The sequence below is a fragment of the Streptomyces sp. NPDC001027 genome (assembly GCF_040299045.1).
Classification (GTDB): domain Bacteria; phylum Actinomycetota; class Actinomycetes; order Streptomycetales; family Streptomycetaceae; genus Streptomyces.
In genome coordinates, this window is sequence record NZ_JBEPBI010000047.1 from 1 (window position 1) to 49,420 (window position 49,420).

Here is a 49,420-nt window from a genome sequence, read left to right on the forward strand (position 1 = left end):
GCCCCCCACCTCCAACAACACACCTCGCCCAACACTCTCCCCCCCCCCCCCCCTCTCCCTTTGGGGCGCAGGCACCGGTGCCTGCGCCGGTCCGCGGCGGTCACGGCAGGCGCCGCCGACGGGGCGCCTGCCGGAGGGCGACGGCGGAATCCGTCACACGGAGGCGGCGGCGGAGACGCCTTCCCCCAGGACGAAGCCGGGGTCGACCTGTGCTGCCAGGTCTGCCCCGGTGCGTTCGTTCCCCCAGGACTCGGCGTTCTTGAGGTGGAAGTGGACCATCTGGCGGGTGTAGCGCTCCCAGTCCCGGTTGTCGTACGTCGCGTCGGCTGTCGTGCGCAGAAGGTCCAGCGCGCGACGGTTGGCGTCCTCCAGGAGCGCGAACCGGGGCGGTCGGCCCTTCTCCATCGCACGTACCCAGTCCGAGTGCGCGACCGTCACGAGCAGGTCGTCGCCGACTTCGGCGCGGAGGAAGTCGACGTCGTCCTGGCCTTGCACCTTGTTGCCGACGACCTTCAGCTCGACGCCGAAGTCGCGGGCGTACTCCCTGTACTGGCGATAGACGGAGACTCCCTTGCGGGTCGGTTCGGCGACGAGGAACGTGATGTCGAATCGGGTGAACATGCCGGAGGCGAAGGAGTCCGAGCCTGCGGTCATGTCCACCACGACGTACTCGTCACGACCGTCCACCAGGTGGTTCAGGCACAGCTCCACCGCTCCGGTCTTGGAGTGGTAGCACGAGACCCCCAGGTCGGCTTCCGTGAAAGGCCCCGTGACCATCAAACGGACGGCGCCGCCGTCGAGTTCCACCGGCCGGGCGCACGCGTCGTACACCGGATTGTCCTCGCGCACCCGCAGCAGGCGTGAGCCCTCGCCGGGCGGCGTCGTCTTGATCATCGTCTCGGCGGAGGCGAGGCGCGGGTTGGAGCCGCGCAGATAGTTCTTGATCAACGGCAGCCGGTCGCCCATCGCGGGCAGTTCGGCGGCCTCCGACTCGTCGAGGCCGAGCGCGGGTCCGAGGTGCTGATTGATGTCCGCGTCGACCGCGATGACGGGTGCGCCGACGGCGGCGAGGTGACGGATGAACAGCGAGGACAGCGTCGTCTTGCCGCTGCCGCCCTTCCCGACGAAAGCAATTTTCATGTTCACCAAGCGTAGTGACCATATAGCTGTATGTGACAGGAGTGCGTGAAGAAGACCACTCCTTCGTGGGGTGCGGGCACCGGTTGCGTAGTGTCGTACTCATGAGTACGACAGGCGCGTCCGCCGATCCGCTCGCGGCCCTGGGCTCGTTGCCCGGCGTGGCCGAGTCCGTGGAGTCCGTCCGCAAGGCCGTGGACCGGGTCTACGGGCACCGTGTCATGCGCCGGCGCAGCGGCGCGGTCACTTCCGAGGCCGCCCTGCGCGGAGCCCGCGGCTCGGCGGCGCTGTCCGGGGCGGACTGGGCCCTGGAGGAGGTGCGCCGACGCAGCGACTTCGGCGTCGACGGCGAAGCGCGCGTCATGGGCGCCGCGCTGCGGCTCACCGCGGAGGCCGGCCAGTTGCCGTCCATCTGGCGGCAGTCGCCTCTGCGGGTGCTGGCGCGCCTGCACCTCGTCGCCGCGGCGAGCGACGGTGACGAGGTCGGGCGTCCGCGCCATGCCGGGGAGGCGGTCGACGAACCGTTGATCGAGCTGCCCCTGCCGGGCGCGGACGAGCTGGCCGGCCGTCTGGAGGGGCTGTCCGAGCTGATCATCGCGGGAGGGTCCGCGCCCGCCCTGGTGACGGCCGCGGTCGTGCACGGGGAACTTCTGGCGCTCCGCCCCTTCACCTCACACAACGGTCTTGTGGCGCGGGCCGCCGCGCGCGTCGTCCTGATCGGCAGCGGCCTCGACCCCAAGTCGGTCTGCCCCGCCGAGGTGGGCCACGCCGAGCTCGGCCGCGCCGCCTATCTCGCGGCCCTGGACGGCTACGCGTCGGGCACGCCGGACGGCATGGCGGCGTGGATCGCCCACTGTGGGAAGGCCGTGGAGCTGGGCGCCCGCGAGTCGACGGCGGTGTGCGAGGCGCTCCAGCGGGGAGCGGCGTGACGAGGCCGCACGCGCGCGGAGCGGTGTGACGGGATGCCGCGCGCGTGGAGCTGCGCGTGAAAAGGGCCCCCATGCGGGGGCCCTGCAAAGGGTTGCGGCGGTACGAGTCCTCGTACCGCCGCTGGCATGATCACCTGGTTACCAAGCGTCCTCGATATGTGCCCATCAGGTCGGGACTTTGCCCGTGACCTGGTGCGGCTGGCCCGTAATCGACGGGTCGACGTCGCGTGGGTGCCTGGTTCTCATGCGCGGTCCGTGGGGCCAAATGCGTTGTTAAGGTGATCCTCTCGGATGTCCTTGGTCTCGCGGGCCGTTGAGTCCTTTGTACTCCAGGACCCGGACAAGCGGAAGCCCTGGCATCAGTTCTTTACTTTTACTCTCAAATAACGGTGAATTGGAAGTAAACGGTCATTGCGGCGCGATTCCGGTAGGGGTCGGCGCGGACGGACGGACGGCCGTGCGGGTGGACGGGCGGACGGTGTGCGGGTGGGGTGGTGCGCGGCGCCCGCCTCAGACGGTCGCCGCGCGGCGCCTGCTGGCGTACCAGACCAGGCCCGCGGTGGCCGCCGCCGCTCCTATGGCCGCCATGGCGACGAGCGCCGGGCGCGGCGGCACGGAGAAGGCGGGAATCCGCTGCTTGAGGCGCACCGGACGGTGGAAGTCGAGAATCGGCCATCCGCGCGCCACCGCCTCGCGCCGCAGCGCCCGATCCGGGTTCACCGCGTGCGGATGCCCGACCGACTGCAGCATCGGCAGGTCCGTCGCCGAATCGCTGTAGGCGTAGCAGCGGGAGAGGTCGTAGCCCTCGGACGCGGCCAACTCCTTGACCGCCTCCGCCTTCGTCGGGCCGTATGCGTAGTACTCCACCTCACCGGTGAAGCAGCCGTCCTCGCCCACGACCATGCGGGTGGCCACCACGCGGTCCGCCCCGAGCAGCTCGCCGATCGGCTCGACCACCTCCGCACCCGAGGTGGAGACGATGACCACGTCGCGGCCGGCGACGTGATGCTCCTCGATCAGCGAGGCCGCCTCGTCGTAGATCAGCGGATCGATCAGGTCGTGAAGGGTCTCGGCCACGATCTCCTTCACCTGCTGGACGTTCCAGCCGCGCACGAGGGCGGACAGGTACTCGCGGGTCCGTTCCATCTGGTCGTGGTCCATACCGCCGACTAGGAAGACGAACTGGGCGTACGCGGTGCGCAAGGCCGCCCGACGGTTGATCAGCCCGCCTTGGTAGAAGGACTTGCTGAAGGTGAGCGTGCTCGACTTCGCAATGACCGTCTTGTCCAGGTCAAAGAAGGCCGCTGTGCGGGGCAAGGAGTGGTTTTCCACAACCAAGAGCATAGGGGCAGCCCATTCGGCGTAAGGTGGGCGCGTGGGTTTGCCTGAGAGGGCTCTCGGGTACACCATGGAAGTCACGGATCGTTCGCGACCGTGCTAACCCGGTCCGGCTCCTCCCCCCCCGAGTCGGCCGTGGAGACGACCCCCGCTCTCCCCCCCGGCGGGGGTCGTCGCATGTCCGGGTGGGTTTTCTCCTTCTGAACACGGCGGGTGCGCCGTCCCGAAGCGGCCGCGCCCGCCTCTTTCGCATGCCCCCCAACCGTCACGATGCGTAGTCGTCGGACTGCTCTGCGGGAGTCGCACAGGAGATGGCGCCGTGCTCACCGGTTCGGGTGACGGCGATATTCACAACTGTCCACTCGTCCACAGTTTTCCACCAAGATCCACACGATTTCCGGGTTCGTCGCACCGTGATTCCCACGCCTCCGCTCGGGCCGACTTCGCAAGGTCGGTTCCGTTTTCCGGATGCCCGCCGCCGGTTTCCGGTGGTCGCTCATACGGAGACCGCACACCGGTTCTCCGCGCATTGGTGAATCACGGGGTCGCAGACACCGCTCGACCCCGCAGTGAAGGGGATGGAAATCATGACCGGAGCCGTCACACACGAGCCGCCGCACACCGCCGGAAGGCGGCCCGGCAGGCCTCTGATCGTCACAGAGGACCCGGACCTCCTCGACGATCTGCTGCGCCTGTGCGCCGCAGCCGGCGCCACACCGGAGGTGCACCACTCGCCGCCGGAGCGCCGGGGCAGTTGGGAGTCCGCACCGCTCGTCCTGGTCGGCGACGACGCGGCACGCCGAGTCCGCGGGGCCGCCCGCAGGCGTGGAGTGGTCCTCGTCGGCCGCGACCAGGACGACTCGGGGGTGTGGCAGCGCGCCGTGGAGATCGGCGCCGACCACGTCCTGATGCTTCCCGACGGCGAGCAGTGGCTGGTCGACCGCATCGCCGACGTCGCCGAAGGCATCGGCCGGCCCGCCCTCACCGTCGGCGTGATCGGCGGCCGCGGCGGCGCCGGGGCGTCCACGCTCGCCTGCGCCCTCGCCGTCACCTCGGCACGCGAAGGGCTGCGCACGCTGCTGGTGGACGCCGACCCGCTGGGCGGTGGACTCGACGTGCTCCTCGGCGGCGAGAGCGCCGAGGGCCTGCGCTGGCCCGCCTTCGCCGCCTCCCGGGGGCGAGTCGGCGGCGGCGCACTTGAGGAGTCGCTGCCCCGGCTGCACGCACTGCGCGTCCTGAGCTGGGACCGCGGCGACTGCGTGGCCATCGCGCCCCAGGCCGTACGCGCCGTGCTCGCCGCCGCCCGGCGTGGGGGCGGCACGGTCGTCGTCGACCTGCCACGCCGTATCGACGACTCGGGCGCCGAGGCGCTGGCCCAACTCGACCTGGGCCTCCTCGTGGTCCCCGCCGAACTGCGAGCCGTCGCCGCGGCCGGTCGCGTGGCCTCCGCCGTCGGCATGGTGCTGCGCGACCTGCGAGTGGCGGTGCGCGGCCCCTACGGATCCGGGCTCGACGACGCTGAGGTGTCCCGCCTGCTCAGGTTGCCGCTGGCGGGCGAGGTGCCCGTCGAGACGGGCCTGCTGCGTCCGGACGGCGGGAAGGCGCCCCCGGGTGCGACCGCGAGCGGGCCCCTCGCCCGGTTCTGCAAGGAGTTCTGGGAGCGGGCGCTGACCGAGACGGGCAGGTCATGAACACGCCGCTCGGCCTCGGACAGACGGGAGAGGCCAGGGCGCTGCTGGACGGCGTACGCCAGTGGCTCGCCGAGAGCGGGGCCGATCCCACTCCCGCGCGCGTGGCGCAGGCCCTTCGCGAACAGGGCCGGGTCCTCGGCGACGCGGAGGTCCTCGGGGCGGCCGAGCAGCTGCGCTCCGAACTGATCGGCAGCGGCCCTCTGGAACCGCTGCTGGCCGATCCGCTGGTGACGGACGTGCTGGTCTCCGCCCCGGACCGGGTGTGGGTCGACCGCGGCGGCGGCCTCGAGCCGACCGGCGTCTCCTTCCCGGATGCAGCGGCCGTGCGACGCCTGGCCCAGCGACTGGCGGCGGTGGCCGGACGACGGCTCGACGACGCCCGCCCATGGGTCGACGCCCGGCTGCCGGACGGGACGCGACTGCACGCGGTACTGCCCCCGGTGGCCGTCGGCTGCACCTGCCTGTCGCTGCGCGTCGCGCGCCCCCGCGCTTTCACGCTCGAGGAACTGGTGGCCGCGGGCACGGTCCCGCCAGGCGGCGACGGGGTGCTGCGGGCCCTGCTGGGAGCACGGTTGTCCTTCCTGGTCAGCGGTGGGACGGGGAGCGGCAAGACGACCTTGCTGAGTGCCCTCCTCGGCCTGGTGGGTCCCGGGGAGCGGATCGTCCTGGCGGAGGACTCCGCGGAGCTGCGACCGGATCATCCGCACGTGGTCCGCATGGAGAGCAGACCCGCCAACCAGGAGGGCGCGGGGCTCGTCACGCTCGAAGACCTGGTGCGCCAGGCCCTGCGGATGCGGCCGGACCGCCTCGTCGTGGGCGAGGTGCGAGGGCGGGAGGTCGTCGATCTGTTGGCGGCGCTCAACACGGGCCACCAGGGCGGCTGCGGCACGGTCCACGCCAACGCCGCCGGCGACGTCCCCGCCCGGCTGGAGGCGCTCGGCACGGCGGCCGGGCTCGACCGGGTCGCCCTGCACAGCCAGTTGGCGGCAGCGCTGTCGGTGGTCCTGCACCTGGCACGCGACCCGGCCGGCCGACGGCGGATCGCGGAGGTGCACGTGCTGCAACGGGACCCCTCCGGGTTGGTGCGGACCGTGCCGGCACTGCGCTGGACGCCCGAGGCCTTCGCCCGCGAGCGGGGATGGGAGCAGTTGCGCGAGCTGCTGCGGAGCGAGGAGGCCGACGCATGGGCGCGATGAGGCTGTGCGGGAGAGGAGCGGTTGGACGGGTGAGGAAGACGAGCGGGCTGTGACGGGTGAGGGAGAAGAGAGGGCTGTGACCAGTGACGAAGGGGTGGGCGGGTGTGATGAGTGAGATGCCCATGGCTGCAGCCGTGGCTTGTGCCGGGGCAGCGGCCTGGCTGACGGGCGGACCGTACGCAGGGGCCAGGAGGGCGCAGTTGCTGCTCGCCGGAGGTGGAGCGGTGGGCGGTGCGCCGCCCCCGGCCTGGCACCGACTGGTCGGCGAACTGCGCAGGCTCAGGGGGCGGTGGCGGCCCGAATGGTGGGCGCCGGTCGCCGGTCTGCTCGTCGCGGTGCTGGGCGGCTCGGCACTGCCGGTCGTCGCGGGGGCGGCCGCCGTGCCCCTGCTGCGCCGGGCGCGGCGGGCAGCCGATACGCGGCGGGCGGGGGAACGGCGAGGCGACGCGGTGATCGCCCTGTGTGCGGCGCTGGCGGGGGAGGTGCTCGCGGGCCGACAGCCCGGGGAGGCGTTGCAGTGGGCCGCGCGGGACTCGGGCGGCCTGGGCGAGGCACAGCCCATGGTGCTGGCAGCGGCGCGGTTCGGCGGTGACGTGCCACGAGCCCTGGCGCTCGCCGCGCGGTCGCCAGGCGCCGAGGGGCTGCTCGGGCTGGCCGCGTGTTGGCGGGTTGCCGTGGACCAGGGCGCGGGTCTCGCGGCCGGACTCGATCGTCTGGAAGCCGCGCTGCGCGCAGAGCGGGACCAACGAGCCGACCTGCGGGCCCAGTTGGCAGGGCCCCGCGCCACGGTGGTGATGCTCGCCGGCCTGCCCGTCCTGGGACTGCTGCTGGGCGCCGCGCTGGGCGCCGACCCCCTGCACGTCCTGCTGCACACCGGAGCGGGGTTGGGCTGCCTGCTCGTCGGTGGAGCGCTGGAGGGCGCCGGGGCGTGGTGGGCGCTGCGGATCGTGCGCAAGGCGGAGGCGACGTGAGCGAGAGCGAGACACGGTCCGGGCGTCCGGGCCGGGATCGCGGGAGACGGGACACGGGCGATGTGGACGGAGTGGACGGAGCAGGCGGAGTGGGCGGAGTGGGCGGAGCAAGCGTGAACGGAGAAGTTGTCCACAGGCTGGGGGCGGCCGTGGGGATCGCGTCGGCCCTGTGGTGGTCGGTGCGGCGGCTGGCGACGGTGCGCCGCGTGCGCGGAGCCCGTCGGCGACTGGCCGGCCTGTTGACCTCGGACGACGTGCCGGGTTCGGCGTTCGAGCCGATGCCGGGCAGACGGCGTCCCGAGCTGCGGGAGGTCGTAGGGCGGTGGCTCCCCGAACTGCTGGTGGCGGGCGCCGGATGGGCGGCGGTCGGCGGTGTCACGGGGCTCGCCCTGGGGCTGACGGGCGCGGTGGGCCTGGGACGGTGGCGACGGAGGCAGCGGGCCACGAGTACGGCGAGCGAGGACGACGTGAGGCTCGCCGCACGACAGCTCCCGCTCGCTGCGGATCTGCTGGCCGCATGCATCGCGGCGGGCGCTGGACCGGTGTTCGCGGCACAGGCGGTCGGCGAGGCCCTGGGCGGCCCTGTCGGGAACGGGCTGGCGCGTGGTGCGGCCGAGGTACGGCTCGGCGGCGAACCGGCCTCCGCTTGGCGGAGGTTGGCCTCGACGCCCGGCGCGGCGGCGCTGGCCGGGCTGCTGGAGCGGGCTGACGTGTCGGGTCTGCCGGCCGCCGCACCCGTCGCCCGGCTCGCCGCCGACACCCGGGCCGGCTGGGCGCGTGCGGCGACGGCTCGGGCCCGGCGGGCGGCCGTCATGGTCACGGCGCCGGTGGGGCTGTGCTTCCTTCCCGCCTTCATCGCGGTCGGGGTGCTGCCGATCGTGCTCGGGTTGGCGGGCGGGGTGCTGGAAGGAGGCGAGCCATGACGACGACGCGACGCGCATGAGCGGCCGGAAGACGAGAGATCGACAGAACTGACGTGAGCTCAGCCGACCTGAGCTCAGCCGAACGCAACCGGAAATCACGGGGGTTGAAATGAGCAGGATGACGGCACGGGTGGTACGGACGGTGAGGGCCAGGCTGTTCGCCCTGGTGCGCGGGGCGCAGGGCGCCCGGCGGGACGCGGGAATGGTCACGTCCGAGTACGCGATGGGGATCGTGGCGGCTGTCGGCTTCGCGGTGCTTCTCTACCAGGTGGTGACGAGCGATGTGGTCGCGGAGCAACTGCAGGCGCTGGTGAAGCGGGCGCTCAGTGCGGGCGCGTAGGCCCGGAGGTGAGCGCTCGCGCTGGCGCCGAGGGCAGCGCGGCCGCGGGGACCGCGGGTTCGTGACGGCGGAGTCGGCCGTGGTGCTGCCGGTGCTGGTGATCTTCGCGATGTCGCTGGTCTGGGGATTGCTCGCCGTGTCCGCCCAGATCCAGTGCGTGGACGCGGCCAGGGCAGGCGCCCGGGCCGCGGCCCGGCAGGATCCGGACGCCGCGGTGCTCGCCGTGGCCCGCGCCACGGCGCCGCGCGGGGCGCGGGTGAGCGTCGGCAGGGAGGGCGACCAGGTTCGCGTGGTGGTCGTGGCGAACCCGCCGGGACTGCGCGGGCTGCCCTTCGAGGTCCGGGAGGAGGCCGTGGCCGCCGCGGAGGAGACCGTCGGCGACCAGGGGACCGCAGGCGACGGAAGCGACGGAAGCGACGGAAGCGACGGAGGCGACGGAGGCGACGGAGGCGACGGAGGCCAAGGGGGTACCGGGAGCGCTGTCGACGACCCAGGAGGCACGGGAAGCGTGGTCGTCGGCCCAGGGGCGACCCCGGGCGCGGAGACGGGGTCATGAACCGCCCCGGGCGCGTCGGAGCGGACGGCAGGGGGCTGCTCCGCCCCCACGGAGAGAGTGGGAGGCATCTGAGCGGCCTCTCGACGGACGGTTGGAGCCTCCGTCACGCGGGAGACGACGGGGCGGGACTTCGCGGTCTCCGAGAAGGCACGTCGGGCACGACGGGCACGACGGGTCGTCACGGCGCCGGCGAAGGCAGGAGAGGTCGTCGCGGTGTCGGAGTAGGCGGGAGGAGCGATCTCCGCGGCCTGTGGGAAGGCCTCGGCGGGCGCCTCCGTCGCGCAGGACAGCGCCGGGCTCGCCTTCGGCGTCTCACGGCCGGCCGCCGTGGGGGTGGAGATCGCGGCTCGGCCACCGTCTGGAGCGTCGGCGCGATCGCCGTGCTCTGCGTGGTGTTCGGCGCGGTCCTCGCCCTCGGGCAGGCTGTGACGACCCGGCACCGGGCCGCGGGCGGCGCCGACCTCGCGGCGCTCGCGGCCGCCGACCACTGGCCGGACGGCGCCGACCGGGCCTGCGCCCGGGCGGACCGGGTGGCGCGGGCGCAAGGTGCGCGGCTGGTGCGGTGCTCTGTGATCGGCCAGATCTCGGACGTGACGGCGGCTTCGGGACGTGGCCCGTTCGCGGCCGAGGTCAGGGCGCGGGCGGGACCTCCGGAGGCTGCGGCAGGTCCGGTGCCTCCATCACCGCAGACATCTCCGCTTCGGGACGCACTTCCGCCTCCGCCTGCGGATGCACTTCCGGTTCGGCCTGCCGAGGCTCTCCCGTCCCCTCCAGCCCGGTCGGCTCCGCCGTCTGCTGCCCGGCCGGTTCACCCGACTCCTCCGCGGCCGGTTCCCCCGACCCTTCCGCGGCCGGCTCCGTCGTCTTCTCCTGCGGAGCCTCACGCAGGAGTTCCGTGAGGAGGCGGACCGCGCCCCTCTTGTGCAGCGGCTCGTTGCCGTTGCCGCACTTGGGGGACTGGATGCAGGACGGGCAGCCGGCGTCGCACTCGCAGGAGGCGATGGCCTGGCGGGTGGCGGTCAGCCAGGCGCCGGCGGTGTGGAAGGCCCGCTCCGCGAAGCCCGCGCCGCCGGGATGACCGTCGTAGACGAAGACCGTCGGCAGCAGCGTGTCGGGGTGGAGGGGCACCGACACGCCGCCGATGTCCCAGCGGTCGCAGGTCGCGAAGAGCGGCAGCATGCCGATCGACGCGTGCTCGGCGGCGTGCAGGGCCCCGCCGAGGATCTCGGGGTTGATCCGGGCCGCGTCCAGCTGGTCGTCGGTGACTGTCCACCACACGGCGCGCGTGCGCAGCGTACGGGGAGGAAGGTCGAGTTTCGACTCGCCCAGGACCTCGCCGGTGATGACACGCCGGCGAAGGAAGGAGACGACCTGGTTGGTCACTTCGACCGACCCGTAGCACAACCGTCCCTGGCCCCAGGGCACTTCGACGTCCGTCTCCAGGACGGAGATCGACGTCGTGTCGCGGGCGACCGTCGAGTACGGCGGGCTGGCCTCCTCGACCAGGGCGACCGAATCGTCCAGGTCCAGGGAGCGCACGAGATACGTGCGGCCCTGGTGGAGGTGGACCGCGCCCTCGTGGACGGTGGTGTGGGAGGCCCCGGCGTCGACCGTGCCGAGCAGCCGGCCCGTGCCGGTCTCGACGACCTGGACCGGGCGACCGCCCTGGCCGCGGATGTCCGCCAGGTCGGCGGCCCGTTCACGGCGCGTCCAGTGCCAGGCCTTCGTGCGGCGGCGCAGCAGCTTCGCGGCCTCCAGCTGCGGCAGCAGGCCTTCGGTCTCGGGGCCGAACAGCGGCAGGTCCTCGTCGGTCAGCGGCAGCTCGGCGGCCGCCGCGCACAGATGCGGGGCGAGAACGTACGGGTTGTCGGGGTCGAGGACCGTCGATTCCACCGGACGGTCGAACAACGCCTCCGGGTGATGGACGAGGAAGGTGTCCAGGGGGTCGTCGCGGGCGACGAGCACGGCCAGCGCGCCCTGACCCGCGCGACCCGCCCGGCCCGCCTGCTGCCACAGGGAGGCGCGCGTGCCCGGGTAGCCGGCGATCAGGACGGCGTCGAGCCCGGAGACGTCGATGCCGAGTTCCAGGGCGGTGGTCGCTGCGAGAGCGAGGAGCTCGCCCGAGTGGAGGGCCTGTTCCAGGGCGCGACGCTCCTCGGGCAGGTAGCCGCCGCGGTAGGCGGCGACACGCCGGGCGAGCGAGCGGTCGACCTCGGCCAGACGTTCCTGGGCGATCACGGAGATCAGCTCCGCGCCGCGCCGGGAGCGGACGAAGGCGACGGTGCGCACGCCCTGGACGGCGAGGTCGGTCAGCAGGTCGGCGGTCTCGGCGGTGGCAGTACGCCGGACGGGTGCACCTTTCTCACCGACCATCTCGGTGAGCGGCGGCTCCCAGAGGGCGAACACCAGTTCCCCTCGGGGGGAGGCGTCGTCGGCGACCTCCACCACGGGGAGGCCGGTGAGACGGCCGGCGGCGACGGCCGGCTCGGCCGCCGTCGCGGAGGCCAGCAGGAAGACCGGGGAGGCGCCGTAGCGGGCGCACAGGCGGCGCAGCCGCCGCAGCACCTGGGCGACATGGGAGCCGAACACGCCGCGGTAGGTGTGGCACTCGTCGATGACGACGTACTTCAGGGACTTCAGGAAGGAGGACCAGCGGGGGTGGGACGGGAGTATGCCCCGGTGCAGCATGTCAGGGTTGGTGAGGACGTAGTTGGCGTACTGGCGGATCCACTCCCGTTCCTCGAACGGCGTGTCGCCGTCGTACACGGCCGGCCGCACGGCGTTGCCGAGAGGTTGTGCGAGTTCCTTCACCGAGCGGCACTGATCGGCCGCCAGGGCCTTGGTGGGGGCCAGGTAGAGCGTCGTGGCGCCGCGGCCGTTGGGGGCCTCGGAGCCGTCCAGGAGGGCCGAGAGGACCGGTACGAGGTAGGCCAGCGACTTGCCGGACGCGGTGCCCGTGGCGACTACCACGCAGTCCCCGTCGAGGGCGTGCTCGGCGGCCCGCGCCTGATGGGCCCAGGGGTGCTCGATGCCGCAGGCCTGCACGGCCGCGACGACCTCGGAACGAATTTGGTCGGGCCAGACGGCATGGCGGCCCGCACGCGGGGGCAAGTGCTCCGTATGAGTGATGCGCGACGCCCGGCTCGGTCCGGGGGCGAGCCGGTCGAGGACCGCGCCCGGAGACAGGCGGGACGCGGTCTCGGGCGAGGATGGATCGGATCGGAGATTATTGGCCATCGGCACCGAGTGTGTCACTGGCGTGACGGACAATGGAGCCAAGGCGTCGTGCACGCCTGCCGGTAAGTGATTGAATGCCATCGCGGCTGGCGTACCGTCCCGGGGGCTCCTGTTCAGGTGTTCCGAGGGACGACCGCTCGATAGCAAGGTGCTGGAGGATCCGTGGACCTGTCCCTGTCGACCCGTACCGTCGGCGATCGTACGGTCGTCGAGGTCGGTGGCGAAATCGACGTATATACCGCGCCCAAGTTGCGCGAGCAGCTGGTCGAGCTGGTGAACGACGGGAATTTCCACCTCGTCGTCGACATGGAGGGCGTGGACTTCCTCGACTCCACCGGGCTCGGCGTACTGGTGGGCGGACTGAAGCGCGTGCGCGCCCATGAGGGCTCGCTCCGTCTGGTCTGCAACCAGGAGCGTATTTTGAAGATCTTCCGCATCACTGGTCTGACCAAGGTGTTCCCCATTCACACCTCGGTCGACGAAGCGGTCGCTGCCACCGACTGACCACCCCTGCCGGGCCCGCGCGGCCCGGCACGGATGGTCGAACAACGTAAGGGGTCCGGGCCTCGGCGGCCCGGCTCCCCTGACAGCACGCCCGTAGTTCCGAGGGGGACGCATGGCCACCGTTGAACTCCGCTTCAGCGCGCTGCCCGAGCACGTCAGGACCGCCCGACTCGTGGCGGCGGCGGTGGCGCGCAGGGCCGGGGTGGACGAGGCCGTCCTCGACGAGGTCCGACTCGCCGTGGGCGAGGCCTGCTCCCGGGCCGTCGGACTGCACCAGACGGGTGGTATCACCGCGCCCGTGAAGGTGCTGCTGATCGAGGAGGAGAAGCAGTTCTCCATCGAGGTCGGCGACGAGGCGCCGCGTACGGCGCCCGGCGAACGGGCGCCAGGCTCCGGCGGGGACGTGGAGGCCGAGGAGGACGAGATGGGCCTCGCGGTCATCAGCGGCCTCGTGGACGACGTGGAGGTCACCGCCGGCGAGCACGGCGGGCAGATCCGTATGACCTGGCCGTCGGCTGCGGTGACGGCCACGCTGACCTGAGCCGTCCGCACTGACCTGGGCCGTTCACGACGTTTCGGCTTCTTCTGAGTCGGCTTCTTCTGAGTCGGCCTCTTCTGAGGGGCCCCACTCCGGTGGGGCCCTTTGGCATGCGCGGACCTGGGTACTCGTGCATGCTTGCAGTGATCTCGCGGAGTGAATCATGAGAAGTCGTTCATGAGAACACAGTCACGAGAGCACAGTCACGAGAAGACGGTCACGCGAAGTGAATCATGCGGCGATCGAAATCGACTGCAATTCGTGAAGCAATTCACGATCAATGCCTTGAGGGCATTACTTGACGAAAAGGTGAATTTCGTTTGCCGGGCACTGTTTTGATCAGGTGCCGGTACCTACAATCCGTCCACATCTTGAGCTCAGCCCAAGCGTCAAGGAGGACGAATGGCGGGGCTTCCCACCTCTCATCCGTTGGATCACCCGACAACCCTCGCAGCCGCGGAGCTGACCGACGGCAACCGCCTCCTGGTGGTGGTCATCGCGGTCGTCGCGTTGGCCGCACTCGTGGTCGCGGGCGTACTGCTGCGCCAGGTGCTCGCAGCCGGCGAGGGCACCGACAGCATGAAGAAGATCGCGGCGGCGGTCCAGGAGGGCGCCAACGCCTATCTGGCCCGGCAGTTGCGCACACTCGGCGTATTCGCCGTCGTCGTTTTCTTCCTGCTCATGTTGCTGCCCGCGGACGACTGGAAACAGCGGGCCGGCCGATCATTGTTCTTCTTGATCGGAGCGGCGTTCTCGGCGGCCACCGGCTATATCGGTATGTGGCTCGCCGTGCGGAGCAACGTACGTGTCGCCGCGGCGGCACGGGAAGCGACGCCGGCGGAAGGCGAACCGGAAAAGGATCTCACCGCCGTCTCGCACAAGGCAATGAAGATCGCATTTCGCACGGGCGGCGTGGTCGGCATGTTCACGGTGGGGCTCGGCCTGTTCGGCGCGGCCTGCGTGGTGCTGGTGTACGCGGCCGACGCGCCGAAGGTGCTGGAAGGGTTCGGACTCGGCGCCGCCCTCATCGCCATGTTCATGAGGGTCGGCGGCGGCATCTTCACCAAGGCCGCCGACGTCGGCGCCGACCTGGTCGGAAAGGTGGAGCAGGGCATTCCGGAGGACGATCCGCGCAATGCCGCGACCATCGCCGACAACGTGGGCGACAACGTCGGCGACTGCGCGGGCATGGCGGCCGACCTCTTCGAGTCGTACGCGGTGACCCTGGTCGCCGCGCTGATCCTCGGCAAGGCGGCCTTCGGCGACGCCGGACTCGCCTTCCCGCTGCTGGTGCCCGCGATCGGCGTGCTCACGGCCATGGTCGGGATCTTCGCGGTCGCCCCGCGCCGGGCCGACCGGAGCGGCATGTCGGCGATCAACCGGGGCTTCTTCGTCTCGGCGACGATCTCGCTCGTCCTCGTCGCGGTGGCGGTGTTCCTCTACCTCCCCGGCAAGTACGCCGACCTCGACGGCGTCACCGACGCGGCGATCCAGGTCAAGAGCGGCGACCCGCGCCTCCTCGCGCTCGTCGCGGTGGCGATCGGCATCCTGCTGGCGGCCGTCATCCAGCAGTTGACGGGCTATTTCACGGAGACCAACCGCCGACCGGTGCGCGACATCGGCAAGTCGTCGCTGACGGGCCCGGCCACCGTGGTCCTCGCCGGCATCTCCGTCGGTCTCGAATCGGCCGTCTACACGGCGCTGTTGATCGGCCTCAGCGTGTACGGGGCGTTCCTGCTGGGCGGTACGTCGATCATGCTGGCGCTGTTCGCGGTGGCGCTGGCCGGCACCGGTCTGCTCACCACGGTGGGCGTGATCGTGGCCATGGACACCTTCGGGCCGGTCTCCGACAACGCGCAGGGCATCGCCGAGATGTCCGGTGACGTCGAGGGCGCGGGCGCGCAGGTGCTCACCAACCTGGACGCCGTCGGCAACACCACCAAGGCGATCACCAAGGGCATCGCCATCGCCACGGCCGTCCTGGCGGCGTCGGCGCTCTTCGGGTCGTACCGGGACGCGATCACGACCGGCGCGCACGACGTGGGCGAGAAACTGTCCGGATCGGGCGCGCCGATGACCCTGATGATGGACATCTCCCAGCCCAACAACCTCGTCGGTCTCATCGCGGGCGCGGCGGTCGTCTTCCTCTTCTCGGGGCTGGCGATCAACGCGGTGTCGCGGTCGGCCGGGTCCGTGGTGTTCGAGGTGCGGCGGCAGTTCCGCGAGCACCCCGGGATCATGGACTACAGCGAGGAGCCGGAGTACGGCAAGGTCGTCGACATCTGCACCCGGGACGCGCTGCGCGAGTTGGCCACTCCCGGGCTGCTCGCCGTGCTGGCGCCCATCTTCATCGGGTTCACCCTCGGGGTCGGGGCGCTGGGCGCGTTCCTGGCGGGCGCCATCGGCTCCGGCACGCTGATGGCCGTCTTCCTCGCCAACTCCGGTGGCGCGTGGGACAACGCGAAGAAGCTGGTCGAGGACGGGCATCACGGCGGCAAGGGCAGCGAGGCGCACGCAGCGACGGTGATCGGCGACACGGTCGGCGACCCGTTCAAGGACACCGCCGGCCCCGCGATCAACCCGCTGCTGAAGGTCATGAACCTCGTGGCGCTCCTGATCGCGCCCGCGGTGATCAAGTTCAGCTACGGCGACGACAAGAGCGTCGGCGTGCGGATCGTGATCGCGCTCCTCTCGCTCCTCGTCATCGTGGTCGCGGTGTACGTCTCCAAGCGCCGAGGCATCGCCATGGGTGACGAAGAGAACAGCGCCGGCAGGGCGTCCAAGTCGGCCGATCCGGCGGTGGTTTCCTAGCGCGGCTCATTGCAGCCCAGTTCAAAGGGCGGGCGGGTGACGCGGGTTGACGCGTCGCCCGCCCGCCGTGTCGTGGGTGCGGCCCTGCCGTGAGCCTTCTCTCTCATGGTGCAAATGGTTCACAAGATTCCATAACGGTCATTCGTTCTGGGGTTGTCGCCCGGTTGGCGTGTATGTTCCGGGGCCGAGAGCCATGGAAGGAACCAAACCGGTGAACAAGAAGCTCACGGCCGCACTGTCCGGCGGTGCGGTACTGGTACTGGCACTGTCCGGATGCAGCAGCGACGAAGGCAACAAGGAACTCGACGCCTGGGCCAAGCAGGTCTGCGACGCGCTGCCCGCGCAGGACGCCAAGGTCGACGCGGCCAACGCCGCGATCAAGCAGGCCGCCACGGACAACAACGCTCCGGTGAACGTCCAGAAGACCGACTCGAAGGCCTTCCAGGACATGTCCGACGCCTACAACGCGCTCGCACAGGCCGTCCAGAAGGCGGGCACGCCGCCCGGCGTCGACAACGGCGAGAAGAAGCAGAAGGACGCCGTCGCGGCGCTCACGACCCTCTCGACCTCCTACGCCGGCCTGAAGAAGCAGGTCGACGCCCTGGACACCAAGGACCAGGGGAAGTTCGCCGACGGCCTGCAGGACATCGCCACCGATCTCGGCCAGCTCAGCAAGAGCGGCAACACCGCGCTGAAGAACCTCGAGCAGGGCGACGTCAAGGACGCCATGGCCAAGCAGGACAGCTGCAAGAAGGTGGCTGCCGCCGCTTCGGCCCGCGCGACGAAGAGCTGAGCGGGGCGCGATCGAAAGGGGCCGGGTCGGGAGCGGCCCGAGGGGTGACGGGAGACAATGGGGGGCGTGAGTAACGCCACCCTGTCGCCCCTGCCCTCCGCCGACCGCCCCGACGTCGCCGCCCGGCTGCGGGAGGCCCTGCTCGCGGCCTCCTTCACCGCGGACGGTCTGCTCGACCTGCTCGGCGCCCCCGCCTACGCGGCGCTGGCCCGCAGCGAGACCGTGCCGGCGCTGCGCGCGACCCGCGGGGACACGCCGCTGGAGACGCTCGTGCGCCTCTTCCTGCTCCAGCAACCGGTGCCGCACGCGCGCGTGGCGGACTTCCTGCCCGTGCACGCGTGCGTGGAGAGCGGCTGGCTGGTCCCCACGGGAGGGGAGGAGCTGGCCGCGACCGTCGACGTGCGGCCGTACGGCGGTCCGGGCGGCGAGGACTGGTTCATCGTGTCCGACCTCGGATGCGCGGTCGGCGGCGCGGGCGGCATCGGCAGCGCCGACGAGGGCGTCGTCCTCGGGGTCGGAGGCGCGTCGACGACCCTCGCCGGCATCACCGTGCGCAAACCCGTCCAGGCCGCACTCGACCTGGGCGCCGGCTCGGGCATCCAGGCGCTGCACGCCGCCCAGCACGCCACACGCGTGACGGCGACCGACCTCAACCCGCGCGCGCTGCACATCACCGCCCTCACCCTCGCGCTGTCCGCCGCCCCGGCCGCCGAGCTGCGCGAGGGCTCGCTCTTCGACCCGGTGCGCGACGACGAGACCTACGACCTGATCGTGTCGAACCCGCCGTTCGTGATCTCGCCGGGCGCCCGGCTGACCTACCGGGACGGCGGGATGGGCGGGGACGATCTGTGCCGCTCGCTCGTTCAAGGGGCGGGGGAACGGCTGAACGAGGGCGGGTTCGCGCAGTTCCTCGCCAACTGGCAGCACGCGGAAGGGGAGGACTGGCAGGACAGGCTCAGGTCGTGGGTGCCCCGTGGGTGCGACGCGTGGATCGTGCAGCGCGAGGTGCAGGACGTCACGCAGTACGCCGAGCTCTGGCTGAGGGACGCCGGTGACCACCGCAGCGACCCGGCCGAGTACCAGGCGCGCTACGACGCATGGCTGGACGAGTTCGAGGCGCGCAAGGTGAAGGGCGTCGGATTCGGCTGGATCACGCTGCGCAGGACGGCGGCAGCGGAGCCCGTGATCACCGTGGAGGAATGGCCGCACCCGGTGGAACAGCCGCTCGGCGACGCGGTCCTGGCGCACTTCGAGCGGCTCGACTACCTCCGTGCGCACGACGACGCGGCTCTGCTCGCCGGTCGCTTCCGACTGGTCGAGGAGGTCGTCCAGGAGCAGGTGGGACTCCCTGGCGCGGAGGACCCGGAGCACGTGGTGCTGCGCCAGCACCGCGGCATGCGCCGGGCGACCAAGGTCGACACGGTCGGCGCGGGCTTCGCGGGCGTGTGCGACGGCTCGCTGAGCGCCGGCCGCATCCTCGACGCGATCGCCCAGCTGGTGGGCGAGGACCCGGTGCGGTTGCGCGACCGCACCCCGGCCCAGATCCGTCTGTTGGTGGAGCAGGGGTTCCTCGAACCGGCGCAGTGATGCCGCGACGCGGCCGGATTTCGCCTCCTCGGGACGGACCGGTCTCGGCGGGGTCGAGGCACGGAAGTCCGCCGAACGCTCCCGCGTCCGTGTGACCCGGCGTCTCGGCGAGTCCGCGTCTTCCGGATGCCTGCGCCCACGCGTGCCCCTGCCCACGCGTGCCCCTGCCCTCGCCTGCTGACCCACTGCTGCCCCTGTCCTGGCCTGCCGGGCCCTTCCCGCCCCTGCCCTCGCCTGTCAGCCTCTCCGCCTCGGGGCCGCGGGTTCGCCCCGTGCGGGCCTCTCCGCCCCGGCGCTGCGGGTTCGCCCCGTGCGTAGTCCAGGCGTTCACCTCGGGTTCGCCGGATCGCCGCCCGCGCGTGACAGCGTCCTGGTCGGGGCCGGGCCGGAGCCCGGGCGGGCAGGGCAGACGAAGGGGGGCGGAGGCGACCATGGAGAACGGGCCGATGATCTTCGCGGGAATGGTGTTCGCTCTGTTCGGGGGCGCTCTGCTGGTGTGGACGGCGGTCCGGGTGGGGCACCGGGAACCCGTCGCCCAGGGTGTGAGCCCTGTCGCATCGGCGGCTCTGGCGCTGCTGGCCTCGTGCGCGGCACTGGCGGTCGGCGTGTGGTGCCTGGCCCGCCTGTGAGTCGATCTCGCCGCACGCGCGTTCGGGCGGCGTGAGGGTGCTCACGCCGATCACGGGGAGAGAGCCCCGCGGTCGTGCGGAAAAGGGCCGGTCGGCACTCCGGGCGGCAGGAATGGCGGTAGTCGGGTTACCGTTCGAGTGGCCGTTGCGGGCTTTTCCCGTTTGACACGGGGGCGGGATGTACCGTCACACTCCGCAGCGTCACCATGACCCGACCCCGGGAGCAAGGCCTGGGGAGGCCCCAGCCTCGACCGGAGAGAAGAGCGAAGTTGTCCCCGACCAGCGAGACCGCACAGGGCGGCCGCCGACTCGTGATCGTCGAGTCGCCTGCCAAGGCGAAGACGATCAAGGGTTACCTCGGCCCCGGCTATATCGTCGAGGCCAGCGTCGGGCACATCCGCGACCTTCCCAACGGCGCCGCGGAGGTGCCGGACCAGTACACGGGCGAGGTCCGCCGCCTCGGCGTGGACGTCGAGCACGACTTCCAGCCGATCTATGTGGTCAACGCCGACAAGCGGGCGCAGGTCAAGAAGCTCAAGGACCTGCTGAAGGAGTCCGACGAGCTCTTCCTCGCCACCGATGAGGACCGCGAGGGCGAGGCGATCGCCTGGCACCTCCAGGAAGTCCTCAAGCCGAAGATCCCGGTCAAGCGGATGGTCTTCCACGAGATCACCAAGGACGCGATCCGGGCCGCCGTCGCCAACCCGCGCCAGCTCAACCAGAAGCTCGTCGACGCCCAGGAGACCCGCCGCATCCTCGACCGCCTCTACGGCTACGAGGTCTCGCCGGTCCTGTGGAAGAAGGTCATGCCGCGTCTGTCGGCCGGCCGTGTCCAGTCCGTCGCCACCCGACTCGTCGTCGAGCGGGAACGCGAGCGCATCGCGTTTCGTTCTGCTGAGTACTGGGACCTGACGGGCACCTTCGCGACCGGCCGCGCCGGCGACCCGTCGGACCCGTCGTCGCTGGTCGCCCGCCTCCAGTCCGTCGACGGCAGGCGGGTCGCGCAGGGCCGCGACTTCGACTCCCTGGGACAACTCAAGAGCGCGAACACCCTCCCGCTCGACGAGGCGAACGCCCGCGCCCTGGCCGCCGCGCTGGAGAACACGCGGTTCTCCGTGCGCTCCGTCGAGTCGAAGCCGTACCGCCGCTCGCCGTACGCCCCGTTCCGTACGACGACGCTGCAGCAGGAGGCCAGCCGCAAGCTCGGCTTCGGCGCGAAGGCCACCATGCAGGTCGCGCAGAAGCTGTACGAGAACGGCTACATCACGTACATGCGTACGGACTCCACGACGCTCAGCGACACCGCCGTCGCCGCGGCCCGTGCGCAGGTCACGCAGCTGTACGGCGCCGACTACCTGCCGGCCCAGCCGCGCACGTACGTCGGCAAGGTCAAGAACGCGCAGGAAGCCCACGAGGCGATCCGCCCCTCGGGCGATCGTTTCCGCACCCCCGCGGAGACGGGCCTGGCCGGAGACCAGTTCAGGCTGTACGAGCTGATCTGGAAGCGGACCGTCGCCTCCCAGATGAAGGACGCGACCGGCAACAGCGTCACCGTCAAGATCGGCGGCGCCGCGGCCGACGGCCGGGACGTCGAGTTCAGCGCCTCCGGCAAGACGATCACCTTCCACGGCTTCCTCAAGGCGTACGTCGAAGGCGCCGACGACCCGAACGCCGAGCTGGACGACCGTGAGCGCCGGCTGCCGCAGGTCGCCCAGGGCGACCCGCTGTCCGCCGAGCAGATCACCGTCGACGGGCACGCCACCAAGCCCCCGGCCCGCTACACCGAGGCCAGCCTGGTCAAGGAGCTCGAAGAGCGCGAGATCGGTCGGCCGTCCACGTACGCGTCGATCATCGGCACGATCCTCGACCGCGGCTACGTCTTCAAGAAGGGCACGGCGCTCGTCCCGTCCTTCCTGTCCTTCGCCGTGGTCAACCTGCTGGAGAAGCACTTCGGGCGGCTCGTCGACTACGACTTCACCGCCAAGATGGAGGACGACCTCGACCGCATCGCCAACGGCGAGGCGCAGTCCGTGCCGTGGCTGAAGAGGTTCTACTTCGGCGAGGGAGCGGCCGAGGGCGGCGCCGCCGACGCCGGCAACGGCGACGGGGACCACCTCGGCGGCCTCAAGGAACTGGTCACCGACCTGGGCGCGATCGACGCACGCGAGGTGTCGTCGTTCCCCGTCGGCAACGACATCATGCTGCGCGTCGGCCGTTTCGGCCCGTACATCGAGCGCGGGGAGAAGGGCGCCGAGGGGCACCAGCGGGCGGACATCGCCGAAGAGCTGGCGCCCGACGAGCTGACCCTCGAGATGGCCGAGGAACTGCTCGCCGCGCCGAGCGGTGACTTCGAGCTGGGCGCCGACCCGGCGACGGGCCACCAGATCGTCGCCAGAAAGGGCCGCTACGGCCCGTACGTCACCGAGGTGCTCCCCGAGGGCACCCCGAAGACCGGCAAGAACGCCGTGAAGCCGCGCACCGCCTCGCTGTTCAAGACGATGTCGCCGGACACCGTGACGCTGGAGGAGGCCCTCAAGCTGATGTCCCTGCCGCGCGTCGTCGGCGTGGACGCGGAGGGCCAGGAGATCACCGCTCAGAACGGCCGCTACGGGCCGTATCTGAAGAAGGGCACGGACTCGCGGTCGCTGCAGACCGAGGAGCAGCTCTTCACGATCACTCTCGAAGAGGCGCTGGAGATCTACTCCCAGCCCAAGCAGCGCGGCCGGGCCGCCGCCAAGCCGCCGCTGAAGGAGCTGGGCGCCGACCCGGTCAGCGGAAAGCCCGTCGTCGTCAAGGACGGCCGCTTCGGCCCGTACGTCACCGACGGGGAGACCAACGCGACCCTGCGCTCCGGCGACAGCGTCGAGGAGATCACCCCGGAGCGCGGCTACGAGCTGCTCGCGGAGAAGCGCGCCAAGGCGCCCGCCAAGAAGACGGCGAAGAAGGCCCCGGCGAAGAAGACGACGACCGCGAAGAAGGCCGCGCCGGCGAAGAAGGCCGCGGCCAAGAAGACCACGATGGCCGCGAAGACGACGGCGAAGAAGACCACGGCGAAGAAGACCACGGCGAAGAAGACCACGGCGAAGAAGAGCACCGCGACGAAGACGACGGCCGCCCGGTCGACGTCGGAGGACTGACCGGCCCGCTCGCCGGCCCGGACCGCGGTCCTCGCCCGGACGGACCGCTTCTTTCCGGCATGTCGCGCTTTTCGGACGAAAAGGCGGGCGGATCCGACACGGTTTCCGCACAGCTCGTTCACGGGACGACCGCCCCGGCATCACTTTGGTGTCGGGGCGGTCGCACGTCCGGACGGGGGCCATGGGCTGTCAGCCGCGGCCGATAGGCTGAAAGCATGACGCGAGCCGAGCAGCCAACGGCCCACCACCCGGCCCCGGACGACGCCCTGGTGGCGGACTCCCGCGAGCGCGCCGTGCGCGCACTGTTGCGCGAGCCGCAGCTCAAGCGGCTCTGGAGTGCGCAGCTGGTGGGCGGTGTGGGAGACGCCCTCGCCCTTCTGGTCCTCGTCCTCCTCGTCCTCCAAGCAGCCATCGCGGAGGCCTCCTTCGGAGGCGGCTACCGCGGCGTGGCGTTCGCGGTGGCGACGGTCTTCGGGGTGCGCATTCTGGCCACCCTGCTCTTCGGAGCGGTCCTCCTGGGCCCGTTGACCTCGCTCACCTCGCCTGACGGCCCGCTCGACCGCCGCTGGACCATGGTCGCCGCGGACGGTCTGCGCGCCGCGCTGCTGATCGTCGCGCCCCTGTGGATCGACTGGACCCCCGACGACGCACTGCCCCTGCTGCTCGTCACCGTGTTCGTGACGGGCGTCGCCGAACGGTTCTGGACCGTCGCCCGGGAGAGCGCCGCCCCGGCCCTGCTGCCCGCGCCGCCCCTGGAGGGCGCGACGGTGCGGCCGTTGCCGGACCACATGGACGCCCTGCGTCGCCTGTCGCTGCGCACCGTCTTCGTGACGATCCCGCTGGGCGCGGTCGCCCTCGTCGGCGCGGCGTTGCTCAACAACCTCCTGGGCGTCGGCGTCGCCTGGTTCGACCAGCACCAGGCGGCCCTCGCCTCGTACGTCGCCGGGGGGCTCTTCGCCGGGTCGCTGTCCATCGTGACGTTCCTCGAACTGCCCGCGGTGCGCACCCCGCGCGCGCGGTCGCCGCTCGAGGGCCTGCGCCGCCCCCGCACCGCCGGCGGCGTCGACAGCGGCCGCACGGGCGCGATCCCGCTGCTGGTCCTCTCCTGCGCCGCGGTCGCCGGGGCGATCTCCGCCGCCGTCGCCGTCGCCGTGCTGCACGCCAAGGACCTGGGCGGCGGACCGGTCCTGTACGGGCTGCTCGTGCTCGGGCTGACCGGCGGCGTCGTCATCGGCGTGCGCACCGCCCCCAAGGTGCTGGTGTCGCTGTCGCGACGCAGGCTGCTCGCCCTGGCCATCGCCTTCACCGGCGTGGCGCTGCTCGCCGCCGGCCTGATCCCGGACGTCACCAGCGTGCTGCTGATCGTGACCCTGGCAGGCGTCGGCGCGGGCGTCGCCGCCAACACCGGGCACGCGCTGCTCGACCAGGAGACCGAGGACCACCGCCGCGCGCGGACGACCGAGCACCTGCACGCCGTGGTCCGGGTCCTGGTGGCGCTGGGCGCGCTGCTCGCCCCGCCGGCGGCGGCGCTCATCGGCCCGCACCGGCTGGAGAACGGCAGGTTCGTCTTCGCGCACGGCGGAGCGGCGTTCGTGCTCATGCTGGTCGGAGCGCTGCTGCTGCCGGTGGCCGCCCTGGTGCTCGCCAAGGTCGACGACCGCTCCGGCGTCCCCCTCCGAAAGGACCTGCGGGACGCGCTCCTGGGCGGCGACGACCCGCACACCTCGCAGGCCGCGACCGGCTTCTTCATCGCTCTGGAGGGCGGCGACGGCGCCGGCAAGTCCACCCAGGCCGAGGCGCTCGCCGAGTGGATCAGGGCCAAGGGCCACGAGGTCGTCCTCACCCGCGAGCCCGGGGCCACCCCCGTGGGCAAGAGGCTGCGCTCGATCCTGCTCGACGTGTCGAGCGCCGGGCTGTCCCACCGCGCGGAGGCGCTGCTCTACGCGGCCGACCGCGCGGAGCACGTCGACACCGTCGTACGGCCCGCTCTGGAGCGCGGCGCGGTGGTCATCACCGACCGGTACGTCGACTCGTCCGTGGCCTACCAGGGCGCCGGCCGTGACCTGTCCCCGACCGAGATCGCGAGGATCTCCCGCTGGGCGACGAACGGCCTGGTCCCGCATCTGACGGTCCTTCTGGACGTGTCGCCGGAGGCCGCCCGGGAGCGTTTCACGGAGGCGCCGGACCGGCTGGAGTCGGAGCCGGCGGAGTTCCACGCGCGCGTGCGCTCCGGTTTCCTCACCCTGGCCGCCGCCGACCCCGGGCGGTACCTGGTCGTCGACGCGGCGCAGCAGCCCGAGGCCGTCACCACCGTCGTCCGGCACCGGCTCGACCAGTTGCTGCCGCTCTCCGAGGCCGAGATCAAGGCCCAGGAGGAGGCGCGCAGGAAGGCCGAGGAGGAGGCCCGCCGCAAGGCCGAGGAAGAGGCCCGCCGCAAGGCCGAAGAGGAGCGCCTGGAGCGCGAGCGCCAGGAGCAGCTCGCCAAGCTGCGCGCCGAGGAGGAGGAGCGCAAGCGGCGCGAGCTGGAGGAGGCGCAGCGCCGCGAGGCCGAACGGCAGGCCGAGGAGGCCCGACTGCGCGCCGAGGAGGCCCGCAGGCGTGCCGAGGAGGAGCGGGTCCGGCTCCTCGCGGAGGAGAAGGCCCGCGCCGAGGAGGAGGCCCGCCGCAAGGCGGACGAGGAGCGGCGTCGCAAGCAGGCCGAGGAGGAGGCCAGGCTGCGCGCCGAAGCCGAGACCCGGCGGCTGGAGAAGCAGCGCAAGGCCGAGGAGGCGCTGCTGCGGGCCGAGCAGGCCCGGCGTGCGGCCGAGCAGGCGGCCGCGGCCGCGTCGGTCGGCCCGAAGACGCCCCGCCCGCCCGCCGCCGCTCCGGCGGCGCCGCCGGAGGCGGTGACCGTGCCGACGCCGGTGGTGACTCCGACCAACGCCTCGGGCGGACCGGTCGACGAGACGGCGGTGCTGCCGCCGGTCCGGATGGACAAGGAGCCCCTGCAGTCCTCCCGGACGTCGGCCGATCCCGCCGGGCCGTCGGCTGACGCCGAGGTGACGACCGAGCTGCCGCAGCCGTCCGTCCCGGCGGGCGCCGCGGACGAGACGGCGGTCCTGCCGCCGGTGCGTGACCACGGCCCCGAGGAGGAGACGGCCGTACTTCCTCCGGTGCGGGACGACAGCCCCTCGGACCGGGTGCCGCCGGGCTTCTTCCGCGACGAGCGGGGCGGACGGGCGGAGCGGGGCGGTGCGCGTCCCGACGGCGCCGACGACCGGACGCGCGAACTGCCGCAGCTCGACGAGGAGGGCTCGCCCCGCCGGCGCCCGCGGCCCGACTGGGCCGAGGAGACCCCGCTGGACGATCTGCCGACGCTGGCGGACGAACTGCTGGGACCGCACCGCGACGAGGACGACCGCGAGGGCCGCGACGAGGGCCGCGGGCGCGGCCGCCGCCGCTGACTGACGCCGGACGGCGGGGGCCGGGGACGGGAGGCGGGCGCCGGGGAGCGAAGGGCCTGGCCCCCGCTCCCGCCGCCTCCTGCTCCCGCAACCCGCTCCCGTCTCGGGCGGTAAGCGGTGCGGCGTCGGGCGGTGGGGCGTTGGACGTCCGACGGGCTTTTCGTGGCGTGGTGGGGCCCGCCTGTGGGCCGGCCGTGTCGCCGTGCCGGGGCCGGTTGTCAGTGGCGGCCCGCACAATGGAACCCGCAGCGAAACGTGACGGAAGGGCGGCGTGACGCATGACCGTGTGGGACGACCTCGTCGGCCAGGAGAAGGTGAGCGAGCAGCTGATCGCCGCCGCTCGGGACGCCGACGCGTTCGTCACCGCGGCGGCCTCCGGCGCCGCCCCGCCGGAGGCGTCGAAGATGACGCACGCCTGGCTGTTCACCGGCCCGCCGGGCGCCGGCCGCAGCCAGACGGCACGGGCCTTCGCCGCCGCCCTGCAGTGCGTGAGCCCGGACCGGGCGCTGGGCGGCGTCCCGGGCTGCGGGTTCTGCGACGGCTGTCATACGGCGCTCGTCGGCACGCACGCGGACATCACGACCGTCGCCGCGGTCGGCTCGCAGATCCTTGCCGAGGACATGCGCGACACGGTCCGCAAGTCCTACACGTCACCCGCCACGGGCCGTTGGCAGGTCATCCTCGTGGAGGACGCCGAGCGGCTGAACGAGAAGTCGGCCAACGCCGTGCTGAAGGCGGTCGAGGAGCCCGCCCCCCGCACGGTCTGGATGCTCTGCGCGCCTTCGCTGGAGGACGTGCTGCCCACCATCCGCTCCCGCTGCCGGCACCTGAACCTGCGCACGCCCTCCGTCGACGCCGTCGCCGACATGCTCGTACGGCGCGAGGGCATCGAGCCGGCCGTCGCCGCGGCCGCCGCCCGGGCCACCCAGGGACACGTCGACCGGGCGCGGCGGCTCGCCACCGACCCCGCCGCGCGCGAGCGCCGGGCGACCGTGCTGAAGGTGCCCCTGCGCGTCGACGACGTCGGCGGCTGTCTCAGAGCGGCCCAGGAACTGGTCGACACGGCCGCCGAGGACGCCAAACAGCTCGCGGAGGAGCGGGACGGCAAGGAGACCGAGGAACTGAAGGCGGCGCTGGGCGCGGCCCAGGGCGGCCGGATGCCGCGCGGCACGGCGGGCGTCATGAAGGACCTGGAGGACAAGCAGAAGCGGCGCAGGACGCGCACCCAGCGCGACAGTCTCGACCTCGCGCTCACCGACCTGACCGCCTTCTACCGCGATGTGCTGGCGCTGCAGCTCGGCTCGCGCATCGCGATCGCCAACGCGGACGCCGAAGACGCGTTGGAGAGGCTCGCCCGGGGCAGCAGACCCGAGTCGACGCTCCGCCGCATCGACGCCATCGCGGCCTGCAGAGACGCCCTCGACCGCAACGTCGCTCCGCTGCTGGCCGTGGAGGCGATGACCCTCGCCCTGAGAGCCGGCTGACGAGAGCGCAGAACCGCGGGAGCCGTCGGACGCGCGTTGACGGCGTCACTCGTCCGTGAGCACTTGAAGTACGCAGAGCGTGCAGCTCGTCGCTCACAGTTACGCTCGTCGGATGGACATCAGGCGCTCTCTCCGCAGGTCCCGTACCGGCGTCACCCTTGTGACGCTCGCCGCGCTGCTCGTCCCCGGCTGCTCCGCCGGGAAGCCGACGGGCACCGCCGGTTCGACGGCGAGGGCGGCGCTCGCCGCCCTCCCGAGGGCCACGCCGTCGGCACTCGCGCCGTACTACGCGCAGAAGCCGAGCTGGCGCGACTGCGGTGTCCCCGGCTTCCAGTGCGCCACCATGAAGGCGCCGCTCGACTACGCCGAGCCGAGCGCCGGCGATGTGCGGCTCGCGATCGCCCGCAAGAAGGCGACGGGCCCGGGCAAGCGCCTCGGCTCGCTGCTGGTGAACCCGGGCGGACCGGGCGGCTCGGCCGTCGGCTACCTCCAGCAGTACGCCGGCATCGGCTACCCCGCCGCCGTCCGCGCCCGCTACGACATGGTCGCCGTCGACCCCAGAGGCGTGGCCCGCAGCGAGCCCGTGGAGTGCCTTGACGGACCCGAGATGGACGCGTACACGCAGACGGACACCACCCCCGACGACCAGCGCGAGACGGACGCGCTCATCGGCGCGTACAAGAAGTTCGCGGAGGCCTGCGGGGCGCGCTCGGCACGGCTGCTGCGTCATGTCTCCACCGTCGGGGCGGCCCGGGACATGGACATCCTGCGCGCGATCCTCGGCGACGGGAGGCTGACTTACGTGGGGGCGTCCTACGGGACGTTCCTCGGAGCGACGTACGCGGGCCTGTTCCCGAACCGGGTGGGCAGGCTCGTCCTCGACGGCGCGATGGATCCGGCGCTGCCCGCCCGCAGGCTGAACCTGGACCAGACGGCGGGGTTCGAGACGGCGTTCCGGTCGTTCGCGAAGGACTGCGTGCGACGGCCCGACTGCCCGCTCGCCGCGAAGGGCGCCCCTCCCGCCCAGGTCGGCGCGAACCTGAAGGCCTTCTTCCGCAAGCTCGACGCACACCCGCTCCCCGCCGGCGACCCGGACGGCCGCAGGCTCGGCGAGGCCCTCGCCACCACCGGCGTGATCGCCGCGATGTACGACGAGAGCACGTGGGAGCAGTTGCGGGAGGCGCTGGCCTCGGCCATGAAGGAGGGCGACGGCGCGGGGCTGCTCATCCTCTCCGACGCCTACTACGAGCGCGACGCCGAGGGCCGGTACGCCAATCTGATGGCCGCCAACGCGGCGGTGAACTGCCTGGACCTTCCCGCCGCGTTCTCCACGCCGGAGCAGGTGGAGAAGGCGCTGCCGGCCTTCGAGAAGGCATCGCCGGTCTTCGGCGAGGGCCTCGCCTGGGCCTCCCTGAACTGCACGTACTGGCCGGTGGCGCCCACCGGTGAGCCGCAGCGCATCGAGGCGAGGGGCGCCGCGCCGATCGTCGTCGTCGGCACCACCCGCGACCCGGCGACCCCGTACCCCTGGGCGGTGTCCCTCTCCCGCCAGCTCGCCTCCGCCCGCCTCCTCACCTACCAGGGCGACGGACACACCGCCTACGGCCGCGGCAGCGCCTGCGTCGACTCCGCGATCAACGCCTACCTGCTCGACGGGACGCCTCCGGCCAGGGGAAAGCGCTGCTCATAGCCCCTCGACCGGCCCCGCACGTCGCACCCCGGGAGCTGGTGCAGAGCACCCCGGGAAACTGTGTAGACTTACCGACGTTGCTGATCGCACCATGGTGTGGACAGCGCGCCGCCTTAGCTCAGATGGCCAGAGCAACGCACTCGTAATGCGTAGGTCTCGGGTTCGAATCCCGAAGGCGGCTCTTTTTAGGCCCAGGTCAGACATTGTCTGACCTGGGCTTTTTCGTTCAGGGGAGGCGTTCGGCGGCGCTCGGTGCGGTGTGAGGGTGTCTGCCGTGCGGCATGTGGCGTCCTTCGGCAGGGGCGGGCGCGGGCGGAGTGCGTGTGGGTTTCCGGTTGCCTGCCGCGGGGCGGTGCTGTGGGGGACTGTGTGGTCTCTGTGAAGATGTGGGTGGGGTGGCTGTGGAGGATTCTCAACTCCTTTGAGTTCTGGTGACATTGGGGCCATGGGGTAGGTACGAGTCACCAAGTCGACTGCAATGGACTTGAGTTGAAGCACAACAGAAGACATGGCCGTGCCGCCGTCCGGCGGGTGGCCGCCGTGCTCGCCGGGGCTCTGGCGCTCGCCGGCACGACGGCGCCCGCTCATGCCGGACCCGCCGACCGGTCCGGCCCCGCCGGCGCCCGTATGTACCTGGTGAAGCTCGCCGACCCGCCGGTCGCCGCCTATCAGGGCGGCCTGAAGGGTCTGAAGCGCACCGCTCCCTCCCCCGGGGACCGGCTCAGGACGAGGACGAACGACGTCCGGGCCTACCTGAGGCACCTGGACGTCCGTCGCGACGAGGTGCTCGACCGCATCCCCGGCGTCACCGAGGTCTACGCGTACGGCTACGCCTTCAACGGCTTCGCCGCGAAGCTCACCGCCCGCCAGGCGGCGGAACTGGCCGCCGCTCCCGGCGTGGTCTCGCTGACCCGTGACCAGGTCGAGCACCTGCCGTCGACGCCCGTCCCGCCCGCCTCGGCGGCGCCGGCGGGGGACGCGTTCCGGCGGGGGGCGCCCGCGCCCGAGGGCGAACGTCGCGCGGCGGTGGGCACGGCCGGGGCCGCGGTGGGCACGGCCGGGGCGGCGGTGGGCACGGCCGGGGCGGCGGCCCCGCCTCCCGACATCCCGCGCTTTCTGGGGCTGGAGGGCGAGAAAGGCCTGTGGTCCCGGCTCGGCGGCCCCGAGCACGCCGGCGAGGGCACCGTCGTCGGTGTGGTGGACAGCGGAGTCGACCCGACGAACCCGATGCTCGCCCCGCTCCCCGAACCCCGCCCCGACGCCGACGTCATCGCCCGGAAGTGGCACGGCGTCTGCGACGGAGGCGACGATCCCGCCCACGAGGTCGTCTGCAACAACAAACTCGTCGGCGCGCAGTGGTTCCGCAAGGGCGTCCCGGACCCGACGCCCGAGGACATCCCGTCTCCCTGGGACCTGGACAGCCACGGCACCCACACCGCCACCACCGCCGCGGGCGACCACGGCACGCCGGTGGAACTGCCCTCCGCCGGCATCCGCGGCGACATCAGCGGCATCGCCCCGGCCGCCCGGGTGGCCGCGTACAAGGCCTGCTGGCACGACGGCTGCTGGGACTCGGACCTCACCGCGGCGATCGACCAGGCCGTGGCGGACGGCGTGGACGTGATCAGCTTCTCGATCGGCGGGACGCTCACCACCTCCACCTCCATGGAGGCGATGTTCAACGCCGCGAAGGCGGGGGTGTTCGTCTCCGCGGCGGCCGGCAACGACGGACCCGGGACGGTGGCGAACACCGCGCCGTGGATCACCACCGTCGCCGCCGAGACGCACGACACCGGCTACACCTCGACGCTGGTTTTGGGCGACGGCCGCCGGTTCACCAACGTCCGGATGCAGGCCTCGCTCTCCCCGGCCCCGCTGGTCGACGGCGCTGACGCGCGCAGGCCGGACGCGGACGTCGCGCAGGCCACGCTGTGCGCGCCGGGCACGCTCGACCCGGCCGCCGTCAGGGGGCGGATCGTGATCTGCGACCGTGGCGGAGTGGCCATCTGGGACAAGGGCCGGGAGATCGCGGACGCCGGCGGCGTGGGCATGGCCTTGGCGAACACGCCGAGCAGCGCGCAGGAGTTCTTCCCGAACGACTACGTCGTGCCCACCGTCCACCTGTCCCAGGACGACGGGAAGGCCGTCAGGCAGTACGCGGCGCAGGCCGGCGCCACGGCCGGGTTCGTCCCCGGCGTCATCCGCGTCCGCGCTCCCCAGGTCACCTCGTTCTCCTCCGGCGGCCCGGACCTGTACAGCGGCGGCGACCTGCTCAAACCCGACATCGCCGCCCCGGGTCAGCTCGTCCTGGCGGGCGTCGTCCCCGACGGAGATTCGGGATCCGCTGCCCGGTTCGGCTTCTTCGACGGGACGTCGATGGCGACGCCGCACATAGCGGGTCTCGCCGCCCTCCTGAAGCAGCTGCACCCCGACTGGTCGCCCATGGAGATCAAGTCGGCGCTGATGACCACGGCGACGACCACGGACAACGAGGGCGGACCCGTCGCCCGGCAGGACGGCGGGAAGGCGACCCCGCTCGACCTCGGCGCCGGCTCTCCCCGTGCCGGCCTCGCCGCCGACCCCGGCCTGGTCTACGACTCGACGTCCGCCGACTGGACGTCGTACCTCTGCGGGCTGCGGCTGCGGCCTGCCACGGGGGACGGCGGCGACGTCTGCGCGACCACGCGTCCGGTCGACGCCGGCGACCTGAACCAGCCGGCGATCGCGGTCGGCGACCTCGCCGGGCGGCAGACGGTGACCCGCACGGTCACCAACGTCGGCGTGGACACCGCCACCTACCGGGCGACGCTGCAGACGCCGCCCGGCTACCGGGCCGAGGTCGCTCCGAAGCGTCTGACGCTGCTCCCCGGCGGCTCGGCGACGTACCGGATCACCTTCACCCGCACCGACGCCGCCTACGGCGTCTTCTCCTACGGCTCCCTCACCTGGAGCGACGCGCACAGCCACCACCGGGTCGCCAGTCCGATCGCGTTGCGCGCCGCCCGGGTGGCCGCACCCGTCGGCATCGCCCTCACGGGGGAGCGGTCCACGCCGCTCACCGTACGGGCGGACTGGACGGGAGAACTGACCGCGCGGGCGGAGCTGTACGCGTCCGAGAAGATCACCGGCACGCTCACCGGCGAGGACCAGGACTTCCCGTCCGACCCGCGCCCCGGTGACGCCGCCGCGATGATCCCGGTCCACGTACCGCAGGGCGCGCCCTTCACCAGGGTCGCGGCCGACCCGGCGGACCATGTGCCCGGAACCAGCGTGTTCCTCTACGCCTTCGACGAGAACGGAGTCCTGATTCCCTCCGAGCCGCAGATCGGCTCGGGCGACTACGTCGACCTGCCGCCCGGCGACTACGAGGTCTACGTGGTGCAGTACGACATGCCGAAGGACACCGACAGCCAGCAGTACACGCTGCGCCTGTGGAGGGTCGGGCAGACGACCCCGGCGGTCCGCCCCGTCGTCGCCCCCGCCGTCCAGCCGGTCGCTCCGGGAGCGCCGCGCGCGCTGACGGTGTCGTGGCCGGACGCGGTGCGCGGCGAGCGGTACGTCGGCGTCGTGGAGTACGGCGACGGGACCCGGCCCGCGGGTCTGACGAGGCTGGCCGTCACGCCGTAACGGCAGGCGACGGCGACAGGCGCCCGCCCGTGCCCCGCGAGGGGGGCGGGCGGTTCGCGCCTCGGGCGCCGGCGCGTTCGGCGTCGGCGATGACGGGTGCGGCAGGGCAGCGTTCCCTGCCCGATCGGCTGGCCTGCGACCTCTGACCGCTGTGCCGTGCCTGCCCTAGCGTCGCTGTACGACGAGGGTGTGGCACCCGGGCGCGGAGGTGGATCATGGGGCTGCTCGTGACGGCGACGGCACTGGTGAGCTGTTCGTCGGGCAGCGCGCCCGCGACGCTGTCCGTGCCTCCCGGGCCGGTGCTGTGCCACGGCAAGCCGGTCGCCACCGTCCAGGCGGTCGTGCCGCAGCTGAACATCCCGTCGTTCGGCATGTGCAACAACCCCGGCAATCCCGTGGTGGCGCAGGCGACCGCCGCCGCGAACGGCGTGCTGACCCCCATGCCGTGCATGCCGGTCACCCCGGCTCCCTGGCAGCCGGGCTCGTCGACGGTGCTGGTGGCGGGTCAGCCGGCGCTGACCCAGTCGTCGAAGTGCGCGTGCCAGTGGGGAGGGACCGTCCAGATCGGCTCGCCCGGTCAGCAGAGCACGCAGGTCGCCGGCTGACCGGCGCCGGGCGCGGCGCCGGCGGTCAGGACGCGACCATCTTGCCGTTCAGCAGCGCCGATTCGGCGCAGGTCGTGGGCTTGGGGGCGGACGGCGGCGAGCCGGGGGTGCGGCACGCGACGGTCATGGTGACCTTGCCGCCGGCGGGGACCCGCAGCGGCGTGACCCAGGGGCTGTCCGTGTCGCGGAAGTCCTCCAGCGCGAGCAGCGACACCTGGGAGCCGTCGATGTCCAGCGTCAGGGTGCCGTAGTCGCCCTGCGGGTTCTGCAGGACGATGTCCGAGATCAGGAAGGTCTTGCCCTTCGGCACGGTGAACGTGGCGTCGGCGCTGTCGCCGTTCCCGGCCCGCACGGACAACGGCGTGTAGAAGTTGGCGCCCGCCGCCCCCGACCCGGCGGCGGCCGCGGCCCCGGAGGCACCGCCCGAGGGCTGTGCGGACGGTTTCCCACCCCCACCCCCACCCCCGCCCGCGCCCGCTCCCGCGCCGCCTCCCGCCGCCTGCGCCGCCGCGCTCTGGCTCGCGGCGGCCGACGCCACCGCGTCGACCTTCTTCTGCTGCTCCTTGACCGCGGACTGCACGGCCTGGCTCGCCTGGGAGCTGACGGCGGCGCCCGCGGTCGACGTGATCGCCGGCTTGAACACGCCGAACCACGCGGCCGTCAGGGCGACGCCGGAGGCGGCGGCCAGCGCGAGCGCCTTGGGGAGCATCGCCGGGACCAGCGGGCGCTGCTCGTACGCGCCGTCGAGGGGGTCGCCGGGCAGGCCGGCGAGGGCCACGCGGACCTGGAAGGCGTGGCGCTTCTCCGCGCCTCGCAGGATGCGATGGCGCGGCCGTACCGTCAGCCGGAGATGGCCCTGCTCCCCGGGGGCGAGTTCGGCCTCGGCGGGGTGGACGCGGTACCGCAGCTTCTCGTCGGTGTCCCAGGCCCCGAGCGTGACGTCGGCCGGTGTGTTGCCGTGGTTGTGCACCGCCACCTGGAAGCGCGCGCGCAGCCGTCCGCGGTTCGAGCGCGGCAGCAGCTCCGCGGCGATCTCGTGGAACGGCAGGACCTCGACCGTGCCCTCCGGGACCGTCACGTCCTGGGGCCGTTCGACGGGCAGGACGCGGACCGCGAACGGCGTCGGCCCGACAGCCGTGTCGGGCGTCCGGGGCGGCCGGAGGGTCACGGTGACCGTGTCCGCGGTCCCCGGGTAGAGCGACAGCTCGGCCGGCTCCACCGAGGCCCAGGCCGACGGCACGCCGACCACCTCGAACCGGTACGCCTCGACGATGTCGCCGCCGTTGCGGACATGCAGGGTGACCTGTCGGGTCGCTCCGGGTTCGACCGGGAGGGACGGGGGGTCCAGCCGCGCAGTTGCTGTCATGGCCCCTGACTGTAGGAAGATCACCGCGCGCTGCCAGGGGCCGATGGGGAAGGACCGGAGGCACCATGTCTTCCCATTAGCTTCACATTAAGTGCACGCAAAGTCCTCAGGTGCATGCTCGTTCTCCTTGGTTCGATATCGACCCCCGGCCGGCCGGCGCTCACCCGGTCCGGGCCGGGAACACAGGAGAGCGAAGTGGAACGTGTCGCCGTCGTCGTCCACGCCGAAGACCCCATCTCCCGGTCGGGCGTCGTCACCCAGCTCAGGCGGTGCCCGGAGCTGTGGGTCCTCCCGGAATCCGAACAGGAGCGCGCCGCAGTCGTGTTCGTCGTCGCCGACGGGGTCGACGAGCACACCGCGGTGGTGCTGCGCCGGCTCAGCCGTACGGCCGCGGCGCGCGTCGTCCTGATCGCGGCGCGGGTCGACGACGCGGGCCTGGTCACCGCGGCGGAGTGCGGGGTCCTGGGCGTGGTGCGCCGCTCGGAGGCGACCCCGGAGCGGATCGTGCAGGTGGCCCTGCTGGCGGCCCGCGGCGAGAGCAGCATGCCGTCCGACCTGCTGGCCCGTCTGCTGGCCCAGGTCGGCAAGATGCAGCAGCAGCTGCTCGACCCGCGCGGGCTCTCGTACACGGGCATGAGCACCCGTGAGATCGGTGTCCTCAAGCTCGTCGCCGACGGGATGGACACCCGCGAGATCGCCGCGAGTCTGTCCTATTCGGAGCGCACCGTGAAGAACATCCTGCACGACGTGACCAGCCGGCTGCAGTTGCGCAACCGCACGCACGCGGTCGCGTACGCGTTGCGGCAGGGCCTGATCTGAGGCCCCTTCCGGTGCTGCGCGCTGCCCGAACGCGCAACGGGTCCTGCGTCGTTCACTGCCCCGCCGCACGGGGTGGACCGCCGTCCGAACGTCCAGGATGGACGGTCTGACCATCCCGGGGCGAGCGCGGGCGCGCGCCCCGGCGCCGAGACGGGGAGGGTACGAACCGGTGCGTCGTAGCGTTCGTTTGCCGCGTGGCCACGGGCTCGGCCGGCGCTTCGCCGCCCGTGCGGTCGCGCTGCTGTCGCTGGGGACGCTGCTCGGCGTCGTCCCGCCCGAGGGGCGGAGCGCCGCGGCCCCGGCCGACGGCGCCGCGGCCCCCGGACGCATCGCGTTCTACGGGACGTCGCACCGCAGCCTCGGCACGGTCGCCCTCGGCGCCGAGGGCGACGAGGGCGCCGGCTTCAGCGCTCCGCTCTTCCCCGGCCCGCAGCACTACGACGTCGACGCCTCGGCCCGGGGCGACGCCGTCGTCTGGACGAGTCTGCGGGACTCCGCCGAGGCGCAGGTCCACACGCAGCGCGGCAACGGCCCCGTCATCCGGGTCACCACGGCGGCGACCGGGGTGCAGCACCCTCAGCTCTCCCCGGACGGCGAGAAGGTGGCGTTCGCCGCCGAGACCGGCCGCGCGGACGGGATGCACGACATCTGGATCGCGGACGTCGGCGGCGGCCGGCCGCGCCGGGTCACCGACGGGTCCGGCGACAACGTCTGGCCCACCTGGTCGCCGGACGGGAGCCGGCTGGCCTTCAGCGCCCTGCGCGGCGACGTCTCCCGCTACCGGCTCTTCACCGTCGCCGCGGCGGGCGGGCCGGTCAGGACGCTCACCGCGCAGAACGACTGCGATCCGGGCGGCCCCGGCACGGACGCCTGGATCCCTCCGGCCGATCCGGCCGCGGGCGTCTGGGTCGGCGCGATCCAACCCGCGTGGAATCCGGTCCGCGCCGACACCCTCGTCTACACCTGCGGGGTGTGGCCGGCGCCTGTCCCGGAGGTGACCGAGTCCCGCCTGACGCTCCTGTCCACGGACGGGAGGGAGTCCGGCGCGCTTGCGGCCGGCTGGGCGGGCTGGCAGGGCAGTTGGTCCCCGGACGGCATGAGCCTGGCCTTCGTCAGCCATGGCGAACCGGGCGCGGAGGAGGGGCTGAACCGGATCTACACGGCGGCGGTCGAGGGAGCCGCGACCCCCGTCCTGCGGCTGGTGGAGGACCGTTGGGTCGACAGCCCCGGCTGGTACACGCCCGCGGGCGGGAGCACCCGGCTGCTCGTCGCCCGCGACTCGGCGGCGAGGGCGGGCGCTCTCGACCTGTCGGACGTGCTGCCCGACGGAACCGACCCACGCGACCTGGGCCAGCCCACGGCCGCCTCCCCCGTCGCGCAGTGGGCCCAGAACGGACCCGAGTACTCCCCGGACGGGCGGCGGATCGCCTTCACCCGGGCCGAACGCAGGGGCGACGAGACCTTCAGCCGGATCTGGATCGCGAACGCCGACGGGTCCGGCGCCCGCCCGCTGCAGACGCAGGGCGCCCCCGGCGGCGGGGGGAACGGGCGCGGGGAGATCTCCCCGACGTGGTCGCCGGACGGGCGGCGGATCGCGGTCGTCCGCGACGGCTTCTCCGGGGATCGCCACCGGTCGTGGATCTCCGTGATCGACGTCGCCTCGGGGCGGGACCTCTTCGACGTCGACCAGGGGGAGAACCAGTGGGACACCGAGCCGGCGTACGCGCCGGACGGCCGCACTCTCCTGCTCTCGCGGGTCGACACCCGTGACGAACATGCGGAGATCTGGTCGGTCCGCGCCTCCGACGGCGGTGGGCAGACCGACCTGACCGCCGTCTCCGTGCCGGACACGGACGCCCGGACCGACGCCAGTCCCGCGGTCTCACCGGACGGTTCCACGATCGTCTTCAGCACCGAGCAGGGCTACTGGCTGATGAACGCGGACGGCACCGGCCGCCGTCCGCTCCCGGGCGATCTCCCCGTGGGGGGCTTCGCGGTCTGGTCGCCCGACGGATCACGGGTCGCCGTCACCAGCCGACGGACGGAGCGGCCCCGTATCGAGCTGGTGGACGTCAGGACGGGCGCCCGCACGGTGCTGCTGGGCCGGGGATTCGCCGGGGCGAGAGGCGGCGCCGGTCAGCAGCAGTCGCCCGCCTGGCAGCCGACGGCCGACCTCGGCACCTCGGTGCGGCCGGGCCCGGGGGAGCCGACCCCGGGCGAGCTGACCCCGGGCGAGCGGACGACCGTCACGCTGACCGTGCGCAACCTGGGGCCGCGGCCGGAACCCGCCGCACGGCTCACCGTCTCCGTACCGGCGGGGCTGCGACTGAACGCCCTGGAGCCGGACGCCGGCAGCTGCGACGCCGCCGGGTTCGCCTGCGATCTCGGCGCGCTGCCCACGGGGGCGACGGCCACGGTCACCCTCCGTCTGACGGCCACGGCCGAGGGCTCGTTCCCCGTCGTGTGGACGGTGTCCGGCTCCATGGCCGACCCCGATCCGGCCGACGACCACGGGAGCGCGCAGATCACGGTGGGCGTGCCCGCGCCCGTCCCGCCGGCGGACCCGCCCGTGCTGACCGTCGCGGCGTCGCCCGGCGTCGGACACGTCGGCGGCGCCGTCACGGTGACGTACACGGTGCGGAACACCGGGCGGCAGGCCGTCGAGGGACTGTCGCTGGTCACCGCGATCCCCGAGGCGTTCTCGGTGAGCGGGCTGCCGAGCGCCTGCCGGAGCGCCGTCGGCTGCGCGGTCGGCGACCTGCCGCCGGGCGGGTCCGCGGTCGTCCAGGCCGTGCTGACCCCGACGACGGCCGGGCGCTACCGGCTCGACGCCAGGGTGGGCGCGACCTCGGCGCCGACGGCCGACGGCGCGGTGCAGGCCGCCGCGACGGTGACGGTGCTTCAGCCGGCGATCACCGCGCTGCCGAGGGTCGGCAGTCCCGGCACGGTCACCCTCGTCCGGGGGACCGGCTTCCCGCCGGGGATCCCCGTGCGGCTCACCTGGAGTCCCGGCATCACGGCGGCGGCCGACCCGTCGGTGCCCGGCCCCGACGGGTCGTTCGTGGCGCAGATGCTGATCCTGGACGGCGACCGCACCGGCCTGCGGACCGTCACCGCCGTCGGCCCCGGGTTCAGCCCCGTCACCGCCCCGTTCCTGGTCACCGAGGCACGGCTGGCGCTGCCGTACCTGGACGCAGGCGCGGACGCGGGCGGCGGCGTCGACACGCAGACCCCCGTGGCCCCGGACGCTCCGGCGGCGACGGGCGCTCCGGCGGCGGGCGCTCCGGCGGCGGGCGGCCCGGCGGCGCCGGGTGTGCCCGCGGGGCCGGGGGCGAGCGTGGGGCCGGTCCGGCCGTCGTCCGAAGGGCGGACGCCGTGATCCACGAGGTGGACGAGGCCCTGCGGAGCCTGCTGAGCGAGCAGGTCCTCGGCGAGACCGGAGCGGAGGTGGCCTTCGAGGCGCCCACCCGGGAATGGGTGGCCAGACGCTCCGGCGCCCCCGCGGTCAACGTCTTCCTCTACGACGTCCGCGAAGACCTCAAACGACGCCAACTGGGCCGACGCACCGAGACCGACGACCGGGGCAGGCCGGTGGAGCTGCGCGAACCGTCCCGCTGGTACACCCTCTCCTACCTGGTCACCGCCTGGACGGCACGGCCGCAGGACGAGCACCGGCTGCTGTCGCTGTTGCTGGCCGGACTGGTGGGCGAGGACCGCCTGCCGCCCGCGCGGCTCACCGGATCGCTGGCGGAACTGGGCCTGGCCGTCCCGGTGAGCGTGGCCCTCCCGCCCACCGAGAACAGGGCGCTGGCCGATGTGTGGTCGGCGCTCGGCGGCGAGCTCAAGCCGTCCCTCGACGTGGTCGTGACGGCCCCGCTCGCCCTCCGCGGCCGGCCCGCCGGGCCCCTGGTGTCGGACGGCCTGGAACTGCGCACGGTGGACCGGACCGACGGCACGGAGGGCACGCGGGGCAGCGAGAGACGACGAGCGCGTTACGAGGACGCGCCGGAGGGCCGAACCGCGCCCGCGCCTGACGCGGCGCCCACGCTGGGCTCCCGCAGGGTCCGCGGCACGGCGGCGGGCGGCTCGACGCCGGGGGCGGTGCGGCGTTGAAGAACGGGACCTCGCCGCGCACCGCGGGACACGGCCCCGGCACGGGCGGCACCGACAGGGGCGGGACGGCGCCGGGCGGGACGGCTACGGGTGGGACGGTCATGTCCGGGACGGTCATGTTCGGGACGGGTCGCGCGCCCGCCCGTCTCTCCGTCGTCGAGGGGCTGGTGCGCGCGGCCGTGGAGCGGCGGCGTGCCGCCGACGTCCGTCCGGACGACCCGCTGCGCGGCCTGTACCTGTCGGACGAACACGTCGGCCGCCTGCTGGAGCGGTCGGGCGGCATCAGCTCCGGACCCCGTGAGGAGGCGCCCTCCGCCGCCGTGGAGCCCGGGGCGGAGCCGGAGTCCGGGGCGGGACGGGCGGGGGCGCCGGTGGCCGGTACCGGCACGTCGCCGGCCGGTATCGGCGCCGGCACGCCGGTCGAATCACTCGCCCGGCGTTTCGGGCTCAGCCCGTTCGACGTCGACGTCCTGCTGGTCGCCCTGCTGCCCGATCTCGACGCCGGCTACGAACAGCTCTACGGCTATCTCAACGACGACGTCACACGGCGGCGGGCCGGCATCGGGCTCGCCCTGGACGTGCTCGGCGCCGATGCCCGGCAGCCCGGCGTCCGCGCCCGCTTCTTCGCCGGCGGCCCCCTGGTGGCGGGCGGTCTGCTGGAGGTCGAGGATCCCGGGAGGCCCTTCCTGAGCCGGGAGCTGCGCGTGCCGGACCGGGTGGCCGCCCACCTGCTGGGCGACGGCGCTCCCGATCCGCGGACCGACGCTGTGCTGCGGGTCCTGCGCACGCCGCAGACCAGGGCCCAGGCCGCTCCGGAGGCGGCCGGCACGCCGGTCGCCTCGCTGGCCGCGGCACTCCGCGCCGGCGTGCGCCTGGTCCATCTGCACCAGGCGCAGGGCGGTTCGGCGACCGACGTCGCGGCCACGGGGCTGCGGCGCGCGGGCCTGGCGGCGCTGGCGCTCGACCTCACGGCCCTGGCCTCGACGCCCCACCCGGAGCATGTGGTGCCGGTCGTGCTCCGGGAGGCGCGGCTGCGCGGCGGCGGACTCGTCGTCGGGCCGCTCGAGGCGCTGGAGCCCGCCGCCCACCCCGAACACCGGCGGCTGCTGCGCACCCTGGGAACGCTGCCGGTGCCGGTCGTCTTCACCGGACACCGTGCCTGGGACCCGCAGTGGTCGGTGACGAGCCCGCTGACCCTGGCCGTTCCCGGACTGGACGCCGACGAACGCGCGGCCCTGTGGCGCGAGGCGCTGGCCCCGGCCGACGGCGGCTCGGGCATCGACGGTGCGGGCGGCAGCGGCGCGTGCGGCGCGGGCATCGGCGTCAGGGGCATGGAGGGCTTGGAAGGTCTGGAGGGCGTCGAGGGCGGTGACGACGCACTGGTCGACCTGCTGTCCGCCTACGTACTGACTCCGGAGCAGATCCGGCGTGCGGCGGAGACGGTCGGCGCTCTGGCGGCCTCCGTCGGCCGACCGGTCACCCGGGCCCAGTTGAGCACGGCGGTCCGGGGCCAGAACGCCACCGGACTCGAACGTCTCGCCCGCCGTATCGAACCGGCCGTGGGCTGGGCGGACCTCGTCGTGCCAGAGCCGGTGAGCGAGCAGCTCGGCGAGCTCGCCCGCCGGGCCAGGCACCGCGACCGGGTGCTCGGGCAGTGGGGGATGCGGCCGGGCGGCGGCCGGGGCCGGGGCGTGCTGGCACTGCTCGCGGGGGAGTCCGGCACGGGCAAGACGATGTCGGCGGAGGTGATCGCCGGGGACCTCGGTCTCGACCTGTACGTCGTCGATCTCTCCTCGGTCGTCGACAAGTACATCGGGGAGACGGAGAAGAACCTGGAGCGGATCTTCACCGAGGCGGCCGGGGTCAACGGCATCCTGCTCTTCGACGAGGCCGACGCCGTCTTCAGCAAGCGCTCCGAGGTGAAGGACTCCCACGACCGCAACGCGAACATGGAGAGCGCCTATCTGCTCCAGCGCATGGAGTCCTTCGACGGCATCGCCGTCCTGACGACGAATCTGCGGTCCAACCTCGACGAGGCGTTCATCCGCCGGCTGGACGTCATCGTCGACTTCCCGATGCCCGAGCCCGCGCTGCGCCAGGACCTGTGGGACCGGTGCCTGGGCCCCTCGATACCCCGGGCGGACGGGCTCGACCTGGACTTCTGCGCCCGCTTCGAGCTGGCCGGCGGTTCGATCCGGGCCTGTGTCATCACCGCGGCGTACCGGGCGGCCGAGAGCGGACAGCCGGTCTCCACGGCGGACCTGGTCGGGGCGATCCGCCAGGAGTACCGCAAGCTCGGCCGCCTGGTGCTGGACCACGAGTTCGCCCCGCGGCGGGCGACCACGAGGTGACGGACGGGCGCGTGTGCCGCGTCACGGGAGAGAGGCGTACATGCACGAGCACGAGCAGGAGCCGACGGGCGGGACCGACGTGCGGCGGCTTGCGCGCGAAGCCCGCGGCGCCGGCCCGGAGACGGTCGCGCAGGCCGCGCAGGCCGCGCAGGCTTTGCGGGGGCGGGATGCGCTGACCCCGCAGATGGTGCTGGCACTGCAGCGGAGCGTCGGCAACGCGGCCGTCGGCCGGATCCTGAATCTGCAGCGGCACGGGGACGGCGGCTGCTGCGACGGTCGGGAACCGGAGGACCGCCCCTCGCAGGACGCCCCGGTGCAGCGCTCCACCGTGCACGACGTGCTGCGTTCTCCCGGAAAGCCGCTGGCCGAGTCCCTGCGGTCGGAGATGGAGGAACGGATGGACGCGGACTTCTCCGACGTGGTCATGCACGACGACACGGCGGCGGCCCGCTCCACCGACGAGGTGGACGCCGAGCACTACACCTCCAGGAACCACATCGTCGTCGGACGCGGCGGCATCGACAAACGCACGCTGGCGCACGAGCTCACGCATGTCCTGCAGCAGCGCGAGGGCGAGGTCGCGGGCGCCGACAACGGCGCCGGCCTGCGGGTGAGCGACCCGTCGGACCGCTTCGAGCGCGAGGCGGAGGCGAACGCGGCACGCGTGATGGCGCGCAGCGTCCCTGCCGCGGACACGGGACCGGGCCCGTCCGCGGACCGGCGCAAGCGGACGCGGTCGACATCACGACGAACCGTCATGCAAAGGATGAAGCGCTCTGTCGCGCCGGGCGGGGTCGGGCCCAAGGCTACTGTGCCCAGCGCCCACCAGTTGAGGGGGACCGAGACCAGGAAGGCGAAGCTCAGGAAGATCAGGAAACAGAACCTGAGCGTGGCCGGAATAAAGCGCGAGTTCAAGACTGCCGGCATCAAGGGTCTGGGTCATACAGGCGGCGGCATGTGGACGTCCAAGGTCACTCAGGTCGGTTCCCGGTCGTTCAAGTCCTCCCCGGACGAGCAGATCCTTCGACATCTGTCCACGCAATTGTTCTGGTATATGAAGAACGCCTTGGGTCAGAAAGATGAACAGGAAGTCCAGGCCATGTACGTCAATGGCGGGATTGTGGTCGCGAGCAACCTTGACGCCTCGTTGGCAGCCGCCTTCGACGACCTGCGAAAAAAGATGGAAGATTATGTGACGGCGAGGGGTGCGGCCGACGGAGAGGAGGAGATGGAGGAGGAGCTCGAGAATCCTCTCCAGGCGGTTCTCGGCGCTGAGCAGAATGAGGGCGACTATCGAGCTTCGGGTGTCGCGCAGAAATTCCGAGAACTGAACGAAGAGTCCCGTCCCCCTCGTGCCGGGGCTGAGCAGATGCTCCACTTGATCCTGAAGGGGACATTCAACCCGCTGCTGTCCAGGACCATGGAAGAAAGCCGGGCCATGATCGGCGATCCGGCAGCGATGAAAGACAAGATAATTTTCCTGACGGGCGGGAGCAGCTACCACGCCGAGCAGAAACTGGTCCTGGCGCTGCACGGCGCGCGCGGCGCGGGCAAAGCATGGATCGCAGGAAAGAAGCGGCCCTGTGCGACCTGCTTCGCGACCCTTTCGTATGCTCGGGACGCGGGCGGTATGGACATCTCGTTCCAGGGGCGGCCCGGTGGATATTTTCAACCTTCCATCCCGGGTCTGGTGGCGCTCGGAAAGGCTCTCGGGCACACCGAGGACCAGGTGATGACGTGGCTCCGCGGGTGGCTCGCCGCAGATCTTCGGCTTGCCCAGTCGCTCAAGCTCAAAAAGGGTGCGTCGAGGTCCTCGCTGGCGACCAGGGTGGACGTCAAGCCCAAGCTCAACGATGCGGACGTGGACACCGGGTACGGTTCCCTCTCCGATTCGGGGGATGAAGCCGACTCCGAAGCCGAATCCGAGTCCGGCTCGGACTGAGTCGCGCGGACTGAGTCGCTTCGGCCTCGTGTGCCGGGGCGGCGGTTTTCCGGGGCCCTCGGTGCTCCCCGGACTGCTCGATCGGGCAACCCGGGCGTCCCCCTTCGCGGTACGCGTGGCCGTACCCCGGCCGTCGGCGGCGGTCGAGACTGCTTGCCTGATCGCCGTCGCCGGAAGAGGAGCGCGAAGATGCCGACGTACCTGTCCCCGGGTGTGTATGTGGAGGAGGCCCAGAGCGGCTCCCGTCCCATCGAAGCGGTGGGGACGGCGGTCGCGGCCTTCGTCGGGTTCGCCGAGAAGGGGCCCTTCCACGAGCCGACGCTCGTGACCACGTGGAGTCAGTACGTCCAGACCTTCGGGGACTTCGTCGACGGCTCCTACCTGGGCCTCTCGGTCTACGGCTACTTCGCCAACGGCGGAAGCGTCGCGTACGTCGTACGCGTCGGCGGGGCGTCCGGAGCGGGGCGGGCCGGCGACGAGGGGCCCAGGGAGCTGACCGCCGGAGAGCCGGTCGGCCTCGGCTCGTTCCGGGTCTCGGCGCTGCCCGGCGTGGACGCCTCGGGCACCACGGTCGAGGTCAGCCACCCCGAGGGCGACAACGCCCCCGAGGACCGGTTCAAGCTGGTCGTCTCGCAGGACGGCAAGGCCGTGGAGACTCATGACGTCTCGACCCGGAAGAACGCCAAGAACTACGTCGTCACCCAGGTGAAGACCGGCTCCACGCGCATCGCGGTCGAAGAGGCCGTCGCCCAGGGCGCGTTGACCCGTCCCGCGGCCCAGAAGGTCGCCCTGCTCCCGGCCGCGCCCGCACCGGCGCCCGCGTCGGCCGCGGTGCTTCCCGCGGAGATCTCTCCCCAGGAGTACATCGGCGACGCCGCCGCCCGGACCGGGTTCGGCGGCCTGGAGGCGGTCGACGAGGTCACCATGGTCGCCGCGCCCGACCTGATGGCCGCCTACGAGCAGGGGCTGATCGACGCGGAAGGCGTCAAGGGCGTACAGCTCGCGATGATCACGCACTGCGAGCTGATGGGCGACCGGATGGCCGTCCTCGACCCGCTGCCCGAGCTGACGCCGCAGCAGGTGAGCCGGTGGCGGCAGGAGGAGGCGGGCTACGACTCGAAGTACGCCGCGCTCTACTACCCGTGGATCAAGGCGTTCGACCCGGCGAGCGGCAAGAACCGTCTGATGCCTCCGAGCGGTCACGTCGTCGGCGTCTGGTCGCGCAACGACAGCGAGCGAGGGGTGCACAAGGCGCCGGCCAACGAGGTGGTGCGCGGGGCGCTGGACCTGGCGGTCAACGTCACCAAGGGGGAGCAGGACCTGCTCAACCCGATCGGGGTGAACTGCATCCGCGCCTTCCCCGGCCGCGGCATCAGGATCTGGGGCGCGCGCACGCTGTCCTCCGACGCCGCCTGGCGCTACATCAACGTCCGACGGCTGTTCAACTACCTGGAGGAGTCGATTCTCCTCGGCACCCAGTGGGTGGTCTTCGAGCCCAACGACATCCGGCTGTGGGGGACCGTCCGCCGCAACATCTCGGCCTTCCTGCGGGAGGAGTGGCGGCGCGGCGCGCTGTTCGGGGCCAGCGCGGCCGAGGCGTTCTACGTCAAGTGCGACGACGAGACCAACACGCCGGACTCCATCGACGCCGGCCAGGTGATCTGCGAGATCGGGATCTGCCCCGTCAAGCCCGCCGAGTTCGTGGTCTTCCGACTGTCCCAGTTCTCCGACAGCACCAGCCTCGTCGACGAGTGACCAGGCAGCAGTGATCTGAAAGCGGCTCTGAACGCCAGCTCCAAGCGGCTCTGAACCCCCGCCCCGAACGACAGCTCTGAACGACGGCTCCGAAGACGGCTCTGAAAGGCAGTAGGACTCATGACGGCTACGGGAGACACCCTCTCCACACACATTTTCCAGGTCGAACTCGGCGGAGTGGCGGTCGAGTCCGTCCAGGAGGTCAGCGGACTGTCGGTCGAGGTGGACACGATCGAGGTCGCGCAGGTCACCCCGAGCGGCCAGTACCTGATCAAGAAGCTTCCGGGCGCGCGCAAGGGCGGCGAGGTCACCATCACCCGCGGACTGGACAAGAGCTCCGCGTTCAGCCAGTGGATCGAGTACGTCTTCGAGAAGGGGGCGGTCGACGAGGCGCGCAAGAACATCAGCATCATCGTCACCGACGCCGCGAACACCCCGGTGCGGCGGATGAACCTGGAGAACGCCTGGGTCAACAAGTGGGAGGGGCCCGGGCTGAAGGCGGGCGACGCCTCGCCCGCCACCGAGAAGGTCACCGTCGTCTTCGAGACGATCACCTTCGCATGAGGCGCCGCACGGTCTCCGGCGCGGCCCCCGGGGCGGATCCCGCCGGAGAAGGCTCCCTGCTCACCGCCCCCGAACCGCCGGGTCACCCCGGCACGGCGGCCCCGGCCGCCCCGGAACGGCTCAAGACCGAGTTCGACTTCGAGCTTCCGCGCGGCTACGTGGACGACTCGGGGACGGTGCACCGGCGGGGCGCGATGCGCCTGGCGACCGCCCGCGACGAGCTGGTGCCGCTGATCGACCTGAGGGTGAAGGAGAACCCGGCGTATCTCACCGTGGTCCTGCTCGGGCTGGTCGTCACCCGCATCGGGACGGTCACCGACGTCCACGCGGGCGTGGTGGAGCGGCTGTTCGCCGCGGACCTGGCGTTCCTTCAGGACTTCTACCGCCGGATCAACGCGGAGGGCCACACCCGGGCCGAGGTGACCTGCCCGTCCTGCGCGTCCTCCTTCGACGTCGACCTCGCGGGCAGCCGCCTGGGGGAATCGTGACGTACGGGGCCGACCGCATCCACGAGGAGACCGCGTACGTCGCCTACCACTTCCACTGGTCCCGCGACCAGATCCTCGATCTGACGCACGCGGAGCGGGCCCGCTGGGTGTCCGAGATAGCCAGGATCAACACACGTCTCAACGAAGGATGAGCAAGGGCCATGGCGATGCGTGACTGGATCGGCCGGCGACGGGGCGGGCGGACGACCGCCCCCGTGGACCCGGCCGCCGCATCCGCCGTCGCCGGTGAGCCCGCCGTCGCGGGGCGGCCGGCCGAGCCGTCGGACGGCGGCTGGCCCACGGTGGGGCCCATGCCGCTCACGGTCGCGCCCGCGATCCTGCTCACCGACCCGCCCGCCTTCGAACGCGGTCTCGGGACCCGGCAGAACCCCTCGCTGTACCGCGAGCGCGGCCGCCTGGTCAGCGTCGACGCACCCGGCGGGGTGGCGCACGGGGTGGTGGGCGTGGTCCCTGGAACGGCGGTTCAACGAAGCGACCACTCCGTCCTTCCCTACGCCGGACCCGGTGCGGGACCCGGCGGGGAGTCCGGCGGCGGCGTTCGGCCGGAAGGAGGGTCCGGGGACGCCGGGCCCCCGGCTCAGAGGACTCCGGCCTCCGCGGCCCCGCCCGTCCAGCGCCGCGCGTCCCCGGCGACCGCAGCACGGGCCCGAACGACGACGACCTCACGGGCAGGGGCGTCAAGGGCAGGGGTCTCACGGGCACCGCGCGCGGCGGCGGCGCCGACGCACCCCGGGACGGCGGCGGCCGAGGACCGCAGCGCCGAACCTCCCCGGCAGGACACGTCTGGACCCCGGACGAATCAGCCTGCCCCGGTCGCCCGACGACACTCCCCGTCCACTCCCGTGGCTCCTGCTGTCCCGGTGGCTCCGGCTGCTCCCGTGGCTCCTGCTGTCCTGGTGGCTCCGGCCGCCCCCGGCATGTCTGCCGACCCCGGTGCACACCTCGTCCAGCGGCGACAGCAGTCGGGTCCTGCCGCTCCCTTGACGACCGCTGCTCCTGTCACACCTGCCGACTCCGGTGTTCCGGCGGTCCGTCCGGCGTCGGGCTCCGCCCCGTCGGACCCCCCGGCGACCCGTACGCCCCCTTCCGTGCAGCGCGCGGTCGCGTCGCGCTCCGGGTCCGGTGCGCCGCCACGGGCGGCGGTCCGGCGGACCGACTCCGCAGACAGCCCGGCCACTTCGGCGCCCGACCGTGTGCCACCCGTCGCCCCGACGAGCGGCGCACCACGACCAGCGGACCGAGCCGCACGAGCAGTGCCGACGGTTCCGACGGCCCCGGGGACGCCCGCAGTGCCGGCGGCACCGCACCCGGTGCCGGACCCGGCGCCGGCGCCCCTGCCGACGGTGCAGCGCCGGGCGGAGGCCGCTCCGCCGTCGGCCCACGACCGGCCGTCTGCGGCGGCGCCGGCCTCGACCGCATCTGCCGTACCCCCTCGATCCCCTCGATCTGCGCGCCCGGACGTCACGGAGAGCATCCCTACGCCTTCCGGGTCGGGAACGATCGCGCCGGCAATGCCGTTCGCGCCGCCGCCCGCGGTGCAGCGTGCCCCGGAGACCGAGCCCCGGCAGGGGAACACGCCCGCGCGCACCACCCGTCCGGACTCCGCGCCGCCCGCTGCCGCAGTGCTGCCGGAGGCCGCCGCACCGCCGTCGGCAGCACGACGTAAGCCGGTCCAACCGGTTTCGCCGGTCACCCCGACCCGGCCCGTTCAGCCGGTCCAACCGGTCCAGCCGGTCCAGCGAAGCGTCTCGCGGGCGGAGAAGCCCGGCGTCGTCGCGGCCGCGCGGCCCGGCTCGCCCGGCGTGGCCAGGGCGGTCGAGGCGGTCGACGTGACCGAGCCGGGTCCGCTGCGGCGAGAGTCCCGGGAAGCCGCTCACGGCCGTCCAGGAACGCCTCGGGGGTACGCGCCGTCCGTCGAGGTCGAGCCGCCTGCTCCCCCTTCGTCCCCCGGCCTTCCCGGGCGGGCTCCCGCTGCCGCGCCCTCGTCGGCGGCGGAGCGGCCCGCTGCGCGGCAGGCGACGCCGCCCGTGACCGCGGCCCCGCCGGCTCCGGTCCAGCGCGCGGCGACGGAGGCGGCGAAGGCCACGACGACGGCGGCACCCGTGGTCGTCCCTTCGCCCCTCAAGGAGACGGACGGCTCGGCGCCGGTGCCCGCCCCGCCCCTGGTGCAGCCGGCCCCGGCGCGAAGGTCCGGCCTGGGTGCGCCGCTTGCCGACGGGGAGGCGTGGCCCCCCGCGGCCCGGTCCGACGCGGGCGCGACGGCGCGGCCGACGCCGCAGGGGCGCGGCGGCCGGACGGGACTGGGGCTCGGCGCGCCCATCGAGGCGCCGCACACCGGTGCCGCGGCCCCCGCGCCTGCGTCCTCGTCCCCCTCAACGCCTCCCTCAACGTCTTGGTCGACGCCTCCGTCCGTGCCCCCGCCCTCATCCCCGCCCTCGCCCCCGATGGTGCAGCGTGCCGTCGGTATCGCCGCCTCCGCGCGGCCTGCTCCGGAGGAACTGGCCGACACCGCACGTCCCGTGGTGGCCCGGCGCGTATCCGGAGACCCGGCGTCGCCCCGGCAGCGAACTCCGCCGGCGCCCCGCGTGTCCGGCGTTCCGGCCGTGGGCTTCGGATACGACAGGCCCGCGAACCAGACGGCTGCCGCTCCCGCTCCCGCTGCCGCTCCCCATGCCGCCGCCTCCTCGCCCTCCTGGCCGTCGTCGCCTTCGCCTGCCGGGGCGCTGCCGCCGGTGCTTCAGCGGGCGGCGGGCACCGCCGCGATCTTCTTCATGCTGTCGGTGCCCTCGCCGGCTGCGAGCACCTGGCGCAGCAGTACGCCCGCGACCACGAGTG

31 protein-coding genes, 1 tRNA gene and 2 pseudogenes are annotated in these 49,420 nt (G+C 72.8%); 30 read left to right on the forward strand and 4 right to left on the reverse strand.

Annotation, left to right across the window (positions count from 1 at the left end):
- Positions 1-153 precede the first annotated feature (153 nt).
- Entirely contained in the window at positions 154-1,140 is a 987-nt protein-coding gene (locus tag ABT300_RS15960; RefSeq protein ID WP_351675579.1) for an ATP-binding protein, read from the reverse strand.
- A 101-nt stretch (positions 1,141-1,241) separates the two neighbouring features.
- Between ABT300_RS15960 and ABT300_RS15965 the strand changes: the two genes are divergently transcribed.
- Positions 1,242-2,066: a Fic family protein gene (locus ABT300_RS15965; protein ID WP_351675581.1), complete on the forward strand. Its 825-nt coding sequence runs from the start codon at positions 1,242-1,244 to the stop codon at positions 2,064-2,066.
- A 510-nt stretch (positions 2,067-2,576) separates the two neighbouring features.
- Here ABT300_RS15965 and ABT300_RS15970 read toward each other — a convergent pair.
- Positions 2,577-3,410 carry an HAD family hydrolase gene (locus ABT300_RS15970; protein WP_351675584.1) on the reverse strand — a complete coding sequence of 278 codons (834 nt, stop codon included), beginning with the start codon at positions 3,408-3,410 and terminating at the stop codon, positions 2,577-2,579.
- A 581-nt stretch (positions 3,411-3,991) separates the two neighbouring features.
- On the opposite strand from ABT300_RS15970, the gene ssd reads away from it, so the two are divergent.
- From ssd to ABT300_RS16005, 7 genes and pseudogenes are all read left to right on the forward strand, one after another.
- The gene (gene ssd, locus ABT300_RS15975; protein WP_351675586.1) at positions 3,992-5,095 is read left to right on the forward strand and encodes a septum site-determining protein Ssd; all 1,104 of its coding nucleotides are present in this window, start codon (positions 3,992-3,994) and stop codon (positions 5,093-5,095) included.
- Positions 5,092-6,291 carry a TadA family conjugal transfer-associated ATPase gene (locus ABT300_RS15980; RefSeq protein ID WP_351675588.1) on the forward strand — a complete coding sequence of 400 codons (1,200 nt, stop codon included), beginning with the start codon at positions 5,092-5,094 and terminating at the stop codon, positions 6,289-6,291. Before ssd ends, ABT300_RS15980 begins: the two co-directional genes overlap by 4 nt.
- 122 nt (positions 6,292-6,413) lie before the next feature.
- A complete protein-coding gene (locus ABT300_RS15985) occupies positions 6,414-7,262 on the forward strand; it encodes a type II secretion system F family protein (RefSeq protein WP_351675591.1) in 849 nt (282 codons plus the stop codon).
- A gap of 113 nt (positions 7,263-7,375) precedes the next feature.
- Complete coding sequence (locus ABT300_RS15990) at positions 7,376-8,185, forward strand: type II secretion system F family protein (RefSeq protein ID WP_351675594.1); 810 nt, start codon at positions 7,376-7,378, stop codon at positions 8,183-8,185.
- Positions 8,186-8,303: 118 nt separating this feature from the next.
- Entirely contained in the window at positions 8,304-8,525 is a 222-nt protein-coding gene (locus ABT300_RS15995; RefSeq protein WP_452990081.1) for a DUF4244 domain-containing protein, read from the forward strand.
- Positions 8,512-8,907, forward strand: a pseudogene (locus ABT300_RS16000) (TadE family type IV pilus minor pilin); the annotation flags it as partial. The gene ABT300_RS15995 and the pseudogene ABT300_RS16000, both read left to right, overlap by 14 nt.
- 548 nt (positions 8,908-9,455) lie before the next feature.
- Positions 9,456-9,758: pseudogene (locus ABT300_RS16005) on the forward strand (Rv3654c family TadE-like protein); the annotation flags it as partial.
- On the opposite strand, the gene ABT300_RS16010 reads toward ABT300_RS16005, so the two are convergent.
- Positions 9,712-12,399 (reverse strand): DEAD/DEAH box helicase, encoded by a 2,688-nt coding sequence (locus ABT300_RS16010; protein WP_351675596.1) that lies wholly within the window; start codon positions 12,397-12,399, stop codon positions 9,712-9,714. The pseudogene ABT300_RS16005 and the gene ABT300_RS16010 overlap by 47 nt on opposite strands.
- Positions 12,400-12,480: 81 nt before the next feature.
- Between ABT300_RS16010 and bldG the strand changes: the two genes are divergently transcribed.
- From bldG to ABT300_RS16075, 13 genes are all read left to right on the forward strand, one after another.
- Complete coding sequence (gene bldG / locus ABT300_RS16015) at positions 12,481-12,822, forward strand: anti-sigma factor antagonist BldG (RefSeq protein ID WP_009189842.1); 342 nt, start codon at positions 12,481-12,483, stop codon at positions 12,820-12,822.
- Positions 12,823-12,934: 112 nt separating this feature from the next.
- A complete protein-coding gene (locus ABT300_RS16020) occupies positions 12,935-13,363 on the forward strand; it encodes an ATP-binding protein (RefSeq protein WP_351675598.1) in 429 nt (142 codons plus the stop codon).
- Between the two features lie 399 nt (positions 13,364-13,762).
- On the forward strand, positions 13,763-16,171 hold the full coding sequence (locus tag ABT300_RS16025) for a sodium-translocating pyrophosphatase (RefSeq protein WP_351675600.1): 2,409 nt from the start codon (positions 13,763-13,765) through the stop codon (positions 16,169-16,171).
- A 193-nt stretch (positions 16,172-16,364) separates the two neighbouring features.
- Positions 16,365-16,964, forward strand: a complete 600-nt coding sequence (locus ABT300_RS16030) for a small secreted protein (RefSeq protein ID WP_351675602.1) — start codon at positions 16,365-16,367, stop codon at positions 16,962-16,964.
- Between the two features lie 57 nt (positions 16,965-17,021).
- A complete protein-coding gene (locus ABT300_RS16035; RefSeq protein ID WP_351675605.1) occupies positions 17,022-18,551 on the forward strand; it encodes a DUF7059 domain-containing protein in 1,530 nt (509 codons plus the stop codon).
- A gap of 431 nt (positions 18,552-18,982) precedes the next feature.
- The gene (locus ABT300_RS16040; protein ID WP_351675608.1) at positions 18,983-19,180 is read left to right on the forward strand and encodes a hypothetical protein; all 198 of its coding nucleotides are present in this window, start codon (positions 18,983-18,985) and stop codon (positions 19,178-19,180) included.
- 269 nt (positions 19,181-19,449) lie between these two features.
- Positions 19,450-22,317 (forward strand): type I DNA topoisomerase, encoded by a 2,868-nt coding sequence (gene topA / locus ABT300_RS16045; protein WP_351675610.1) that lies wholly within the window; start codon positions 19,450-19,452, stop codon positions 22,315-22,317.
- Between the two features lie 215 nt (positions 22,318-22,532).
- Positions 22,533-25,760, forward strand: a complete 3,228-nt coding sequence (gene tmk / locus ABT300_RS16050; RefSeq protein ID WP_351675613.1) for a dTMP kinase — start codon at positions 22,533-22,535, stop codon at positions 25,758-25,760.
- Positions 25,761-26,038: 278 nt separating this feature from the next.
- Complete coding sequence (locus tag ABT300_RS16055) at positions 26,039-27,244, forward strand: DNA polymerase III subunit delta' (RefSeq protein WP_351675616.1); 1,206 nt, start codon at positions 26,039-26,041, stop codon at positions 27,242-27,244.
- A gap of 112 nt (positions 27,245-27,356) precedes the next feature.
- Positions 27,357-28,934 (forward strand): alpha/beta hydrolase, encoded by a 1,578-nt coding sequence (locus ABT300_RS16060; RefSeq protein WP_351675619.1) that lies wholly within the window; start codon positions 27,357-27,359, stop codon positions 28,932-28,934.
- A gap of 107 nt (positions 28,935-29,041) precedes the next feature.
- Positions 29,042-29,115: transfer RNA gene (locus tag ABT300_RS16065), tRNA-Thr, on the forward strand.
- Positions 29,116-29,423: 308 nt separating this feature from the next.
- Positions 29,424-32,561, forward strand: a complete 3,138-nt coding sequence (locus tag ABT300_RS16070; protein ID WP_351675621.1) for a S8 family serine peptidase — start codon at positions 29,424-29,426, stop codon at positions 32,559-32,561.
- Between the two features lie 215 nt (positions 32,562-32,776).
- Positions 32,777-33,166, forward strand: coding sequence for a DUF4280 domain-containing protein (locus tag ABT300_RS16075; RefSeq protein ID WP_351675624.1), 390 nt, complete (start codon positions 32,777-32,779; stop codon positions 33,164-33,166).
- A 25-nt stretch (positions 33,167-33,191) separates the two neighbouring features.
- Here the strand turns inward: ABT300_RS16075 and ABT300_RS16080 are convergent, their stop codons facing one another.
- Positions 33,192-34,532: a COG1470 family protein gene (locus ABT300_RS16080; RefSeq protein WP_351675627.1), complete on the reverse strand. Its 1,341-nt coding sequence runs from the start codon at positions 34,530-34,532 to the stop codon at positions 33,192-33,194.
- Between the two features lie 195 nt (positions 34,533-34,727).
- Between ABT300_RS16080 and ABT300_RS16085 the strand changes: the two genes are divergently transcribed.
- From ABT300_RS16085 to ABT300_RS16125, 9 genes are all read left to right on the forward strand, one after another.
- The gene (locus tag ABT300_RS16085) at positions 34,728-35,351 is read left to right on the forward strand and encodes a helix-turn-helix transcriptional regulator (protein ID WP_351675630.1); all 624 of its coding nucleotides are present in this window, start codon (positions 34,728-34,730) and stop codon (positions 35,349-35,351) included.
- Positions 35,352-35,520: 169 nt separating this feature from the next.
- The gene (locus ABT300_RS16090) at positions 35,521-38,730 is read left to right on the forward strand and encodes a hypothetical protein (RefSeq protein WP_351675633.1); all 3,210 of its coding nucleotides are present in this window, start codon (positions 35,521-35,523) and stop codon (positions 38,728-38,730) included.
- Entirely contained in the window at positions 38,727-39,464 is a 738-nt protein-coding gene (locus ABT300_RS16095) for a Pvc16 family protein (RefSeq protein ID WP_351675636.1), read from the forward strand. Before ABT300_RS16090 ends, ABT300_RS16095 begins: the two co-directional genes overlap by 4 nt.
- Positions 39,465-39,565: 101 nt before the next feature.
- Positions 39,566-41,815, forward strand: a complete 2,250-nt coding sequence (locus ABT300_RS16100; RefSeq protein ID WP_351675639.1) for an ATP-binding protein — start codon at positions 39,566-39,568, stop codon at positions 41,813-41,815.
- Positions 41,816-41,855: 40 nt separating this feature from the next.
- Entirely contained in the window at positions 41,856-43,757 is a 1,902-nt protein-coding gene (locus ABT300_RS16105; RefSeq protein ID WP_351675641.1) for an eCIS core domain-containing protein, read from the forward strand.
- 189 nt (positions 43,758-43,946) lie between these two features.
- Positions 43,947-45,512, forward strand: a complete 1,566-nt coding sequence (locus tag ABT300_RS16110) for a phage tail sheath family protein (protein WP_351675644.1) — start codon at positions 43,947-43,949, stop codon at positions 45,510-45,512.
- Between the two features lie 120 nt (positions 45,513-45,632).
- The gene (locus ABT300_RS16115) at positions 45,633-46,076 is read left to right on the forward strand and encodes a phage tail protein (RefSeq protein ID WP_351675646.1); all 444 of its coding nucleotides are present in this window, start codon (positions 45,633-45,635) and stop codon (positions 46,074-46,076) included.
- Positions 46,073-46,564, forward strand: coding sequence for a hypothetical protein (locus tag ABT300_RS16120; protein WP_351675649.1), 492 nt, complete (start codon positions 46,073-46,075; stop codon positions 46,562-46,564). Before ABT300_RS16115 ends, ABT300_RS16120 begins: the two co-directional genes overlap by 4 nt.
- A complete protein-coding gene (locus ABT300_RS16125) occupies positions 46,561-46,716 on the forward strand; it encodes a DUF6760 family protein (protein ID WP_351675651.1) in 156 nt (51 codons plus the stop codon). Before ABT300_RS16120 ends, ABT300_RS16125 begins: the two co-directional genes overlap by 4 nt.
- Positions 46,717-49,420: the final 2,704 nt, after the last annotated feature.

What these genes read in the sequence shown, in the direction of transcription:
- ABT300_RS15960 (WP_351675579.1), bottom strand. Translation starts at nt 1,140, where the DNA reads ATGAAAATTGCTTTCGTCGGGAAGGGCGGCAGCGGCAAGACGACGCTG.
- ABT300_RS15965 (WP_351675581.1), top strand. Translation starts at nt 1,242, where the DNA reads ATGAGTACGACAGGCGCGTCCGCCGATCCGCTCGCGGCCCTGGGCTCG.
- ABT300_RS15970 (WP_351675584.1), bottom strand. Translation starts at nt 3,410, where the DNA reads ATGCTCTTGGTTGTGGAAAACCACTCCTTGCCCCGCACAGCGGCCTTC.
- ssd (WP_351675586.1), top strand. Translation starts at nt 3,992, where the DNA reads ATGACCGGAGCCGTCACACACGAGCCGCCGCACACCGCCGGAAGGCGG.
- ABT300_RS15980 (WP_351675588.1), top strand. Translation starts at nt 5,092, where the DNA reads ATGAACACGCCGCTCGGCCTCGGACAGACGGGAGAGGCCAGGGCGCTG.
- ABT300_RS15985 (WP_351675591.1), top strand. Translation starts at nt 6,414, where the DNA reads ATGGCTGCAGCCGTGGCTTGTGCCGGGGCAGCGGCCTGGCTGACGGGC.
- ABT300_RS15995 (WP_452990081.1), top strand. Translation starts at nt 8,304, where the DNA reads ATGACGGCACGGGTGGTACGGACGGTGAGGGCCAGGCTGTTCGCCCTG.
- ABT300_RS16010 (WP_351675596.1), bottom strand. Translation starts at nt 12,399, where the DNA reads ATGGCATTCAATCACTTACCGGCAGGCGTGCACGACGCCTTGGCTCCA.
- ABT300_RS16020 (WP_351675598.1), top strand. Translation starts at nt 12,935, where the DNA reads ATGGCCACCGTTGAACTCCGCTTCAGCGCGCTGCCCGAGCACGTCAGG.
- ABT300_RS16025 (WP_351675600.1), top strand. Translation starts at nt 13,763, where the DNA reads ATGGCGGGGCTTCCCACCTCTCATCCGTTGGATCACCCGACAACCCTC.
- ABT300_RS16030 (WP_351675602.1), top strand. Translation starts at nt 16,365, where the DNA reads ATGGAAGGAACCAAACCGGTGAACAAGAAGCTCACGGCCGCACTGTCC.
- ABT300_RS16035 (WP_351675605.1), top strand. Translation starts at nt 17,022, where the DNA reads ATGGGGGGCGTGAGTAACGCCACCCTGTCGCCCCTGCCCTCCGCCGAC.
- ABT300_RS16040 (WP_351675608.1), top strand. Translation starts at nt 18,983, where the DNA reads ATGGAGAACGGGCCGATGATCTTCGCGGGAATGGTGTTCGCTCTGTTC.
- tmk (WP_351675613.1), top strand. Translation starts at nt 22,533, where the DNA reads ATGACGCGAGCCGAGCAGCCAACGGCCCACCACCCGGCCCCGGACGAC.
- ABT300_RS16055 (WP_351675616.1), top strand. Translation starts at nt 26,039, where the DNA reads ATGACCGTGTGGGACGACCTCGTCGGCCAGGAGAAGGTGAGCGAGCAG.
- ABT300_RS16060 (WP_351675619.1), top strand. Translation starts at nt 27,357, where the DNA reads ATGGACATCAGGCGCTCTCTCCGCAGGTCCCGTACCGGCGTCACCCTT.
- ABT300_RS16075 (WP_351675624.1), top strand. Translation starts at nt 32,777, where the DNA reads ATGGGGCTGCTCGTGACGGCGACGGCACTGGTGAGCTGTTCGTCGGGC.
- ABT300_RS16080 (WP_351675627.1), bottom strand. Translation starts at nt 34,532, where the DNA reads ATGACAGCAACTGCGCGGCTGGACCCCCCGTCCCTCCCGGTCGAACCC.
- ABT300_RS16100 (WP_351675639.1), top strand. Translation starts at nt 39,566, where the DNA reads ATGTCCGGGACGGTCATGTTCGGGACGGGTCGCGCGCCCGCCCGTCTC.
- ABT300_RS16105 (WP_351675641.1), top strand. Translation starts at nt 41,856, where the DNA reads ATGCACGAGCACGAGCAGGAGCCGACGGGCGGGACCGACGTGCGGCGG.
- ABT300_RS16110 (WP_351675644.1), top strand. Translation starts at nt 43,947, where the DNA reads ATGCCGACGTACCTGTCCCCGGGTGTGTATGTGGAGGAGGCCCAGAGC.
- ABT300_RS16115 (WP_351675646.1), top strand. Translation starts at nt 45,633, where the DNA reads ATGACGGCTACGGGAGACACCCTCTCCACACACATTTTCCAGGTCGAA.
- ABT300_RS16120 (WP_351675649.1), top strand. Translation starts at nt 46,073, where the DNA reads ATGAGGCGCCGCACGGTCTCCGGCGCGGCCCCCGGGGCGGATCCCGCC.